Genomic DNA, 57,671 nt, shown 5'->3' with positions numbered 1-57,671 from the left:
CTTAGGCAGCCCAGATGCACCCACAGCAAAGGCGCTTAGGACCTATTTAGCTGAGTTTTTATCTGATCCGCGCATTGTTGAAATTCCGCGTGTGCTTTGGAAAATTATTCTGCACGGCATTATTTTACGTATTCGCCCAAAACGTTCAGCGAAACTTTACGCCGGTATTTGGACTGAACACGGTTCACCATTATTGGTTTACAGTAAAAAACAGCAAGCAAAGCTAGCTACTTTACTTAAAGACAAAGGCCTAGATCACGCCGAAGTATTCTTAGCCATGCGCTACGGTAACCCATCAATCAAATCAGTGCTTGAAGAGATTCGTGAAAAAGGCTATCAAAAAATTGTTGTATTGCCTTTGTATCCGCAGTACAGCGGTTCAACTACCGGCTCAACTTATGATGCCATTAGTCGTGAGCTTGTTAACTGGCGCTGGGTACCTGAGCTGCACTTTATTAACGGTTATCAAGACAACCCGCATTATATTGATGCCCTTGCCGCCAGCATTAAAGAAGATTTAGACAAACATGGTATGCCTGAAAAGCTAGTACTTAGTTACCATGGCACACCTAAGTTTTTCCTAGAAAAAGGCGATCCGTATTATTGCTTTTGCCAAATGACCAGCCGTTTAGTGGTCGAAAAATTAGGACTTAACAAAGACGATGTAATTACTACCTTTCAAAGCCGTTTTGGTAAAGCGGAATGGTTAAAGCCTTACACCGATGAAACCCTTGAAAAGCTAGCAAAAGAAGATGGCATAAAGAACATTGCCATTGCCAGCCCTGCATTTAGCTCAGACTGTTTGGAAACATTGGAAGAATTAGAAGAAGAAAACCGTGAAATTTTTGAACATGCTGGCGGTGAACACTACCGTTATATTCCAGCATTAAATGACCGCGATGATCATATTGCTGCCTTTTATGAAATCATAAAACAGCATTTGTAATTTACTACTGTATAAACAACAAAAAACCCAGCACTCGCTGGGTTTTTCTTTACCTAAATTATTGTTAGCAATATAAGCTCAATTAGAACTTGTATTCCATACCAATCGCTAGGTAATCGTTATCTGTCGTTTCGTCTTTCTCTTGCTTAGTGTAGAAAGCGAATAGTTTTGCGTTTTTGTTAAGCTTGTAATCAACACCAACAGATGTTGCTACTTTGTCATCAGCATCCGCATCAAACTCAAGTACTTGGTATTGTGCTTTTAATGTGTAGTCGTTAATTTTGTATGCTGCATTAACTAAGAAACCATCTGCTGACTCAGAGCCGTCGATTTTTTCTTGTGTTTGATACATTGCACCTAGCTTAACACCCGCTACTTTGCCGTGAATTGAACCACGAACAACGTCATAACCTTTCACTTCGCTATCTACCGCAACAGATGCGTAAATCGCAGATTTTTTAAGGCCTTTATCACCATAGGTTACTGCTGCTGAGTAACCATTATCAGCGTCAGCTGAATCTTCAGCAATTACAGAGCCAATAACTTGGAAACCGTTAAACTTAGGTGTTTTATAAGTGATTGAATCACCCATACGGTTTTCACCTTTGAATACGTTTTTAATATCGCCTTCAAGGTCGTTGAATAAGTCTAGTTTACCTTGTGATTGCTTTAATGCTGTGTCGTTACGACCGATTAATACTTCACCAAAACCGCCTTGTAAACCAACGTATTGGTTACGTGACTTAAGATGGTCATCACTGCTGTTTGAAGCATCTGACATATCAACTTGCCACTCAAGCTTATAAACAACTTTTAAGCCTGACTCTTCACTAAGTGTCTCACTGCCTTTTACACCAAAACGAGACGCGTTGCTTTTAATTTCAGTAAAAGAGCCTTCGCCTTCATCGCTATTTTGTACTGTAACATTCGCTTTACCGTAAACGTTTACATCAGCCATTGCAGGTGCTGAAAGTGCAGCTAGTAAAGATAAAGCAAGGGGAGCCTTAACATTTTTCATGTGAAAACCTCTAAATGAGTGAAATATATTTGTAATCAATTTGAACGAGGCGCAGTGTGTCATCAATACGTGACAGAAATATTACACTTGAAACTTTTTTTTCATTTTTCTGTATTCAAATTGTCACTTACCAATAAATACAACATCTGAGAGAGAATAATTACATTAAGAAAAGTGACATTTAGTTGTCATGTTTATGTATAGGAACAATAAATTAGCAAAATATCTTCACAGAGTTTGTTTATGCCACTAAACTAAAAAATATAATTGAAACAACTATAACGAAGTACAGTGCTGCCTAAACTATTGTTAATTGAAGACAATCCCTCAATTTCTAAAATACAACGACATGTTGCACTTAGAATTGGCTATCAAGTCGATATTGCCGATAGCTTAGCATCCGCGATTGATTTGATTGAAGTAAATGATTACTTCTGCGCAGTTGTCGATTATGTTTTACCCGATGCATCAAATGGTGAAGCCATTCCATTAACGATTGGCGCATCAATCCCAACGATTGTAATGACTGGAAAATTAGACGACAAAACCCGTGATACCGTCATGCAATACCCAGTTGTTGATTACATCACCAAAGAGAGCCGCCAAGCATACACTTACCTAGAAACACAGCTTAAACGCTTGCCGCGCAATGAAAATGTGCGCGTGCTTATTGTTGATGACTCAAGAAACACCCGCAAACTGATTAAAAGCTATTTGTTAAGACACAAATATTTAATTGCCGAAGCCGAAGACGGTGTATCGGCACTTGAAAAGCTTGCGCAGTTTGACGATATCAAAGTGATTATTTCTGACAACGAAATGCCAAATATGGATGGTGTTACCTTAACCCGTAAAATTCGCGAAAAGTTCAATTCTGAAGATAAAGTAATTATTGGTATTTCAGGTACCGATGATAATCGCGTATCGGCTAATTTTTTAAAAAATGGCGCCGACGATTATCTGCGTAAGCCCTTTTACCCAGAAGAGTTTTATTGTCGCGTAAGCCAAAACTTGGATATGCAAGAAAACATTGCCACCATTCGTCGTCAGGCTAATTCGGATTACTTAACCGGCCTACCAAACCGTCGTTATTTCTTTGAACAAGCAAACACCCTTTTAAAGCGTCAAAAGTTCGCGCACCAAGTAGCAATGCTCGATATCGACCACTTTAAAGCTGTAAACGATAACTATGGCCACGATGCTGGCGATATCGTGCTAAAGGAAGTATCACGTTTATTTGATACCATGTTTGGCAAAGATCACTTAGTTGCTCGCTTAGGTGGTGAAGAGTTTGCCGTGTTGTTTAGAGATGAAAATCACAAAGACAATCAAGCACTGCTTGAGCAATTTAGAGAAACCGTTAGTCAGCTGCAAATTGATTGTGCAGATCAAACACTCTGTGTAACCATTTCGATTGGGGTAACCGTAAAAGATACACAGAGTACAGATGAAATATTAAAGCTTGCTGATTTGTGCCTGTATCAAGCAAAAGAGCAAGGCAGAAACCGCGTTATTGTGGGTTAACCGCTACGCGCTTTGCGTTACGGTAAGAGTCAAAACTAAATAGCGCGAGTGCAGACCAAATAAAACCAAAGGTTACCATACGGTCGGCACTAAAGGTTTCACCATAAAACAGTACAGCCAAAATAAACATTAAGCTTGGCCCAATGTACTGGAAAAAGCCTAAAGTTGAATATTGAATACGACGCGCAGCCGCTGTGAAACAAAGTAGAGGCAGCGTAGTCACAATACCTGCACTAATTAACAATAAATTAAGCGATACGCTATTACTGGTTAAATCACTGGTTGGTGTATCTAACCCCCACCAATAAATTAGCGCTACAGGCAACATAAATAACGATTCAATCAACAAACCTGGCAAGGTATCTACCGGCAATTTCTTACGAATTAATCCATAAAGTGCAAACGAGCTTGCTAAGCTAAACGCAATAACCGGAAACGAACCAAAGCTAACAAGCTGAATAACCACGCCAGCTACCGCCAGTACAACCGCAACAAGCTGTAATCTGCGTAAACGTTCTGATAAAAACAACACACCCAACAACACATTTAACAACGGATTGATGTAGTAACCTAAGCTGGCATCTAACATATGGTTATTATTTACAGACCAAATAAACAACCCCCAGTTAAAACCAAGTAGTGCGGCGCTAAGCAGTAACCAGCCTGCAGTTTTCACATTAAACAACGCACTTTTAACCGAACGCCATTTTTTAACTACCGTAAGAATTACTAATAAGAATAAAACTGACCACACCACACGGTGCAATAATATTTCCATCGCGGCAACATGATCTATTGCCTTAAAATAAATTGGGGCGAGCCCCCACATTAAAAATGCAGCGATGGCAAAAATAACGCCTTGCTTTTGACTTTGCATATCAATCACTCAACAACTCAGGGAGCGCCAGTTTAGGGATCTGCTCAATTTAAGTAAAGACAGCGCGATAAAAAGACTTTAGAATTAGCGCTCGCTAAATTGCATGCTTTGTAAGTCAATGCAGATAACATAATGCCAATCAAATACACCTTAATGTAATGGAAAATCAACAAGCGACCCAACCAGTAATGCAGCAGCAAACGCCTCACAGCGTATTAAGTTCAGTATTTGGCTATAAGCAATTTCGTGCTGGGCAAGAGCAAGTCATTGACGCCGTGCTTGCAGGTCAAGATTGTTTGGTTTTGATGCCAACCGGTGGTGGTAAATCATTATGTTACCAAGTACCTGCATTACTGTTACCCGGTATTACCATTGTGGTGTCGCCGCTTATTTCCCTTATGCAAGATCAAGTAGCACAGCTAAAAGCACAAGGTGTTGCAGCAGCATACATTAACAACAGCCAATCGCGCGAAGAACAGCAATTAATTTATCAAGGCCTGCACCAAGGCCAAATTAAAATTTTATATGTAGCACCTGAGCGTCTGCTTACTGACGATTTTAGTACCCGCTTACAGCATTTAAATATCGGCTTATTTGCCATAGATGAGGCGCACTGTGTTTCTCACTGGGGTCATGACTTTAGGCCTCATTACTATCGTTTAGGGCAGCTTAAACAACGCTTTAGCCATATTCCTATTATGGCACTCACAGCAACAGCAGATATTGCCACGCGTAACGATATTGTGATGCAACTGGGTCTTACTAACGCCCATATTTATACGGGTAGTTTTGACCGCCCCAATATCCGTTACACTATTGAAGAAAAATTCAAACCGCTTAGTCAGTTAATGCGTTTTTTAAAAGAACAAAAAGGACAAAGCGGCATTATTTATTGCTCAAGCCGAAAGCGCGTTGACGATATTGCTGAAAAGCTCGTTGATGCCGGTTATAACGCAGCGTCTTATCATGCAGGGCTTGAAAATGAACAGCGCACATTTGTGCAAAATGCCTTTGCCCGTGACGATATTCATATCGTAGTGGCGACAGTTGCCTTTGGTATGGGAATTAATAAACCCAATGTGCGTTTTGTTATTCATTACGATATTCCTAAAAACATTGAGTCGTACTATCAAGAAACCGGTCGCGCCGGCCGTGATGGTCTATCAGCCGAAGCCATTATGTACTTTGACCCTGCCGATGTGCCGCGCGTAAAACGTTTTTTTGATGATATTCCAGACGAGCAACGTCGCAAAGTAGAAGAGCAGCGCTTTAATGCCATGGCCAGTTTTGCTGAAGCGCAAACCTGTCGCCGCCAAATACTGCTTAACTATTTTTCTGAGTATCAAGGTAAGCCTTGCGGAAACTGTGATATTTGCTTAAATCCGCCAAAACAATTTGACGGTACTGAGCTGGCTCAAAAAGCATTAAGCTGTGTTTATCGCGTCGAGCAAAAGTTTGGTATGGGTTATGTGATTGAAGTATTACGCGGCGCCAATACCATTCGTATTCGCGAAAACCAACACGACCAACTTTCAACGTTTGGCCTTGGCAAAGATAAATCAGTTGAATATTGGCTGAGTATCTTGCGTCAACTTATTCACCACGGATTATTGCACCAAGATATCACGCAATCATCTAGTTTACGCTTAACAGAAGCAGCTCGCCCAGTATTAAAAGGTGACTTTGCCCTGCAGTTAGCCGAGCCGCGACTTGAAGTGAAACACGTTTACAAAGACAAACTCGCACGCTTTAACTACGATAAAAAGCTATTTGCCAAACTTCGCGGCTTGCGTAAAGAACTGGCTGACGCAGAAGACGTACCACCTTATGTGGTATTCAGTGATGCTACGCTTGCTGAAATGGCGCAAAAGATGCCAACCAGCGATGCCGAATTCTTAAAAGTATCGGGTGTTGGATTTACCAAACTCAATAAATATGGCGCCTACTTTATGAATGCCATTCGTATGCATTTAACCAGCTAATTATTGGAGCATATAATGACTAGCAAAGCCCTTTTCTCAGACCATATTTTAATTACCCCAGTTGAACTGCCAGATGATGAAGAATTTGAGCTGTGGGCAAGTATTTATCTTCACAATGATGCGATTTCATCGTTAGAATTTGAACAAGGTGCCGACCGCTACTTAATGCGCTTCAAATTTAAAAACACCTCATTTAATTTAAACTTTGAACACTATAGTCAAAGCATTTGGATTAATAGCGACAGTCAGCAAGACCTCTATTTATTACCTGAACTCTATTCATCGCTTTAGTTTTGACATTACTTTTCACCATGCTAGCGTGAGGTAAAACATAACAATAAGAATAATAGCCATGTTTAAAAAAACGTTACTCACGCTCGCCCTATTCGCTGTTCCAAACTGCTTTGCAGCACAAACCCTTATTCACGCAGGCGAACTACTGGTTCACGCCGATAAAACACCGCTTTCAAAGCAAACTATTATTATTGAAGACGACAAAATCGTCAGTATTCAAGCTGGTTTTCAACAAGCCGGCAATGAACAAAAATTGATCGACTTATCTGACAGCTTTGTAATGCCAGGCTTAATGGATATGCACGTGCATTTGCAATTTGAGCTAGGACCAGAGAACGATGCAGAAATTGCCAAAGTATCACCCGAACTAGTCGGTATGCGCAGTGCACATTACGCCAAAAAAACCTTAGAAGCCGGTTTTACCACAGTGCGTGATCTTGGTTCCAATCCACAATATATGTATGCCCTGCGTGATGCCATAAACAAAGGCTGGCTTGACGGGCCGCGTATTATTGCTGCAGGTGGGGTTGCGATTACAGGTGGTCACCTTGATAGCAGTGGCGTGCACCATGAAATGCTGGATAAATTTGCCTCAAAAACTACCTGCGATGGCCCTTATGACTGTCGCCGTGCGACGCGTCACGCCATAAAGTATGGTGCTGACTGGATTAAAGTTGCAGCTACAGGCGGCGTATTAACAGACCGCGCAACTGGTACTGGCCAACAAATGGAAGACGATGAGCTTGATCAAGTAGTGAAAGCCGCAAGCACCATGGGTAGAAAAGTAGCAGCACACGCTCACCAAGAAGATGGCATTATTGCCGCACTTGAGTCCGGTGTTGCCAGTGTCGAACATGGCTCTTATGCGGGCAAAAAAGCCTATAAACTGTTTAAGAAAACGGGCGCCTATTTAGTGCCTACTTTGCTTGCTGGTGAGACCGTTGTTGAAATGGCAAATAACTCTAACTTTATGAGCGATGCGATAAAGGCCAAAGCGATCCGCGTTGGCAACGATATGAAAGGTAATTTCTTTAATGCCTATAAAGCCGGTGTAAACATTGCCTATGGTACCGATAGCGGGGTATCAAAACACGGTACCAACGCGCGTGAAGCCGTACTAATGGTTGAAGCCGGAATGCCAGCAAAACAAGTGCTCAAATCGGCTACAATTAACAGTGCTAAATTGCTTGGTTTGGAAAATCAGCTAGGCACTATCGAAAGCGGTAAATTTGCCGACATTATCGCCACTAAGGCCTCGCCATTACAGGATATACAGCAGTTAATGGACGTCACTTTCGTAATGCGTTCAGGCCAAGTAGTTAAGTAATAAATTATTATATTTTAATTAGTTATAAGCAGCCATTGGCTGCTTTTTATTTGCTTTAATTTCTGCAAGACTAAAATTAATGGTATAGAATTAAAATAAACCCAAGTAAAAAGGAGCGTTATGTCTGTATTAAAATTTAGCCGTTTTAGCGCACTTTTTTGCCTTGTTTTAGTACCATTTTATGGCTATTGCGAAGCGCAAGCAGACGCCACGTCTAAGTCGGATATTTTTTCGTTAAGCCAATGCCAATGGCTTGCTGACCAGCCAAAAGAGCGTAAAAGTAACTTTGATATTGAAAGCATTGATAATTCTAAATTACCCGATGCACCCAATGCGATCATTAGCGATATTCGACTCGTTCGACATAATATTTTTGATACCAACAACCCTAAAGAAGATAACTTTTTATTTCGTGGTTTAAATACACTTAATATCGTCACCAAAGAACACGTTATTTTGCAGCAATTGCTGTTTCAACAAGGTGATAAATACGACCAGCAACTGCTACGCGAATCAGAACGCATTTTGCGTGATGCACGTTATTTATACGATGCTAAAATTGAAGCTGAACGTGATTGTGATGACAATATTGTGGTTACTATCACCACTAAAGAATTGTGGACCCTCACCCCAGAAATAAGCTATAGCCGCAGCGGCGGCGAGGATAAAACGCAACTTGGTTTTCGCGATACAAACTTGCTTGGTTTAGGTAAACGCGTTTCGCTTTCCTGGCGCAGCGATGCCGATCGTACTGGCTATACTTTTATCTATGACGACCCAAATATATGGGGCAGCCGCTATCGTAGCCGTTTTGAATTTAGCGATAATGACGATGGTGAACGCATCTATTTAGACTTTAAACTCCCCTTTTATTCACTCGCCTCACAGCAAAGTTATGGTGCTGTTACCTTAGATGATACAAAAGAGTTACCGCTTTATTATCGCGGTGATGTGGTATCGGAATTCAAACAAGAGAATCAAATTAACCAAGTATTCTATGGTCAAGGCAGTAAGCTGGGCAGCTGGACGAACCGTTGGCTTGTGGGCTGGCAACAAGAAGACTTTAAGTTTGAACAAATCGCTGAAACCACTTTGCCGTTAGCGAAAGATCGCTCGCTCAATTACCCTTGGCTTGGCTATCAGCTAATTGAAGATAGATACATTACCTTGAGCAACTTTGACTCAATTGGCCGCACCGAAGATTTAAATTTAGGTTGGAATGTATTTGCCCGACTCGGCTATTCAGATGAAAGCCTTGCTGATGACGATAGCCGTGTTGTACTTGAAGCCAGCGCCGCAAAAGCGTTTCATTTAAATGATAGTATGCTGTGGCGCTTGTACACCGGAGTGCATGGCTATTGGAACACAGAGCAACAAAAAAGCGAAAACCTACACGCCTACTTAGACACCAATTTTCTCTACAATAGCAGCAGCTATCGTGCATGGTTTGCTAATCTTTCACTGCGCTATGGTGGCAACCTAACAGCCGACCAACAACTGACTCTAGGCGGTGATACAGGCCTTAGAGGTTATCCACTACACTACCAAATGGGCGACCGCTCTGTGTTGCTCAATCTTGAAAAGCGCTATTACTGGGAGTATCACTTACTGCAACTGTTTAAAGTAGGTGGTGCTGTTTTTTTTGATGTGGGTCGCGCTTGGTTTCCCGATAAAAACAACGGCGAAAATGGCCAATTTTTAAAAGACGCGGGCATTGGCTTACGCTTAGCGCCAAGCCGTGCAACTGCAAAAACCGTCATTCATATCGACCTTGCCTTCCCGCTCGATAAAGACGACGAAATCGATACGGTACAGTGGGTGATTAAAGTTAAAAATCGTTTTTAATCTAACTGTTTTTTAAACCGCAATGACGCAATGAGCAAACCCAGCAAAGTAAAACCCATTAACCAAAGGGCATCATAGGTCATCTCACTTACTTCCACATCGCGCAGTACAATCGCCCGCATGGCTCTAATGTAATGCGTTGCAGGTAACCCTTCGGCAATATATTGGGCGACTTCCGGCATGCCTTCATACGGGAACATAAAACCTGAGAGTAAAATAGACGGTAACAACACAAACACCGTTAATTGCATGGCTTGCAGTTGGGATTTTGCAATGGTTGAAATGATTAATCCTAATACTAAGCTGGCTGAGATAAACAACAAGGTCATCAGCCCAAGCTGCAATAACGACCCGACTACTTTGACATCAAACACTAAATAACCTAGTGACAAAATAATCGTTACTTGCAGTGCGCCAATAAAAATAAACGGAATTATCTTCGCGAGCATCAACTCAAACGAACTGATTGGTGTATTTATTAGCATTTCTAAATTGCCGCGCTCTCGCTCGCGCACAATTGCCGCGGAGGTAAACATCACCATGGTCATAGTTAAAATAACCCCTACTAGCCCCGGCACAATATTCACGACACTGCGCTGGGCAGGATTGTAATATGGCGTTACCGCAAAGGTGGTCACCTGCCGATTAACAGGCTGCTTCATTAATTCACCAAGCGGCATATTGGCAAGCCCTTTAATTGCCCCTGTGATCATAGTGTCAGAGCCGTCCACCAGCCATTGCCCAATCGGCCTAACCAGCTGGTAATTACTTGAACTTGGCGTTGCGCTGCCTAGTGCTTGATGGCGAGAAAGGCGCTCAGCAACGTCGCGCGGAATAATCAAAACGGCTCTTACTTTTGCTTGCGCCATGGCTTTTTCCGCCAAGCTAACATTGGGGTATTTGGCAACCACTTTAACCGTTTGACCGGCTTCAACCGTTTGTATAAGTACGCGACCAAGCGCCGAATTACTTTGATCTACCACCGCAACGGGAATATCACGAATTTGCGTATTAATCGCAAAACCAAATAATAACAACTGGACTAAAGGGATCATCACCACCATAGCAAAGGTGGTTTTGTCGCGCTTTAGCTGGAGCAGCTCTTTTTTAACAATCGAAAAAATGCGAGATAGGTTCATATCGTTTGCTCCCGATTGTGCTCACCCGTTACGCTAACAAACACATCCTCAAGGTTCGGGCGCACCGCTTTCGCGGCAACTACATCGTCAAATTGCAAAAGCAATGTTTCAGCATCATTAACTAAATTATCAACAAGCACCCTAAGCCTTGCGCCAAGCTGAGTCGCGGAATGAATATGCTGATGTGATTCTAAGCTACGTTTAGTGCTACGCGAATTGTTCACCTCTACTTCAACAACTTGGCAATTTAGATTAGCCATTAACTGTTCTGGCGAATCATCGGCTCGCTTAATGCCTTTTTCTAAAATTGCCAATTTATGGCAGCGCTCGGCTTCATCCATGTAATGGGTTGAGACCAAAATGCTCGTGCCCAACTCACTTAAATCAAATAGCTTCTCCCAAAAATCGCGGCGATTTTCTGGGTCTACTGCTGAGGTTGGTTCATCTAAAAAAAGTAATTCAGGCTTATGAATGGTAGCGCCAGCTAAGGCTAAGCGCTGCTTTTGCCCGCCACTCATACTGCCGGCAAGCTGATTTGCTCTTGCTGCTAAATCATAAATTGATAACAACTCATCAATACGGCTGCGTTTATACTGGCCTTTTAAACTGTACGCATCCGCTAAAAATGCAAGATTTTCCGCCACGGTCAAATCATCATAAAGTGAGAATTTTTGCGTCATATAGCCAATTTTATAACGCAGTAAATTAGCTTGTTTTGGCAGTGATAAACCAAGTACTGATACATCACCACTTGTGGGCATTAAAAGCCCGGTTAACATACGAATGGCCGTAGTTTTACCGCAACCATTGGGCCCTAAAAAACCGTAAACTTCGCCTTTATTTATGGTTAAATCAAGCTGATTAACAGCAGTTACTTCACCAAACTGTTTGGTTAATCCATTCGCATTTATAACCGCGTCACTCATGGCAATTTTGCCTCAACCGGCAAGCCAGAGGGTAAATCTTTGTATTTTGATGGTAACTGGACTTCAGCAAGGTACATTAAACGGGTACGGTCATACTGATTTAGACCATAATACGGGGTAAAAGCAGCTTCATGGGAAAGCCAACGCACAGTGCCATTTATTTGCCCTGATTGCTCTGCAATAACAAGCTGTAGGTTATCGCCCACTTTTAATTTTGCCCGCGCTTGTTGTGGCAAATAAATACGCGCGAAAGGCGCTTCGCCAGCAAGCACAATCGCAACAGGGCTACCTAACGTAACGCGTTCGCCTAAATTCCAAGGTAAGTTATCCAAAAGGCCATCACGGGTTGCGGTGATATTAAGTTCGCTTAGTAATTTTTCTTCTGCGCTAAGTAACGCTTGCTGCGCTTTGACATTTGCCGCGGCGACTTGTAAATCTTCCACTCGCGTGCCATTAGTAAGTTCAGTTAATTGCTGTTTTGCCGCTTCAACATTAGCGGTTGCTGCATCTAAATTGGCTTTTGCACTGTCTAGGCTGATTTTAGGTGCGAGATCTTTTGCCACAATTTCAACCGCACGGTGGTAGTTCTGCTGCGCCTCTACCAAGTTAGCTTTATTAGCAGCAAGCGTGGCTTGCGCTCTTGCTACTTCTTCTTCGCGCGCACCGTTTTTAAGTTTAATAAAATGTGCATTCGCAGACTCTAAATCGGCTTTCACTTTGGCAACACGGGCTAATTGCTTAGTATTATCTAATTGCGCTAGCACATCCCCTTGTTTAACCATTCTGCCACGCTCTACTGGCAATGCAATCAACACCTCATTGACCGTTGCCGAATGGGTAATGCGGTCACGCTCTAACGTGCCAAGAGCAACACTCTGTTCATCACTGCACCCAACTAATAAAACGAACATTAAAATACTAAACCACGCTTTCATCAGCCTGAACTCCCTATCAAAAATAAAGGCGAGTCTTTAAGCTAGCAAAAAAGCGTAAACAATAAACTATTTAAATTATGAAAGGTGTGTTTTTAATGAGCAAACATGGGTTACATCAAGTTTGCTCGATATAAAAGAAGAGGTTTAAACTTAACTCGGATTAATTATGAGCGCTCAATAGTCAATTAACGCTGACTATACTCAACAAGCTCTCTACGCCCCCCGATAAACTTAGTCGCTAGTATCTTGTCACCTTTAATATCGCTGATGTAAGAGGTGTCTTTGTCTAATGTAGCCACTGTTTCTAGTTTATGATTAGTTAAATTGTAACGCCAGAAATTAGCTTTTAGATCAAGACCGTAGATGTTATCACCGATAGGTAACGCATAATTACCTTCTAGCTTTTGATTAAGCATTGTAAGTGCCTGCGTTTCATTATTTGCTTGAAGCCAGAAATTTCCTTGCAGATCTACGTAAACAATTTGATTATCTTTGATGTACGTTGCCCACGAAACGTTTTGAATATTGAGGTCGGCTGTCTCACCTGTGTTAAGGTCAATATCAAATAATTGCTGTTGATCTGATTGATTATCTATGACTAGCAATTTATGTGAAATTGTCCAAGGTAACACCAAACGCGCAGCAACAGGCGACTCTACTATTTGATAACTGCCATCTAAATTGACTAAAGCGATTTGATTATTAACGTTCACTACTAAACTCTTACCATTCGGAGCCCAATCATATCGCGTGCTATTGAGGCCTTGTTCGAATTTAGTTAGTTGGTAGGTTTTATTATTGTCTTTGAGCCATAATTGACGCTCTCCTGAACGAAAAGAAACAAAAGCAATTAAATCACCACCAGGCTGAAACTTCGCATCAATATCTGGCACAGTAGAACGAGAAAAAACATCAAATCCAGCTTGCTCACCATCCAAGGTTAAATAACCAATATCAAAATCTTTAGTACCATAGGTCACAGCAAATTTTGTTTGGTCTGGGTGGTAGCTCGGTGTCCACAACCCTGTATGAGTAACTGGATGCATTAACGATAGCTTACCATCTAAATCTAAACGATAGATCTTGCCTTCTATATCAGTAATAAAATGACTACCGTCAGGAGCAAACTTAATCGAAAAGCGCTCATACACTGAATGACTTTCATGGCGCTTAATTTCCGCCTCACTTTTAACTTCACCCGATAGTGTTAAAGTTCTCACAACATTGGCGTTTTCGCTACCTAATGTCACCGTTGCCAAAAGGCCTAATTTACGCGAATAGTCTAATGAGTAGATGCGCCCAGCATGATCATGTGATACCTGCGATATTTGATCTGAAACCGCATCGTAGATAACAAGCTCAGGTTGATTACTCTCAGGCTCAGGGTATTGAAGTAAAGCAATACGTCCGTCATTTAACCATGTTGGATGAGTTGTTTTTATTTCTGCACAGTCATAACGCAACTTATTGTTTGCGTTGCCGTTCCACGCATGAGCAAAATCCAAAGTTTGTAATTGCCAACACTGTTTGATTTCTGTTGGTGTATCAGAGCAATTTGATTGCAGCACAAATGCTAGCTGAGAACCGTCCGAAGACCAGCTCAATTGACTATAGTGTCCAGGCTTTATACTTAATCGCTGCTCTTGATTATTGTTCAGATCTTTTGCCCACAAATGACTTTCACACTGTCCGACAAATCGATTAAAGACTAAGTATTTGCCATCAGGAGAATAGGCAGCATTGTATTCTTGTTCATCACTGGCCGTAAGCGGTGTTACTTGATCATAAATAACAGGTTTAGATGGCCATAGAATAATAAGCGATAAAATAGCGAGAGTAATAACAGCAAATAACAACCCGTTTTTTCTCAACTTAGATTGCTCAGGGATTAACGGCGGGGTTTGCTTTGTTTCAATATTTTCCCAACGAACATTGGCTTCTAAGCTATATCCCTTTTTTGCGTGGGTTTTGATAAACGCTTGTCTTTTACTATCGTCACCAAATGCTTTTCGCAATTGAGCAATCGCTCTTTGTAACGTATTAGGGCCAACAACGCTGTTTTCCCAAACGATATCCATAAGCTCATCATGACTCACTACTTCGCCAGCGCGTGAAGCCAAAACTTCTAACACCTTAAGTGCTTTTGGTGGAATAGGCATAGCCTGTTGTTGATGCTCTATTTGGTTACGCGAAACATCAATAAAGTAGTTATTTACCCAAAACGCTTTGGTCATAAAAGAGACGGCGGTCCTTATTCGTTATGCGTCAAATCTTACCTCGCACTTTGCCTCAAAATAAAGAAAAAATAAAGAAATCAGCTAAACGTCAGGTTTTTTTCATGTACGTCAGGTCGCATACAGGCAAGTTGGAGCAATAGTTATTTACTATCAATCCAAGTGACTAAGGAAAGAGAGAAAGACAATGAATTTACCTAGCAAAAACATAATAACAATCGCCTTATTGACTAGTTTAAGTAGTGTGGCTTCTGTTGAAACTAAATTAACGGGGCCTTATCTAGGGCAAAAAGCGCCGGGATTAACAGCTGAAGTATTTGCACCAGACATTATCTCAACAAAAGGCTGGGAATATGGCGTTGTTTTCGCACCAAACATGAAAGAAGTGTACATGGTTCGAGAAGTAAATGCTGACACAAAACCAGAACAACAATTTGTCGTATATGAAAAAGACGGTGAAAATTGGAATGAGCGTGTGATTTCAAAACGTGTTGGTACGCCGACGTTATCTCCGAATAACAAAATCATGTTTTTTGGCAGAGGTTACAAAGAACGTACAACAGATGGTTGGTCAGAAATGAAAAAACTAGGCCCAGATTTTGAGCCTTACCGTATTATGCGTGTAACCTCTTCTCTCAACGGAATGGTCACATTTGATGAAGCCACTAAAGACGGAAAAGGATTATTGCGCTATTCAACCATGGAAAACGGCAAGCTAAGCAAGCCAAAACCATTCCCTAAAGAAATTAATACAGGTACTTGGAATGCTCATCCTTTTATCGCACCTGACGAAAGCTATGTCATTTGGGATGGTCAAAGAGGTGAAGATACCCGTAATTCGGATCTATTTATTAGTTTCAAACAATTAGATGGTTCTTGGGGGGAAGCTATTAAATTTGGTGACAATGTCAATACTTTAGAAAATGAGTTCGCAGCTCAATTATCACCTGATGGGAAGTACTTATTCTTTAATCGTAATGGTGATGACCGCAATGTAGATACCTATTGGGTAGATGCAAAGGTCATTGAAGAACTAAAACCAGATCACATTAAAAAATATCTAGCCAAACTAGGCCCATCGCCAACAGCGGAGCAAGCTTCAGGTTCTCTTTGGAATACCCCTGTCTTGACAAAAGCATATACGAACACCAAGCCAGTATCGACGGATAACAGCCTAGTTGCAGGGAAGCTACCTCTTTCAAAAGATAAGGCATCAGCGATTATTAACCTAACAAAAGAAATTGGCGAAGGAAAACATGGAAAATACGACAGTTTGTTAATTGCTAAGAACAATAAACTTGTTTTTGAAAGCTACCACCAAAGAGGCCGCTTTGGGTTAGCTCATGGACAAGCTTCAGCAACGAAAGGATATACGAGCTTGATCGTTGGCCGTGCAATCCAGTTAGGCTATTTATCCATGGCCGACTTACATAAACCGCTAATCAGCTTCTTAAAAGAATTAGACACAAGCAAACTAGTCGCTGGCGCCGATAAGATTACGCTACATAAAGCACTAACGATGCAAGGTGGTTTAACAATTGATCGTGATAAATGGAAAGAAATTGAAAAAGCTCCAGAGCAATTAGAAGGCCAAAAACTAGTGCAAAGGATTTTACAAGAAAGCGCTGCAATCACTGAAGAAACGCAATCGTATAAATACGGTAATTTCAATCCAATGCTTGTCATGACTGTAATCGATGCGGTAGTTCCTGGCGGTGCGCAAGCATTTATCAAAACTGAGATACTAGACAAGCTAAACATCTCTAATTATAAATGGGACACACACATAAGTGGCTTACCACAAGCAGGGTGGATGGTTAGGTTAACGTCACGGGACATGCTTAAACTTGGTAGTATTGTTGTCAATAATGGTAAATGGCAAGAAGAACAGTTTATTTCGCCAGCTTACCTAAGCAAAGCAACAAGTAATATCATCAAGCCAACTGAAGACTGGATGCCTGATGAATACCGTTATGGTTACTACTGGTACAGTATGCCTGTAGTTGTTGAAGGTAAAACATATGACCTTAATGTCGCATGGGGCGGTGGTGGAAACCGCGTAATCGTAGTTGATGAGCTTAACTTAGTCATCGCTATTACTGGTCATGACAGAGAAGACACCATAATGAAACAAATTTCAGATGTCGTTATTCCAGCGTTTGTTAGTTAGTAAAGTTAATCATTTGAGCCTAAGAAGGGCTAGTTCGTTGAACTAACCCTTCTTTGCTGCTTATAACCCAAAAGCATCCAAGAGGTCTTACTATACTGATTAAATCAACACTAATTTGCTAAGAGGTTGTCTTTTATGTAATTTCAATTGTCTTCGTTTTAATTATCAGAAATTATTCAACAAGCTTGGCCGCACGCCCAGCCGGAGCTCCACGCATACTGGAAATTATAACCCCCGAGCCAACCGGTTACTTCGGTGACTTCACCAATAAAATAAAGCCCTTTAACTTTATTCGCTTCAAATGTTTTAGAGCTTAATTCGGCGCTATTTACACCACCTAAAGTAACTTCAGCGGTTCTATAACCCTCTGTTCCATTAGGTTTTATTTTCCAGTTATGAATAAAATCAGATAATTGTTCAATTTCAGTATGAGATAACTGATTAATCGCTTTATCAGGAATATCACCACCCGTTACTAAAATTTCAATAAAACGCTTTGGTAACAAACTCCCAAGCATATTTTTAAGTGATTTTTGGCCATTTGATTGACGTTGTGTATGAATTTCACCCGCAAGTTCTAGCTCTGGTAACAGGTTGATTGATATCGCCTGACCCGCACGCCAAAACGATGAGATTTGCAGTGTTGCTGGCCCCGATAAGCCTCGGTGCGTAAACAAAATATTTTCTTTAAACTGTGTGCCGTCGTCTGCTGTCACAATACTCGGTACACTAATACCAGATAAAGCTTCAAAACGTACCTTATCGTGCTGATGCAACGTGAAAGGCACTAAAGCAGCCATTGTTGGCAATACATCTAAGCCAAACTGCTCTGCAATTTTATAACCGATTGGTGTTGCACCTAGTTTTGGCATAGTTAAACCACCAGAAGCCACCACCAGCGATTCACAGCTATAGCTTGCTTCACTGGTTGTTACTGTAAAACCATTCTCTGTTTTTTCTACGCTCAATACTTCTTGGCGAAGTTGGATTGTCACCCCCGCCCATTCGCATTCGGTTAATAAAATATCAACTATATCTTGCGCTGAGTTATCGCAAAATAGCTGACCGAGTGTTTTGTGATGATAGGCAAGGCCATGGCGATCAACGAGTTCAATAAAGTCATGTTGGGTATAGCGGCTTAAACACGATTTAACAAAGTGCGGATTAGTACACAGATAATTTTCTGGCGAGGCATTTTCGTTGGTAAAATTACAACGGCCGCCGCCACTAATCAGGATTTTACGGCCCGGTTTTTTACCCATGTCAATCACAGTTACTGAGCGTCCACGGTAACCTGCTTGTGCGGCACACATTAAACCTGCGGCACCTGCACCAATAACTAATACATCAACCTGAACCATTTTTATTACCCGCTTCGCTATTTTGGCCGCGCATTATAAACAAAAAAAGCCGCATCTGCGGCTTTTTGAATCAATAAAGTAATTATTTTACTTTAGATAAATAATCAGCAATTGCTTCTAGCTCTTCATCAGTAACATTAGCAACCATTGCCTTCATCGCAGAAGCCATGCCATTGTTACGCTTGCCAGATTTAATGTCTTTCATTTGAGCTAAAGCGTACTCTTTGTTTTGACCTGCAAGTTTAGGGTAAAGAGGCATAATTGGCGCTTTACCTTCAGCACCATGACACGTTTGGCACATTTTAGCTGTATAAAGTGCCGCACCATCCGCTGCGATTGCATTGCCTGACGCCATGCCCACAAGTGTTAAAGCCGCTACACTGAGCGTTTTTGAAAGTTTATTCATATTATAATTCCATCTCGACGGTAAATAATTCTCAATTGCAATATACTGTTGAATCAACAAGTTAAACTCGCACTAACCTATTGTAGACCACTTTCATACTGTTTTGTAAAGACAAATCCGTATAAAAAACAAACAAGCATACAAGATTGAGTCGCTAAGCGAACGTTACCTTGCGTTTGATCAAATTTATTTACTTAACCACAAACAAAAATGCCTCAATAAATGAGGCATTTTTTACACAGTGGATTACCACATGATGTCATCTGGTATTTCAAAGTCTGCGTAAGGATCATCTTCATCCTTTTGATCTTTTTCCGGCTCTGCATGCAGTACAATATATTTTTCGTCTACCTCAGCAATTTTGCGTGCAGGTTCATCAGGCAGTACATAGAACTTGCCCTCTAAATAGCAAATAGCCAACAAACCTTTTACCAGTTGTTTGTGAGTAATTTCATTAACTTCAAGTTCTTTAATTTTGCTTTCAAAGGTAAAGTTAAAGGTAACATCACCACTAATTTCGTCTTGGTTGTGATGCTCTAGAATTTGTTTAACGCGAGCTACCTGCTCTTTTTCTTTTAGTTCAGCCTGCTTCTGCGCATTTACTTCAGCTGCTTTTTTAGCTTGCTCAGCTTTAGTTTGCTCAATATGCTTTTGCAAATCGGTTGGGTTACTGGTTGCGCCTTTTTTCTTCTTCTTTTTGTTTTGTTTACGCTTTTCTGACTTAGCAACCTTCATATTATGCTCAGTAGTAAGGCCTGCTTTTAGCAACTGATCTTGTAATGAACCCATGATTAATTCTCTTATAAAAGTATTAGCGTTATTTTATAACAGCCATTCACCAGATGTGAAGCCAGCATAACTTAAATCAAAGAAAAGTTACTTTGAACTAAGGTTAAGTAATTAAAAATAAGGTACAATTTGGCCGTTATAAACAACTCTCTCTCACCATGAAGTTTATACATTTACTTTTGTGCTCGGTCTTTACGTTTTTTGTATTATATGGACCACAGCCAATTTTGCCTTTACTGGCACAGTCATACCATTTAACGTCTGCGCAGGCGGGCTTACTAATGACCGTGACCATGCTGCCATTAGCGGTTGCGCCATTGGTTTATGGTTATCTGCTACTTCGTATAAACTCACTCACATTATTAAAAACAGCGCTGTTTTTACTAGGTATTAGTTGTGCGTTATTACCTTTATCGCAAACGTTTCAGCACTTACTTATTATTCGATTTTTACAAGGTTTACTGCTGCCAGCGGCACTCACCGCAATGACATCGTATATTGGCGAACATTATCGCTACAGCTTTTTGAGTAAAGCAGTCACAACTTATATTTTAAGCACAATTGCAGGTGGTTTTTTAGGACGCGTTTTCAGCGCTTCAATAAGCGAATACACCCATTGGCAGGTTTATTTTTATTTGCTCGCAATTGTATTAGTACTGTTATCACTTAGTCTTGCCAATAAAAAAGTGCGTGATTATGTCGGTCAAAGAAACGTACCAGCATCACTAAAAGAGAACCTACACAAGGTAACTAAAGGCAGCACTTTGTACCTTTACTGCGCCGTATTTGGCATGTTTTTCTGCTTTACTGCGCTATTAAATTATTTACCTTTTATTTTGCAAAATGATTATAAGTTCACTAGCTCAAAAGATATTGGTTTGGTGTATTCAGGCTACCTGTTAGGTGCTTGCTTCTCATTATTAAGCACCCGTTTGCAAAACCTTACACAAGGTAAAGTTAATTTATTGGTGATTAGCTTTGTGGTTTATGCGCTCAGTATTACAAGCTTATTTTCCACCACGTTTACGCTCTTTTTTATCGGTTTTACGGTGTTTTGTGGCGCGATGTTTATTATTCATGCCAGCGCCTCCGCTTTACTTAACCAAATCAGCTATGCGCCTAGCTCGCTAACTAATGGACTGTATGTATCTTTTTATTATTGTGGCGGTACGCTGGGGTCATTTTTGCCAGGGCTTATTTATCAGCACGCTGGCAAAAGTGCGTTTTTAATGACCTTGCTACTGATGTGTGTGGTCTCGGGCTTACTGGTAGCTAAATTTAAACGCTTACAAACTCACTAGCTCTACACTGTGATTGGAGTATTCAAACACTTTAAGTAAGTCGCTTTTTTGCATTAACCAAGTTTGTGTATTATCAAAAGGATGGCAATGAAATAAATCAGATTGCCATATCGCATCGTCCACCCATAGTTGCACCGCATTTTCAGCATCATTTAAAAGCGCCAACATGGAAACACACCCAGGTTTTACACCTAAGTATTTTGCTAAACGTTCATTTGAAGCAAAGCCCAAACGTGACAATTCTTGTGATTTTGATAAGGCTTTTAAATCGACCTGTTTATTCGGTGACGTAATGAGCAAAAAGTGTCGCTTGCCGTAATTATCGCGTAAGAATAAATTTTTTAAGCGCGTTCCGGGGCGTTCCAACAACAGACGATCTGCTTCTACTGCGGTATGAAGTGGCGGATGTGATATTTTTTCACAGTCAATTGCCAGCTCGCTAAACACCTTTTCAAGAAACGCAATATCACTCATCGCAGCGCCCGCTTAATCTCACGCTGTAATCGCGCCATTTAACTTCTTCAATTTGATAACTATCTTGGCAGTAGTTTTTCTTTTTTAATTCAGCATCAAGTTGTAGTGCTGCTTTGTCTTCAAGATCGAGTTTAAGTGATGATGAATCAATAAAATTCTCTTGTTTTAACAAAGTGCGCATTTCTGATTTTGTTAAGCGGCGCTTTTTATTTATTAACTTTTGAGAACCGGCTTTTACCGTAACTAAATATGAAAATAACTTAGCGCCGTCATTGCCTGTTATGGTTCTTAGCTGCTCGTTAACTATCTCAAAATCTTCAGGCTCTGGTGCTGATTTTGCACAGCCACTTAACAAAGTCGCGCCCAACACCGTTAAAATTATTTGCTTCATTAAAGATTCCATACTGCTTGTGGTAACTTAATCGTTAAACATGCCATGGTTGGCGGGAAATATTCAGAAAACGCCATTGAATGCCAATCATCTTCGAACATATCGATCAACAATAAACCATTATCTAGCTGACCTTTAATTTGCTCTTCAAATGAATGACTAAACACCAATGGCTCATCTTGCTCTTTTAGCAGCGCTAGCTCTTCTTGGGTTAAATTATCTATATCACTAAAAGGTAACTTATGTCTGACTTTAGTAATGCCTTTTTCAGCTTCGAACCAATCAAAGATATACGCTGCAGGGTTAATAAAGCCGCTTAGTAAACGTCCGTTTACTTTTAATACTCGCGCAGCCTCAGCCCAAAGGCCAGAGATATCAGGCACAAAATTATTAGAACAAGGGTGGAAAATTAAATCAAAGCTTTCATTTTCAAAACAGCTCAAGTCTGTCATATCACCTTTAACGGTTGTTAACGTTAGGCCATCGCGCTTGGCAACCTGCGCATCTTGCGCAAGTTGATTTTCAGATAAGTCAAATACGGTTACATCAGCACCCGCAGCCGCTAAAATAGGCCCTTGCTGACCACCACCAGAAGCAAGACAAAGCACTTTTTTGCCTTTAAGATCGCCAAACCAGTTATGAGGCACGCGTTTATGTGGCGTTAAAACAATTGACCACTCACCTTTTCGTGCCGCGTCTACTTGTTCAGTCGTGACAGGTTGAGTCCACTCATTATGTGCTTCAACCTGTTTATTCCATGCATGATTGTTATAGTTTTTAATATCCATTGGTCTCTCTCGCACAATTAATGTGCAAACAAGCGAAAATTATCTTTTATGCTACAAAAAATACTTGACCAGTGACAGAAAAAAAATTAAAGTTCTGCCCGTTCAAACGCAACATGGTTTGAATGTCCTTTTTTGGAATGTGGGGCTATAGCTCAGCTGGGAGAGCGCCTGCCTTGCACGCAGGAGGTCAGCAGTTCGATCCTGCTTAGCTCCACCACTTTCCAACCTCTCTTATTTTTAAATTCAATACCAAGTATTTCAAATAAAAATCTCTCGCTAAATTTATCTTGATATAATACGGCAAATTATTCTTTTTTCTGCTTATTATGTCCCCTGAAAAGCAAAGCTTAACCTTTTTACACTCTGCCGTTTTACTATTTGGTGGCACTGCACTGTTTGCCAAATTAATTGGTCTTAACGCGCTAGATATCACCGTTTATCGCACCGCTGTAGCTGCAATTGCTTTGTGTGCCTTTTTACTTTTTACACGCCAAGCTATTTTGTTAAAACAGACAAAAGATTACGGTGTTGCCTTGCTCCTTGGTATGGTTGTTGGTTTGCATTGGGTGACGTATTTTGCTGGCATGCAAATGGCTGGTATCACTATAGGTATAATCGCATTTTTTACCTACCCTGTGATGACCGTGTTTATGGAGCCGCTGTTTTCAAAGCGCCTACCTCATATGCAAGATGTGTTTATTGCCATGATGGTGTTACTTGGGATTTATTTGCTTGTACCGGAAGCTAACCTTGGTAATCAAGTTACCCTTGGCATAGTAACAGGCATGTTCTCGGGATTTTTATTTGCTCTGCGCAATATTCTGCACAAGCGCTTTTTTATGGGTTATTCGGGGCCGCAAACGATGCTTTATCAAACCCTTGTTGCAAGCATAATGTTATGCGCATTTGTTGAAGTCCCCCTTAACCTAGTTTCGCAACACGACCTCTATTTACTTTTACTTGTTGGTGTAGTGTTTACCGCAACCCCACATGCTTTATTTGCCGCAAGCCTTGCTCATTTAAGTGCTAAAACTGCAGGCTTAATTTCATGCTTGCAGCCTTTGTATGCCAGTTTTTTCGCCTTTTTACTGTTACACGAAAAAATAACACTGACGACATTAATTGGTGGCTCGTTGGTGATTAGTGGCGCATTTTTTGAAACTTATCTAGTTAACAAACAAGCTAAAGCGGCAAAATTATAAAATACTAACTCAGCCAAGCCTGTGAGCATAAATAAACACCCCGCAAGGCTGAATTTTAGCTATTGCTTAGTACAGGTAAACGGGAACGCTATTAGCAAACAACCTAGCTAGAATGATTAGCTAATGAGGTGAATTGCGATTTAGCTTTCAACAGATGTAGAAAACCTTGATTGATTTCAAAGTAATTGTGCAATTTAACCGTTAAGCTGTGGTAAGTTGAGTGCGAGATAAACTTTTGACTAAGAGCAAGAAGGGTTAGTACATGAAAGTTTTTGCCCACCGAGGCGCCAGTGGTTTGTATCCTGAAAACACTCGCTCAGCGATATTAGCGGCGTTGGAATTGGGTGTTGATGGCATTGAAATTGACTTACAAAGTACGCTCGATGGTTTTGCCGTTATTCACGATACTTGGCTTGATAGAACAACCAGTGGGCGAGGAAAAGTTAACAAACTCACACTTGCCGAAGTGCAACAATATGATGCAGGTAATGGACAAACCGTACCAAGCATTGAAGAAGTATTTCAATGGGTTAATAATCAAACGTTATTAAACCTAGAACTCAAACACACCTTCGCACTCGATAAGCTAGTCAAACTAATCGAGCAACAAGTTCAAGCAGGGCTGCTAACACGTGAAAACCTTCTAATATCCTCTTTTGATCATCACCAGCTAAAATGGCTTAAACAACAATTGCCTTGGGTAAAAATAGGTGCATTAACCGGTTCTATTCCGCTGGGGTATTGTGAATTTGCTGAACGGTTAAATGCCTACAGCGTGCATGTGGATAAAAATTTTATTAACTGCGAGTACGTTGCCGATGCAAAAACAAGAAACTTAAAGGTTTTTGCCTATACTGTAGATAAACAGGAAGATATTAACGATATGCTTGCGCTTGGTGTAGATGGCATTTTTACTAATTACCCCTCTAAAGCACAGAGCTTTCTATTGCAAAAATAATCCTAACTAAAAGCGCATCATTTAGTTACCTAGGGGCATTTAATGGACCAACAACAGCAAGATTTATTTTGTTTTCGCAGTGAAGCCTCCCGCCTACTCCTTTTATGCAATACGCAATTGACGCTAAGCCTTAGTCAAAGCGACCAAGATATATTAGAGTTAAGCCGAGTTTTTCAAAATCTTGCCGACATTTGCAGCAAACTTGAAAATGAAAAAAGCACTTCGTCGAAATTAGATGAATTACACCAACAAATACAGCACAGTGTAAACAATGGGGTTATGGCGTTTCAGTTTTACGATAGGCTGACACAACAATTGTCACATATTCAGCAAACCATGGACCAATTGAGTCATTTGATTCAAGATAATGATAACTTAGCCGATGAAGATAAGTGGCAAGGATTGCGCACCCAATTAAAAAATAGTTATTCAATGGAATCTGAACATCAAATATTTCACGCAATTATGGATGGTAAAACCAAACAGCAAGCGCTTGAATTACATCGTCAATTAGAACAACAACAGCACGATGATGATGTTGAGCTTTTTTAAAGGGTAAAGGTCATTTAAGGCATGCAAAATGAGTTCTTTATATATGCAATTATACGAAAAAATTGAAAAAACCTTTTTCTTTACATTAACACGCAAAATTTTTGGCAATTTGAGCTTTCTGTTTGCCTTTCAAGTTATTACATTAATTTGGCTGTACCAAGAGTTGACTGATAATGGCCATATTGATATGAGCTATTGGTTTATCGCGTTAATCAGTGTTGGCAGTTTCTTTTTTACCTGCTTTTACATGCACTTTTTAATTGTGCGCCCGATCAATGCATTAAAGAAAACACTGACAGATATCAATGAAAAAGGTGCTGATTTAGCAACCCATTTACCACAATTTACCTTTGACGAGTTTCGTGAACTCAGCGAACAGTACAATACCTTTGTTTCGCGTTTAGAAGCGCTATTAAAACAGGTGTATGAAAAAGCTGAACTGGCTGAAATGACCAATCAAAACGTGACTAAGTCGATGACTGAAACCAACCACATTGGTGAAGAGCAGCTAGCACTTAGTAATACAATTTTTACCGCCAGTGAAGAAGTTAGCCAAAGCCTAAATCAAATCTCACAAAATACCCAAATGACTTTTGATGCGAATGTTGAAAACCTGAGTAAAGTTCATACCTCCGCTAATGAAATTGGTAATCTAGTAACTAAAATTCAGCGCATGACCGAATTACTAGGTAGCTTCGCCACAACCGTGGGTGGCTTAAAAGAAAACTCAGACAACATTCGAAAAATCCTCACTATGGTTGAAGAGTTTTCAGACCAAACTAACCTATTGGCGCTGAATGCCGCAATTGAGGCTGCACGCGCAGGTGAAGCCGGTCGTGGCTTTGCTGTGGTAGCAGATGAAGTGCGTTCATTATCAGTAAAAGTTAACGATGCAACTCGCCAAATTAATGATTTTATTAACCAAATGAATACGCTTGTTGGTGAAACAAACCGCGAAACTGAGCAGTTAATTGAGCAGTCGAGCAGTGCTGAAAGTTCAATAGCCAATACTAATGATGTGTTTAGCCAAATGACTAAAGAATTAGAAAGCAACCAATCACAGTTACAAGAAATTGTTGCGGCGGTGCATCAGCTGGAACATACACAACAACAAACACATTCCTCGGTGCAACAAATTGTCGAACTCGGCCATATGGCGAAAGATAATATTACGAATGCCAATGAAAATAGTAGAGAGCTGCAGTGTCAAACATCCGATACCAAAAAAGATCTCGAACAGTTTATTTAGCCTAAGCGATGGATTACCAAACCAGCGAGAGTTTTGATACTTTAAAAACTAGCACTGATAAGAGAGGGTTAAGCCCTCTCAACATCAAAAGCTAATACCTCTGATATACGCTCGGCGCCAAGTGCCAACATAATTAGCCTGTCCACACCTAACGCAACGCCTGAGCACTGTGGCAAACCATAATCAAGTGCAGCTAAAAAACGCTCATCAATAGCAACTTCGGGTAAACCTTGTGATACTCGCTTTTGATTATCGTCAACAAAGCGCTGTCGCTGCTCAGAACCCTCGGTAAGTTCATCGAAGCCATTTGCCAACTCAATTCCTTTAAAGTACAACTCAAAACGCTCTGCCACGCGAGAATCTTCGCTATTTAGTTTAGCGAGTGCCGCTTGTGATGCAGGGAAATGATAAACAAAACAAGGTTTTTGCTGACCTATTTTGGGTTCAATACACATACAAAACAACAATTGTAGCAAGGTATCTTTATCATTTTCTTGTTCAGCAATATGTTCAAACCCTTGTTCTACGGCAAGCGCTGAAAGCTCTTCGATAGATACGGTGAGCGGATCACAGTTTAAAAGCGTTAAAAAAGCGTCTTGATAAGTGATACGCTCTGCTGCTTCACACTCTAATAAACTCATCATTAAGTCATCAATTTCATCCATTAACTGCGCTGCGTTAAAGTTAGGTCGATACCACTCTAGCATTGTAAATTCTGGATTATGATGACGACCGGCTTCTTCGTTACGAAACGCTTTTGCCAACTGAAAAATCGCGCCAGAGCCAGCAGCAAGCAATCGCTTCATGGCAAATTCCGGCGATGTTTGCAGATAAAGTGATAGGCCTTTAGCAAACCCAGGGCCGACAAACTGAGTACTAAAACTTACTAAGTGAATATCGGTGACGCTTGCCTGCGATAAACTTGGCGTTTCTACCTCCATTACATTTCTTTGGTAGAAAAATTCACGAATTGCTTTAATGATATTTGCCCGCGCGTTTAAGTTTTCGATTGATGCACTTGGCTGCCATTGAACTGTCATGATGGTTACTCTTAATTATGGCGTAAACAAAAATCCCAGCTAGCGCTGGGATTTTCTTCGAAATAAAATCAGAATTTATTTTTGCGCACGACCAACGTATTCGCCCGAGCGTGTATCAACTTTGATTACTTCACCGATTTGAACAAACAGAGGAACACGTACAACCGCACCTGTTGTTAAAGTAGCAGGCTTACCACCTGTACCAGCAGTATCACCTTTCAGACCAGGATCTGTGTCTGTGATCTCTAGCTCAACAAAGTTTGGTGGCGTAATTGAGATTGGGTTACCGTTCCAAAGAGTAATGGTACAAGTGTTATTTTCAACTAACCATTTAACGCTATCGCCAACTGCTTTTTCGTCAGCAGCAACCTGTTCAAACGTTTCGTTATTCATGAAATGCCAGAACTCACCATCTGTGTATAGATAATCTAGCTCGATATCCATAACGTCTGCTGCTTCTACACTTTCACCTGATTTAAATGTTTTTTCTAACACTTTACCAGAGATAAGTTTACGTACCTTTACACGGTTAAATGCTTGGCCTTTACCCGGTTTTACAACTTCGTTTTCAAGAATTGAACACGGCTCGCCATCTAACATAAATTTTAGGCCGCCCTTGAACTCATTGGTGCTATAATTCGCCATCGTTTCCTCTATCGCAAAATTTTTTACATAATTGATCGGCTAATGATACAAAGAATTGAAGCAAATTTGCATACTAACTGGCAAAAAGAATTAGCAAATGCCATTTCCGACCCAAAAACACTGCTTAAGTTACTGGAAATTGACTCAAAAAATTTATCAGACGACATTGCCGCGAGAAAGCTATTTGCTATGAGAGTACCACTTCCATTTGTATCACGAATGGAAAAAGGCAATCTAAACGATCCATTACTTAAACAAATTTTACCACTTGCGGATGAGTTTGAAACACACCCAGGTTACACAAGCGATCCATTAGAAGAGCAAAACAACCAAACTCCGGGCCTGCTGCACAAATATAAATCGAGAGTGTTACTTATTTTTCGTGGTGGTTGCGCTGTAAACTGCCGTTATTGCTTTCGCAGACACTTCCCTTATCAAGATAATCACCAAAATAAACAAAGCTTACTGAGTGCTCTTGATTACATAGAAAAGCATCCCGAAATAAATGAAGTGATTTTAAGTGGTGGCGACCCGCTGATGGCTAATGATGAAGCAATAATGTGGTTTATTGAAAAGCTAGAAGCAATTAACCATGTAACACGTATGCGCATTCACTCACGATTGCCGGTGGTGATCCCTGCACGTATTACAGAAGCATTCTTAGCAATGCCCGCACACACTCGACTCAAATTGATTTTAGTAACGCATATTAACCATGCGAATGAAATTGACAACGCATTAAAAAAGCAGCTTATCGCCGTAAAACGCGCGGGTTATACCCTATTAAATCAAGCGGTATTATTAAAAAGCATTAATGACACAGTCGCAGCACAAATTTTGCTTTCTGAACGTTTATTTGAAGCGGATGTATTACCGTATTATTTGCACGTATTAGACAAAGTACAAGGCGCCCACCACTTTGCAATTACCGATGCCGACGCAATCGCATTACATCGTGAATTATTAACTGAATTACCTGGCTTTTTAGTACCAAAACTAGTAAGAGAGGTGGGTGGAGAGAAAAGTAAAACCCCCCTAGATTTAGGGCTTTATGATTTTTAGATAGAATGTTAACGCGAGAGGATAAAAGTAAACCCCCAAAAATGCTGGGGCTTTACTTCGGGAGCTTAGAAAATAACTTTTAGCTTAATAATAAACCTCTTACGTTTGCACTAGGGCTAAACGTAAACATCAATATTATTACCTAAGCTTGCAGTTGGTTTACTTGGGCTTGGCAGCGACTGCATTGTTTGCGTTGCAGCTTCAATTAAAGCAATAGCTGCTTTACCATCTGCCTGTTGCTGACGCTTTGCGAGTGACACGCTAAGTACTTCAGCACTTTCACTGCTATTCATCGTAGGCAAACTTGCACCTGATATATTCATCATAACCTCACCTGTAAATTAAACTGTGTTACTATATCGGCTAAGTATAGTGAGACTTTAGTAATTTTTTATCATGAATTCGATTATTTCTGAGCTAAACAACAATCTTAAAGTATTATATCGCCAAGCTATTGATGCAGATAGCAAATTAGATTCCTTACAGCAACAAGGCAAAGGTAAATTTTCTACGCTATTTAATAAAGATAGTGGTTTTGCTATCGAGGCAAAACGATTTAAACCATATGTACTTGAAGTTGCCAGTGAAGTTGAAACGCTGTCAAATCAAGAAAGCGTTGATCAAGCATTACTAAAAAATGTAGTGATAAAAATGCAACACTTGCATCAGTTATTAGCAAGCTTTAAGTAAGTAGCCTATAATTTAACCAGCAATGTTTTTGTTGAGGTTATCATGTCTGCTGTATCTCCCGTTACTGCAGGAAGTGAAATTGCCGTTTCTACGACAAGAAAGGTTACACCTGACAGTAATAACACTAACATCAGTACTGATTTAAATGAGTTCAATCAGGATATTGTCAATATTTCAAAGCTTGCAAGAGAAAAGCAACAGCAATCTCAATTAGTGGCTGAGCAGGAAATAAAACAAATTCAAACTGATGTTATTCGAGTAAGCAGCACGATTGGTCAGTCTAAAGCTGCTGGCAATTTAAGTGAAACCCAAGCAAGTAAACTCTACAAGGAAATAGCGGCACTATTATAGTACCGCTATTTTTCTTAAACGACTAACGATTAGTTGGCGTCGATTTTTGATAATAATTGGTCTTCAAACCAATCTGTAATAAGACGCTTTTCGTGCATAAATTCTTCGTCTCGACCACGACGAATTTTATCCATAAAGCTCATGTCTTTTAATTCAGCATCCCCCTTATCCACCAGCTTGCCATTGGCATCAGTTAACGCATAACTAAATTTAAGCTTTGGGAAATGAATTGGTTTAACAATACGCATTTCTCTGCCACTGCCAAAACGTACATCGCCAGCGAGATCAATATCGTTGATTGTCACACCCAACTTGTAGCCTTCAGGTAACTTCTCAGCTAACTCTTGAAAATGCTTGGTAAACTGCTTTTCGATTCGTTTGTGATAGCCACCACGTGTTTCGTTTGCTGCACGCACGTCGGTGAAATCGTTGAACTTCCCATACGTTACACTTGCCTCACCTGCAAATACTGAGAACGGTGAAATTGTTACAACACTTAATAATAGTACCTTAGCTAATTTCATTAGTATGCTCCTAGAGAACTGGCAAGTGTAAAGGGTCACTCGCTATGTCAATTTATATTTATTATCTATCCAAACACTTAATATACGCTTAACACATAATATTTTCATAATTATTGTAAAAAAATTAACCCTCGATTAGCACTACGTTTAATCGACAAAGGTATGTTTTAAATCAGTTTTAGTGGCATAAATTTGAGAATCAATTTAAACCAACTAAACTTAACAAGATGTCGATAATGAATTCGCTTAATTAGACATAGTAGCGACAGGTGTAAGTTAATTAAAAGGATAGAGTTATGAGTTCGTTATTAATTGTTGAAGACGAACAAATTGTTGCATTAAGCCTTAAGATCGAGCTTGAGTCACTAGGTTACGAGGTTGTGGGTATTGCCAATAGTGAAGATGAGGCACTTGCCCTGTTCACAGAGAAAAACCCAAACCTTGTTTTAATGGATATCAATCTTGAGTCGGGCGGCAGCGGTATTAATGCAGCCAAAAAAATCAATGCCATAAAAAATATTCCTATTATCTATGTTACTGCATATGCCAATGATGACATTATCGAGTCTGCAAATTCAGCTAACCCTATTGGTTATATTGTAAAACCCTACAACCTTAGAGAAGTAAGAGCAGTTATTGAAACTGCACTTAACCGCTTTCGTTATGAAGATGAAATAACCTCATCGGAAGCACGCCTTAAACTCGCAATTGAAGCTGCCAACCTTAACGTATGGGAGTACAACCCTGAAGCAGAACATTTGGTATTTACTGGTACCGAAATGCTACAAAAATACTTCGGTCATTTAAGCCCGCTACCATTTAATGAATTTATTAGCATGGTACATAAGCAAGACAAATGGAAAGTTGAATCGCTGTTAAAAAAAGGGCAAAAGTCCAATCAAAAAATCCGAATTAAGTCGCCTCTTAGCGATGAACAATATTGGTTCGAAGTCTATACCAGCGATATCAAGCTGCAAGGTGGCGATACGCCGATCGGAGCAATGAAAGACGTTACCGAAACTGAAACCTATATTCGTGAGTTAAAAGTATCAAAGTCTGTATTCAGCCATATTGCAGATGGCATTTTAGTGCTCAATAAAGACTGTGAAATTACCAAAGCAAACCCTGCTTTTTGCAAATTAATTGGGTACACGCTATCTCAATTGATTAATAAAAACTATCACACCATAGTAAAGCGAGAGCGCGCGGAAGATATTAACCAACAGCCTTGGGAAGACCTCTGTTCACGGCGAGAAGAAACCTTTAAAACTGAATCTGGCGAATTATTTTACGCACTGGTTAATGGCAAATTAATATCACATCAAGACCAAAGTGATGAATTGGTAATGATAGTTACCGATATTTCAGAATTAAAAATGGCTGAACGCAAACTACAATACCAAGCCTACCGCGATGAACTTACCGGCATGTATAATCGCACTTATATGAATCGCGCATTTGCTAACCCGCAAGAGTTCTTTGATTCAGGTAAATTTACGCTTATGTTTATTGACCTTGATTCTTTTAAACTCATCAACGACACCTACGGACATTCATACGGTGACGTTATCTTGGCCGAATTTGCATGGCGGCTTAAACATATATTCCGCTCTTCTGACATTATGATACGTCATGGAGGTGATGAGTTTGTGTTAATGCTAGATGGCCAGCTTACAGACAGCGACGTTAGTAAAATTGCTAATTCAATAAATAAAGCAATTTCAGAACCATTCAAATGCAAAGATGTCTCTATTTCTCTCACATGCTCAATTGGTATTGCACAGTGGGATGATACTATTAGGGATACATCTGATCTTATGAAGCGAGCAGATATAGCCATGTATGCGGCGAAAAATGGCGGTAAAAATGATTTTCGTTTTTACCAAGAAGATATGGGAAGCTCAGCTCAGTACCAATTATTTTTAGAGCAAGGTTTAAAGCTTGCTATTGAAAATGAGCTGTTAGAACTTTGGTTACAGCCCATATTTGATCATAAAGGCGAAATATCAAGTGCTGAAGGGCTTTGCCGCTGGCGTGACAAAGCAACAGGGTTTATTTCGCCCAATGACTTTATTCCAATCGCAGAATCAAGCTGGCTTATTTTTCCACTTGGTGAGCTCATGCTTAAAAAAGTATGCGATGCGATTGAGCATTTAAGTAACGCCGGCTTTACTGATATAAAGCTAGGCTTAAATCTATCTGCTAAACAGCTTTCACACCCGTCTCTACCTGCAAAATTTGAAGAGATTATTAGCAGTAAGCACGTTTCGCCTAACAACATAACATTAGAAATCACCGAAACGGCGTTAACTGATACACCTGCAATTAAAAATATTGAACGGTTACGAGAAATTGGTTTTTCCATCGCACTAGATGACTTTGGTCGCGGCTACTCATCACTAGAACTACTACAACAGTTTGATCTTGATATATTAAAAATTGATAGAGTGTTTATTGAAGGGATCCCTGATGATAGCAAAGCACGAAAAGTATGCGAACACATGGTGAATTTAAGTAAGTCTTTAGGCTATAAAGTTGTTGTAGAAGGCATTGAATCGGCAAAACAAAGCGAGTACTTCGCACAAGACCCTGCGATTCATCAGCAAGGGTTTTATCATGCTAAGCCAATGCCATTATCACTGTTTTTGTCACTGCTAGGTGGTCAATCGCATAGTGCATCTGAACAACACTTTGCAGTAGATGAACAATAATCCAGTAATTTACTTCGCATACGATAAGTCAAAATGGAACTCAAAGTGAGAGTATTTCCCAAGCTCACTTTCAACCTTTATTGTACCATTTGCCTGTTTGGTAAATAATCCTATAAGCGTGTGACCAAGCGAGCTGGCGCTATTGAATTGCTCTAAATCAAAGCCCACTCCGTTATCTTTGATTGATAAATCCAGCCCCTCTCCCACTTCTTCGGCAAAAATGGTGATCAACCCTTTTTCTGCGCCTTCAGGAAAAGCATGCTTTTGAATATTCGTTAGTACTTCATTTATAACAAAGCCAATCGGCACCATAATACTAATCGGTAAATAAATAGCCTGATTAGGTAGCTGAAGTTCTACCTTGTAAGGGGCGTGGTTAATACCATCTAAAAGAATTAATTGTGCTAACTTGGCGGTGTACTCTACAAAGTTAATTTTAGAGCTATTCTCTTGCTCATAAAGTAATTGGTGTACCAGCGCAACTGAACGTATGCGCTGCTGACAGGCCAATAACTCGTTTGCAACACTTTCTGGCACGTGTTGCTGTTGTAGCTTCAATAAACTGGTTATCACTTGTAAGTTGTTTTTTACGCGGTGATGAATTTCATTGAGCAGAATACTTTTTTCTGCAAGCATTTTGCTTAACCTGTCATTCGCAGCCAGTAACTCAGACACATCTGATATTGTCGCTAAATAGTTGATTTCCATATTATCTGCATAACGCGTAATACATACTTCAACGGGTAACGATTCACTATCTAACGCAAGTAGCGCCTGAAATGGTTCGCTTGTTGGGCTTTGTGTGGTTAGATCATTAATTATATTGGCTATTTCTCGCTGATCTTTCTCCGTAAATACATCAATAAAATTACATGGGCTTAACCCCTGTGTAAACGGCGACAACATCGCAATGGCTTTAGCATTCAACCATTCAATACGCCCTTGCTTATTAAGTAAAATAATCCCCTCAGATACATGGTTTACAACCAGCTTGAAGCGCTCTTCATTCTCAAGCAACTGCTGTTCAAAATACTTACGCTCGCTAATATCATGTGCAGAGCAAATAATATTAGAAGCGGACTCTGCCTGCGTATCAAGATTAGCAACCACAACATCAACAGTGAAAAACTGCTGATTGATCCAAATTTGACTATCAAAACGCTGTTCTATGCCAGTACTTTTCACTTTTTCAATGGCGCTTTGTAGTTGTTTTTTGGTAGTTGGATCACGTTGCCATACTTGGGTATTGGCGAGCTCAAAACTTTGTTTATTAGTATCATTTTGCAATTCATAATTGGCTGTAATCACTTCACCTTGCTCATTAATAATCACAACATGTGACGACAAACCATTGATAATAGAGCTCAAGAACTTTAGCTCTTGATTTAACCCGGCAATCTCTCGCATATCTCTCAAAATACTGACGCTTTGATACTCATCGTTTTCGAAGAAGCTGCCAATAGCTATTTGCAAAGGAATTCGTTGATTATCTTTATCAATACCGTAAACATTACGTCGGTCCAGCATATTCTTTGACTGAGTCTCTTTCGTAAACTCTTTACGATATCCTTGGTGCTTCTCTTTTAACTCACGCGCCATAAGATCTTCAATGAATTTATCGGAAAACTCACTTTGCGAGTATCCAAATAGCGATTGTGCAGCATTATTGGCCGCAAGCACCTTGCCACGATTATCAGCGTGAATAATACCGTCTGGTGATGCATCAAACAGTTTGCCAAATTTGCCAACCGATTGGTTTAGCTTATTGATATGCCAAATCACCAATCCAGTAAATATAATAATCACTAAACAAATCATGGCAGAGGTTAAATAGCTATAAAAAAGCTGAGTTTCAATACGATTTAAAAAAGTGTTATTTGACTGACGTATTTTTGGTAATACCTTTTCAACAATATTATTAACTGCATTCGCGGCTAATGTATCATCCACTTTCACAAGGCTATCTAATTCATCAACGGTAAGTTGCTGGGGTAACGAAAAATGCGTTTCGAGATTAAAGTTATATTCGTTTAATGTGGCTTCAAGCAAAGCTAAGTTTTGTACAACATCCGATTCAGATGACATTTCACGTATTTCTTGCATCAATCGCTGTGCTTTTACATAGCTTTCTTTTGCATCGTGAAAGTATTGATGATCTCTGCGAATAACATAATTTTTAAAATGATGGATATAGCCAGAATAGCCAACCGTGCGCTCTAATTCATGTAGTTTGATGAGTAGCTCGGTATTGTCTGTAACTATTTGCGATAAGCGTGCCTGCTCTTGCTTTAATTTATGAGCATCATAAAAAGTAGTGCTCAGTACAAGAATATTACACAGTATTGAAAGCAACAGAATAAGATTGATTTTAGCAGACTTGGTCATTGTGCTTATCCTAAAGTTCCGTTTACTAGGAAGTTCGACTAATAAGTATTGGTAACTTTATAAATTAAATCAATTTTTTAGCACAATAAAAAAGCCAGCGCATTACGCTGGCTTTTTGACAAGTTGGTAACTTGAGGGATGACTACATCATTCCACCCATGCCACCCATACCGCCCATACCACCCATATCTGGTGCAGCTGGCGCATCTTGTGGAATTTCTGCAACCATTGCTTCAGTAGTGATCATAAGACCTGCAATTGACGCGGCAAATTGTAATGCTGAACGCGTTACTTTTGTTGGGTCAAGAATACCCATTTCTAGCATATCGCTGTATTCGCCAGTTGCAGCGTTGTAACCATAGTTACCTTCACCTGCTTTTACTGCATTAACAACTACTGATGCTTCATCACCTGCGTTAGAAACGATTTGACGAAGTGGTGCTTCCATTGCACGAAGTGCAACTTTAATACCATGGTTTTGATCTTCGTTGTCACCTGTTAGGCTTTCGATTTTGCTAGCAACACGAACTAGTGCAACACCACCACCTGGTACAACACCTTCTTCAACCGCAGCGCGAGTTGCATGTAATGCATCTTCTACGCGGTCTTTCTTCTCTTTCATTTCAACTTCAGTAGCAGCACCTACTTTGATTACTGCAACACCGCCAGCTAGTTTAGCTTGACGCTCTTGAAGTTTTTCTTTGTCGTAGTCAGACGTTGCTTCTTCGATTTGTGCTTTGATTTGGTTAACACGTGCGTCGATTGCACCTTGCTCGCCAACACCATCGATAATAGTTGTATCATCTTTAGTGATAACTACACGCTTCGCTGAACCTAAATCTTCAAGCTGTGCTTTTTCTAGATCAAGACCCACTTCTTCAGAGATTACTGTACCGCCAGTTAGAATTGCGATGTCTTGTAACATTGCTTTACGGCGATCGCCAAAACCAGGCGCTTTAACCGCTGCAACTTTCACGATACCGCGCATGTTGTTAACAACTAGAGTTGCTAGCGCTTCACCTTCTAGGTCTTCAGCAATAATAAGTAGTGGTTTGCTTGCTTTTGCAACAGCTTCAAGTGTTGGAAGAAGCTCACGAATGTTCGATACTTTTTTATCTACAAGTAGAATAAATGGACTATCTAGTTCAACTACACCTTTCTCAGCATTGTTGATGAAATATGGTGATAGATAACCACGGTCGAACTGCATACCTTCAACTACGTCTAGTTCGTTTTCAAGTGCTTGACCGTCTTCAACAGTAATAACACCTGACTCACGACCAACGCGCTCCATTGCATTTGCAATGATGTCACCAATTTCAGTGTCTGAGTTAGCAGAGATCGTACCTACTTGTGCGATTGCTTTTGTGTCTGCACACGGAACAGATAGCGCTTTAAGCTCTTCTACCGCTGCAACTACTGCTTTATCAATACCGCGCTTAAGATCCATTGGGTTCATACCCGCAGCCACTGACTTAAGACCTTCATTTACGATTGATTGTGCAAGTACTGTTGCTGTTGTTGTACCGTCACCTGCTGCATCATTTGCTTTAGATGCAACTTCTTTAACCATTTGTGCACCCATGTTTTCGAACTTGTCTTCAAGCTCGATTTCTTTTGCAACTGATACACCATCTTTAGTGATTACTGGAGAGCCGAATGACTTATCTAAAACAACGTTACGGCCTTTTGGACCAAGCGTAACTTTAACTGCATCTGCTAATACATTTACACCCGCAAGCATTTTAGCGCGAGCATCACCTGCAAAACGTACGTCTTTTGCTGCCATGATTTAATTCCTTAAAATTCTGTTAAAACCGATAATTTAGAAACGAAAAATTAACCAACAATACCTAGGATATTGTCTTCACGCATGATCAAGTATTCTTGACCGTCGATTTTCTCAGTTTTTTCTACGTAAGAGCCGAAAAGCACTGTGTCACCAGCCTTAACTTCTAGTGCACGTACTTCGCCGTTCTCTAACACGCGGCCATTGCCCGCTGCAACAACTTCACCACGTGAAGATTTTTCGGCAGCCGAACCTGTAAGTACGATACCGCCTGCTGATTTAGTTTCTTCTTCAAGACGCTTTACGATAACGCGATCATGTAATGGACGAATGTTCATTATGGGTTTTTCTCCTGATTTAATTTTCTATCTCAGAAATAAGGCCGTTGTGGCCCAAAAAAGTTAGTTATGCAATTTATGGGGATTAAAAAATAGATCCCAAGGGGTTAATTGCAAATTTTTTAGTCTTTTCGTTCAAACTCACCCTCTAATGTATTAGACGGCTTATTTGATTGAATATGAGTCTCAGTAAATTGGTCGCGCTTTGGTGTTTGAGTATGTGTGTATGATGAGTAATAAAAGCCGCCACCTTGCTGTGGATTGGTCATTTTCACCTTAGCTTGCGACATTAAATTAGCGGCAAGACGCTTACGCACAACTGGGGTTAGTAACAAAAAGCCAATGACGTCAGTCATAATACCTGGGGTTAATAGCAACACACCGGCAATAATGACACATAATCCTGCAAATAACTCTTCTGCTGGCATTTGCCCTTGTGCCATTTGAACTTGCACATTTTTCAGTGCATCTGTTCCCTGTTGTTTTACTAATTTAGCACCGACAAAAGCAGTTACAATAACAAGCGCAATGGTACTCCAGCCGCCAATCACTTCGCTGACCTGAATAAGTAGGGCTATTTCAACAATCGGGATAACAATAAAAAGAAAAAATAAGGCTTTAAACATAGCGCTTCCTTAAAAATAGATGAAATGAATATTGGGGTTTTCAGGTCTTAATTCAAGCTTAGAGAAAATTCAGCTTACAGAATCAATCTTTTCGCTGTTATCTAATCACCCTGTTTTAATGATCATTAACGATATTTAATGTATAAAATGTGAGACTTACACATTTTCTGAAGGTTCAGTATGGCTAATTATCAATTAGTGCTAACAACGTGCGCAAAAAAGAATGACGCACATGCCATTGCAAAAACACTATTAGAAAAGAAACTTGCTGCCTGTGTGAATGTCTTACCACAAATTGAATCCTTTTATATGTGGCAAGGTAAAATGGCGCAAGATACGGAAATTAAGCTGTTTATAAAAACCCAAGCGGCTAAAACTCACGTATTAATCGACACATTAAAACAGATCCACCCGTATGATGTGCCAGAAATTCAAGTGATTAATATCACCGATGGCAATGACGAATATTTTAGCTGGATAGATGAGGTACTCGCGTAATGCGCTTTATAACTTTTGGCTGTGTGTTGTTACTAAACACCCTTTTTGCCTTTTTAGGTCAACCGGCAAACGCCAATACCACCTTTAATGATCTTATAAAAACCAATCAACCTCAGTTTTTAAAAGTCGATGAAGCATTCAAAATTGACTTTGATCAGCAAGGCTCAACCTTATTTATAGGCTGGGATATTGCTGATGGTTATTACCTTTATAAAGAAAAACTCGAATTTGTCGCTAAAGGCGCTGATTTAACCTTACCGAAATTATCTAAAGGTACTGACCACGAGGATGAGTACTTTGGTAAAACGCAAGTGTATTTCAACGAGCTTACTACGGTTTCTAAACTCGATAATGTGGTTGAGGGTGCATACGTGAAAGTACGCTACCAAGGCTGTGCAGAAGCGGGGTTATGTTATCAACCTGTGATTGTGGAAATTCCACTAACGGCATTTCAAAGTTCATCAGCTGACAAAACTACAAACGGCAGTATTTCAGAAGCACCAGTAACGACCTCAGATAAACCTAACGGTGAGTTATCACTTACCGACAAATTAAATCAGCAAAGCTTAGTTACTAATTTAGCCATCTTTTTTGTACTGGGTTTAACACTGGCCTTTACACCCTGTGTATTCCCAATGTTCCCGATTCTGTCGAGTTTAATTGCAGGCCAACAAGGGTTATCAACTAAACGCGCGTTCACTTTATCTTTTGTCTATGTGCAAGGTATGGCGATTACCTATGCGTTACTTGGTTTAGTGGTGGCATCACTTGGCGGGCAAGTACAAGGATATATTCAGCACCCTGCAGTACTAATTAGCTTTAGTATTTTATTTGTGTTGTTAGCACTTTCGATGTTTGGCTTATACGAATTCAAATTGCCAGAAAGTTGGATGACGCGCTTAACGCAATTATCGAATAACCAAAAATCGGGCAACTACCTAGGCGTATTTATGATGGGTGTATTGTCTGGTTTAGTCGCCTCGCCATGCACTACAGCGCCATTGTCTGCTGCATTATTATATGTTGCACAAAGTGGCGACTACTTTGTCGGTGGTATTACACTTTATGTGCTTAGCCTTGGTATGGGGATTCCATTACTATTATTAGGCACCTCTGGCGGTAAGTTATTACCAAAAGCAGGCGCTTGGATGGAGCAAGTGAAAACCTTATTCGGCTTCATTATGTTAATGGTACCGCTGATTTTATTAGAGCGCATCGTACCTTGGCATATTATTGTAATGATTGGTTCAGGCTTATTATTAGTAACCGGTGTTTACCTTTATTATTGGCATACCCTTACTACAAATAACAAAGGCAAAACTGCGCTCTGGTTAGTTTCGTTTGTAATGGTGTTTAGTGCACTTACGTCAATTAGCCAACAAATTTGGCCATCTCACTCTGCGAAAATAACAGCAAATACATCTGCTGATGTACACGGCCAGTTTATTCACGTTACTAATTTAGAAGAGCTAGATGCTGAAGTGAGTAAAGCAGCAGCACAAGGAAAGCTTGTGATGTTTGATTTATACGCTGACTGGTGTGTTGCCTGTAAAGAGTTCGAAAAGTACACCTTCCCAGATGCTGACGTGCAAGCAGCGTTTAAAGACTATGTATTAATTCAAGCTGATTTAACAGAATCAAATGATACCACTATCGCTTTTATGGAACGCTTTGATGTATTCGGCTTGCCAACAATTTTATTCTTTGACCGTCAAGGTGAAGAGTTAGCTGACCATCGTGTTACTGGATTTCAAAGTGCTGATGAATTTTCAGTCCACTTAAGCGCCCTTTCTAATAAATTTTAATTACCTCGGTCTAATCAGCAAACCATCCTCCTGCTGATTAGACCAGTATTTTGCTGCTATATTCTGCGAACTCTCTATAATAATACGCCATCGTGAGAAAAACTTGCTATTTACCACAACTAACCTTAAGTTAAACGTGGATTTTATGAAAAATAGCAAACCTCAATGATTTAATAGGAAGTTCACGAAAGATGACTGCACGTTTACGAGTTTTAGTATTAAATGGCCCAAATTTAAACATGTTGGGCAAACGCGAACCTGAAATATACGGTGCGCAAACATTAGCTGAAATAATGCAACACTTAACTCAGTACGCAGATTCAAACAACGTGACACTGACGCACTTTCAAAGTAATAGCGAAGCCGAATTGATCTCTAAGATTCATTCAGCATTTGAACAGGTTGATTTTATCATTATTAACCCTGCCGCATATACGCATACCAGCGTAGCACTGCGCGACGCATTACTCAGTGTAGCGATTCCTTTTATTGAGGTACATCTCACAAATATTTATCAAAGAGAAGCGTTTCGCCATCACTCCTACTTTAGTGATGTTGCAAAAGGCGTTCTTTGCGGATTTGGTGCGAACGGTTACAAAGTGGCATTAGACGCTATCTTGGCCGATCGCTAAACACACATTTAAATAAAATATTATAAGGCGGGTCGTTAGAATGGATATTCGCAAAATCAAAAAGCTTATTGAACTTGTTGAAGAATCAGGTATTGCTGAATTAGAAATCACGGAAGGTGAAGAGTCGGTACGTATTAATTGTCATAGCTCTGCACCAATGGCTGCTCCAGTTCATTACGCTGCGGCTCCAGTTCATTACGCTGCGGCTCCTGCTGCGCCAGTAGCAGCTCCGGCAGCAGCTCCGGCAGCAGCGCCTGTTTCAGCTGAAGAATCAGCAGCGCCTGCAGCTGTTTCAGGTCACCAAGTTAAATCTCCAATGGTAGGTACATTCTACCGTGCATCTTCACCTGAAGCGGCATCATACGTTGAAGTTGGTGACACAGTAAGTGTTGGCGATACACTATGTATCGTTGAAGCAATGAAGATGATGAACCAAATTGAATCTGATAAAGCGGGTGTTGTTAAAGCGATCTTAGTAGATAACGAAGATGCTGTTGAGTTCGACCAACCTCTATTTGTAATCGAATAATACACGCAGAAGGCAACCCTTATGTTAGATAAAGTTGTAATTGCAAACCGCGGCGAAATCGCCCTGCGTGTGCTGCGTGCATGTAAAGAGCTCGGTATAAAAACTGTTGCTGTGCACTCAACTGCAGATAAAGACCTAAAACACGTTTTACTTGCAGATGAAACTATTTGTATTGGTAAACCAGCTGCATCTGAAAGCTATTTAGATACAACTCGCATCATTGCGGCAGCAGAAGTAACTGATGCAGTAGCAATTCACCCAGGTTACGGTTTCCTATCAGAAAATGCAGACTTTGCTGATCAAGTAGAGCAAAGTGGTTTTATTTTCATTGGCCCGAAAGGCGACACTATTCGCATGATGGGTGACAAGGTTTCAGCAATCGACGCTATGCGTAAAGCCGGCGTTCCTTGTGTTCCAGGTTCTGATGGTCCACTTACAGACGACGGCGAGCGCAACAAGCAAATCGCAAAACGCATTGGTTACCCTGTAATCATCAAAGCTGCTGGCGGCGGCGGTGGTCGTGGTATGCGTGTCGTTCGTGAAGAAAAAGAACTAATCGATTCAATTGCATTAACGCAAACAGAAGCGAAGCAATTCTTCAATAATGGCGTTGTTTACATGGAGAAATTCCTTGAAAACCCACGTCATATTGAAATTCAAGTACTTGCTGACGGTCAAGGCAATGCGGTTCACTTAGGTGAGCGTGATTGTTCAATGCAACGTCGCCACCAAAAAGTTGTAGAAGAAGCACCAGCACCGGGTATTACAGCGGAGATGCGTAAAAACATTGGTGAGCGCTGTACACGTGCATGTGTTGAAATTGGCTATCGCGGCGCAGGTACGTTTGAGTTCTTATACGAAAATGGTGAGTTCTACTTTATTGAAATGAATACACGTATTCAGGTAGAACACCCAGTAACTGAAATGGTTACTGGCATCGATCTGATTAAAGAACAGCTAAAAATTGCAGCTGGCCAACCATTGTCAATTACTCAGGATGATATTGTTATTCGCGGCCATGCGATTGAATGTCGTATCAATGCGGAAGACCCTGAAACTTTTATTCCATCACCAGGTAAAATCACACGATTCCATCCTGCTGGCGGCTTAGGTATTCGCTGGGACAGTCACATTTACGCTGACTACTCAGTACCACCGCATTACGATTCAATGATTGGTAAGCTTATTACTTACGGTGAAAACCGTGACGTAGCGATTTCACGTGCTAAAAATGCACTGAACGAGCTTGTAATTGATGGTATAAAAACCAATACCCCACTTCACAAGAAAATTCTTGCTGATGAAAACTTCCATAATGGTGGCACAAACATCCACTATTTAGAGAAGAAATTAGGGTTGTAAATCCTTAGAAAAAAGCCAGCAGTTGCTGGCTTTTTTATTTCTCTAATTTTGACCTGTACAGTTGCGAACATTTAATAATCAATTGATTAATAAAATACATTTTTTACCCTATTGGCTAGTGACAAGGCAATTAAAAGTTCTTATACTTCTCACCGCTTAGTTATTAAGTATCTATAACTAACGCGTCTTAAATGGCCCTATAGCTCAGTTGGTTAGAGCACACGACTCATAATCGTTAGGTCCCTGGTTCGAGTCCAGGTGGGGCCACCATTTTTCTGTAATACTTCCTTATGTATTTTCCTTCTCAATTACAATAATTTAAATTACTTGTGGCAATTCATTGTGTATACATTTTATTCTTGAGTATACTTTTAAGCCTATCTTCTAATTAAAGATTTTTAATATGCGAAAGATATTGCCTTATTCCATCATTGTATTGTGCATCTCTAACTTTGCATTTGCTAACATTCAATCTAAACATACTAAGTTAAATTTTTCGCAACGGGCTTTAACTAGCGATGCTAATCCTGCTAACACTGCATTAGTTGTTAAACGCGATGATAACCATGTAATGACAGGTGCCATGTTCAATGGCACAGCATCACTCGAATATGGTAATTTGGACGAGCTTTTTGAAGCATACAATAAATTATCTGGCGACTTTGAAAAATCAGAACCCACTCCGGGGACGCCAACTAACCCCATAGAAACACCAGATCTCATCGACTGGGATAAATTATTTGAACAATCCCCTAACTTGGAAGACCGATTAGATATATTAAAAAATGAGGTGGTGTCGCTCGCCAGCTTGCTTGCACTTATTGCAACTGAAGGCTATGGTAAAGCTGAATTGGGCATAGAAGCCCCGTTTTTGCTAAGTTCTGATTTTTATGGTGGTACGGTATTACTCGGCACTAGTTATACCGGCTACTCAAAAGCTGAGGGGATTTTAGAGCAGATACAATTTGATGCAGAACAAGCAAAAAGTGAGTTAATGCGAATACCTGATTTTGATGAAAATGATGGGGTTCAAGAACTGGATTTAAGTGCTGGATTGAAAATGCTGTATAACCCACAAAATAAAGGGGTTAAATTAATTGTCACAAACGATAGCCTATTGCTTGTTAAATCAGCGCGTATTAGTAAAGTAAATTTATCCTATTCGCGCGCTCAATATGAAAATGATTACGGCACATTATATTGGGGCATTAAACCTACCTATTACAATATTGGTATGACTAGTTTAGGGGTACGAATTGGCGACTTAGAAGATTCAGAAGCCATTTTCGATGATATAAGAAATGGCGATTACAGTTATCAACATGGCTTTGATGTTGACTTTGGGTTGTCATTTGCAAGTAACAATTACCTCATTGCCGGCCATTTAAAAAATGCCATAGAAAGTGACTATCGCTTCCCGCAAGTTGATAGACGTCGCTTTAAATCCCCTTATGTACTTGAGCAACTCGACAAAAATGAAAAATTTACACTAGAACGCCAACTCACCTTGCAAGGCGCCCTATTCAGTGAAGACCATAAATGGAGTTTTAGCCTTGAAGTAGATGCTAATGCCATTAACGACCCTATGCTTGATAAATTCCAATGGCTAAATTTCACAGCAGGTTATGCAGCAGATAGTTGGTGGTTACCCAGCGCTCGAGTTGGCTTTAGTCGTAACTTAGCAGGCTCTGAGTTAGCCTACTTGAATGCAGGCTTAACTTTTATGAAGTTTATCAATTTAGATGTTGCGTCAACGCTAGATACTGTTGAAATTGACGGGCAAGATTATATGCGAGGACTCAGTGTATCTTTGGGTATTCAGTTCGATTATTAATAACCTTTATCGAACTCATTCCTTTAGAATGTTTAAGCTCGTTTACATTTGTTTATATTTCAGATGATTCAGATATAGACGCAGAACAAAAAATGAGCAACTATAAATTTACTTAGATAACAACTAAGTACTCTTTTTGGGTAGCAGCAAACATTTAGAACAGAATTTATAATAAGGATGCGGAATGATAAGCTTAATTCTATATTTCACACTGCAGTTACAAGCGAGTGGCATAGCTATGGACACGGATACAGGCGCAATACTTTCAGATGTTGGTGGTGCTGAAATTATGGGGTCAAACCCAAAAGATAAGCCTCAAAGACCAACGAAGCCACCAGAGTAATACTGGATTATTGGAATAAAAAAGGCGCTTAAAGCGCCTTTTTTAAAATGCAGAATCTGCTGGGTAATTTCTACCATAGAATATTTCATGCATTTCGCGTGAAAGCTTGTGACGAATTTCCTGCTGCTCATCTTCAGATAAATCATCTGTTGTAATACCGAATAAATACGCATTTAAGTCGGTTTCTTTAAGCATCATTTTAGTATGGAACAAGTTTTCTTGGTATACATTCACGTCAATCATTTGATACGCGTCTTGCGTGTCTTCAGTCATAAAGTTCTGAATTGAATGAATATCATGATCGATATAGTGCTTTTTGCCGTCTACGTCACGAGTAAAGCCGCGCACACGGTAATCGATTGTCACAACATCAGATTCTAATGAGTGGATTAAAAAGTTCAACGCTTTAAGTGGTGAGATAACACCACAAGTTGATACTTCAATATCTGCTCGGAAAGTACAAATACCGTCATAAGGGTGCTCCTCAGGGTATGTGTGTACACAAATATGGCTTTTATCTAAGTGTGCAACAACTGAGTCTGGTAATGGACCTGGCTCTTCTTGCTGAGCTGTCGCATCGGCTACTGGCTCTTCAGAGATAAGAATAGTTACACTAGCACCTTGAGGGTCGTAGTCCTGGCGAGCAACGTTTAGAATATTTGCGCCGATGATATCAACTACTTCACCTAAAATATCGGTTAGGCGTTCAGCACTGTACTGTTCATCAATGTATTCAATGTATTCTTTACGTTGTTGTGGTGTTTTTGCATAACACACGTCATAAATACTAAAACTAAGGCTTTTTGTTAAATTATTAAAACCGTGTAACTTTAGTTTTTTAAATGGCTTTGGCACTATAAACCACCCTCAATTGTATAAAATAATCGCGATTTCGCTTTTGAAGAGGGCGGATTTTATATGAAAATCCCCCCGCGCAAAAGTACTATTTTTGCTATTCTTCAATGATCTCGTAACTGTGTGTAATATCGACTGTTTTATCTAGCATAAGTGCTACTGAACAGTACTTTTCAGCCGACAAACTAATGGCACGTGAAAGGTGCTTTTCAGACACATCTTTACCAGTAACTACAAAGTGTAGATTAATTTTAGTAAAAACTCGTGGAGTTGTTTCTGCACGCACAGCAGAGAGTTTTACTTCAAGGTTGGAAAAGTTTTGTTTTGCTTTATTTAGAATGCTAACAACATCAACAGAAGAACAGCAGCCTGCTGACATTAAAACCATTTCCATAGGGCTTGGCGCAGCGCTATCACTGCCTGTATCAAACACCACATTGTGGCCCGAGTTAGAAAGCCCAACAAAGGTATCTCCGTCGACCCATTTCACATTTGCTTGCATTGTTTACACTCTTGTTTATTAATCTACAATCGATTGTATGTAAGCAACACAAGATAGCAATAAAAAGCGCTAACTAACAGTGTGAATATAGCTAGGAAACAGCAGAATCAAATAAGTTTTTAACGAGCCCTGAAAACTCATCAATAAAGGCATGTTGTTCAATCGTAACAGGTTGATTAACAACGCCCGATAGTACTTCCTGTAGATCGTACACAATACCATCAACTTCACGCATAATCACACTGCGATCATCAACGCTTAAGTCGTCATGCTGCATGCAAAAATTAATGATTTGCTCAGCAATATCATCTTCAATCAGTGCCATTACTGTAGGCGCGCCTGGCCGAACTTCTCCCGGCTTTTCGAACAAGGATAAGTGTTCTGTTAAGTACATGATAAGCTCATCATAACCTTGCTGATCAATTACCATTTATTTATCTACCTACTACGTGTATTTGATATGACTATTTTAAGCAGATTAGTTAAATAAATACTACCCTGCACTTTTTTATTACTTCTAATACCAATTCTGATAACTATGTGTTTAGCTATTACACTGATGAACGCAAATGCTTACCACACGAAGCTTTTTAATGTAGCTGAGCTACATCAATAAGTTTCAGCGCAATTCGCTCTACAGCTAACTCGCCAAAAAAGTTGGCTATTTAAGTAAACTGGTATCACCTTTCTTCCAATAACTATAGACATAAAAAAAGCAGCTTGCGCTGCTTTTTTACAGTTAAAACTTATTACTAAATTTTAATGCCTGGGCTTAATGTTGCTGGCATTGCTACTTTTTCAAGCTCTACCGAAGCAACTGGGTATGCACAGTAATCAGCTGCATAGTATGCACTTGCTCTGTGGTTACCTGATGCACCAATACCACCAAATGGTGCGGCACTTGAAGCACCTGTAATTGGACGGTTCCAGTTAACGATACCGGCTCTGATACGACGTAAGAAATGGTCGTAATCAGCTGCGTTATCACTTAATAGGCCTGCTGAAAGGCCGTAGTCAGTATCGTTACCTTTATCGATAGCTGCATCGAAATCAGTGTAACGGAATACTTTTAACAATGGACCGAAATGCTCATCGTCAGGGAAATCAGCAATATTTGAACACTCAATAATGGCTGGTGTAACAAAACCAGTGCCCGTAGTGTGTGTCATTTCAATTAGTGACTCACCACCTAGAGATTGAAGCTGAGCTTGTGCATCCATCATTGATTTAGCAGCGGCTTCTGAGATCATTGAACCCATAAACGGTTGATCTTCATCATCGTAAAAACCAACTTTAATTGCTTTAGTTGCTTCAATTAACTGTGACAAAATCACATCGCCTTGCTCACCTGCAGGTAAGAATAACTTACGCGCACATGTACAACGCTGACCGCTCGATACGAACGCAGATTGAATAATATCGTGAACAACAGCTTTAGTGTCTGCAACATCTTTAACGATTAGTGGGTTATTACCACCCATCTCTAACGCTAAAATTTTACCTGGCTGGCCGCCATATTGCTGGTGAATTAAATGACCAGTACGCGATGAACCCGTAAAGAATAAACCATCAATACCACGATGAGATGCTAGCGCCTTACCTGTTTCAACTTCACCTTGAACTAGGTTAATTACACCTTTAGGTAGACCCGCTTTTTCCCACAATTGCAGAGTTAACTCGGCAACCATAGGTGTAAGTTCTGACGGCTTAAAGATAACTGTGTTACCAGCAAGTAATGCAGGAACAATGTGACCGTTAGGCAGGTGTCCAGGGAAATTATAAGGACCAAATACAGCAACAACACCGTGTGCTTTATGACGAATTACCGCACGACCTTGAGGCATTGGGTTTTCAACAGTACCTGTGCGCTCTAAATACGCTTTTTCAGAAATACCGATTTTGCCGATCATTGCGCCAACTTCTGTTGCTGTTTCCCAAAGCGGTTTACCCGTTTCAAGTGCAATGGCTTTGGCAAGCGCATCTTTATTTTCAGCAAGCTGTTCAGCAAACTTTTTAACAATCTCTAAACGCTGTTCAAATGTTAAATCTGTCCAGCTATAAAACGCTTCGCGTGCTGCGTTAATTGCTGCGTCAACTTGCTCTGCTGTTGCAGCCGTTGCTGACCAAATTACTTCCCCTTTTGCAGGGTTTAACGAGCTGAATTCAGCTCCTTCACCAGCTAACCACTGGCCATTTATAAACTGAGCGGCGTGAGTCATCTCAATTTCTCCTAACTATTTAAAGTGGTGCGATAGTGATCACATCACCTTCTGAAACATGTAGCGCATTTGCAAATTCAGCAGACAAAGTAACTGTCTTGCTGTTTGCATCCAAGGTCATTGTCGATAGTAACGCTCTAAAGTCAACCAACTTGTGGTTTGACAGCATAAAACTTGTCGCTGAGCCTTGTGCCATATCACCAATTACCACAGTGCGGTTTTGGCAATCGCGGATTGTTTTGATGTTACTAATATCAGCTTCTACCGTTGGCCCTGCATCAAAAATATCTACATAGCCGTTAAACGTGAAGCCTTCGCTTTTTAGTAACTCAATTGCTGGACGGGTTTTATCATGTACCTGACCAATTACCGCTTGTGCATCTTTACTAAGTAAATTTACATAAATTGGGTATTTTGGCATTAATTCAGCAATAAACACTTTCTGGCCAATACCTGTTAGGTAGTCTGCCGTTGGAAAATCCATTGAGAAGAAGTGCTCTTCTAACCATTGCCAAAACGGGCTTTCGCCGTTTTCATCAGATACACCGCGCATTTCAGCTAATACTTTACTCGCAAAGCGCTCTGCATGCGCATTCATAAACATAAAACGCATTTTTGATAATAACTTACCATTTCCACCTTGACGGTAATGATCTTGTAGGTACAAAGTGCATAGCTCTGTTGCACCGGTGTAATCATTACATAAGGTAAGAATATCTACCGCTTTGTAAACATTAAGTTCACGCGACGAGTGGATCACCTTGCTTAAGTGATAATGGTAAAAGGCATCATCTAAGCCAACTGCCGCTTCAATTGCAGATGTACCGACAACTTCGGCAGTCGCCAAATCTTCCATTACAAACAAATAACCCTCATCCTCAGGATGAGAAACCGATTTGCTAAAGCTTTGCTCCGAACGCGCTATTTTGCGCTTAAGCAGGTCTTCATTTTGTGGCAAAGACGTGAAGCCATGACCTGAATCTTCAGCTATCTTCATTAAAGCTGGATAATCCGAGCTTTTAATCGGACGAACGATAATCATTAGTAGCCCCTATATTAAAATTAAGAAAAGCAGCCAAATGCTGCTTTCCTGTCTTTGCTCTTAGCCTTTAACAACCTGTGCCACTGCTTTTGCAAAGCGAGCCATACCTTCGCGGATATCAGCTTCTGGAATTACCAATGATGGTGTAAAGCGAATTACGTCTGCACCGGCAACAAGCGCCATAACACCGTGTTCAACACCCGCTGTCATAAACTCTTTTGCACGACCTTTGTATTCGTCAGTTAACGCTAAGCCAAGTAGCAAGCCTTTACCACGTACTTCTGCAAATACGTTGTGTTCTGCATTAATTTCAGCAAGTAGCTCTTTGAAAAGTGCTTCTTTAGCCGTTACACCTTCAAGTACTTCTTTTGTGTTTACGGTGTCAAATGCCGCTTCAGCTACTGCACATGCTAGCGGGTTACCGCCGTATGTAGAGCCATGCGTACCCACTTTTAAGTGTTTAGCAATCTCAGTTGTTGTAAGCATAGCACCAATTGGGAAACCACCACCTAGCGCTTTCGCTGTAGATAAAATGTCAGGTGTTACACCTAAGCCTTGGTAAGCGTATAAATCGCCTGTACGGCCTACACCAGTTTGTACTTCATCAAAAATAAGTAACGCATTGTGCTTATCACATAGCGCACGTACACCTTGCATAAATTCGCTAGTTGGGCTTACAACACCACCTTCGCCTTGCAGTGGTTCAAGCATTACTGCACAGGTGTTATCTGAGATAAGCGCTTCTAATGATGCTAAGTCATTGTAGTCAGCGTGCGTGATGTCGCCAGGTTTAGGACCAAAGCCATCTGAGTAAGCCGCTTGACCACCTACAGTTACGGTGAAGAATGTACGACCGTGGAAACCTTTATTAAATGAAATAATTTGTGATTTTTCAGCACCGAAATTATCAAGTGCCCAACGACGCGCTAGCTTTAATGCAGCTTCGTTAGCTTCTGCACCTGAGTTTGCAAAATATACTTTGTCTGCAAATGTCGCTTTAGTTAGCTTTTCAGCTAGGCGAAGTGCTGGCTCATTAGCCCATACATTTGAAAGGTGCCATAATTTTTCACCTTGCTCTTTCAATGCTGAAACAAGCGCTGGATGACAGTGACCTAAGCAGTTAACTGCGATGCCACCGGCAAAGTCGACATACTCGTTATCTTGTTGATCCCATACTCGTGAACCTTCACCTTTAACCGGAATAACCGCAGATGGCGAATAGTTAGGTACCATTACTTGGTCAAATAATGCTCTTGAAACTGTCATTTTAACTCCTCATTAATTTTTCGGTACACAAGGTTTTATTACACTTTTGTGTTACCTAAGCCCGCTAAATCGGGCAAAATTCGGACTGACATTATTCCAGAAAATTCCCCTACTGTCTTCCTTAAAAATAGCCCTAACACCTTTAAATACAAGGCTTTCGGATAATATTTCATGTTATATGAATAACTATTTTGTTTAACACACCTATCTGCTACCAAACTTCACTATGTAAGCTAGTGAATTACTTTGTTTAGTGAAATTTATTCACATTGCATGAATAGGCGTAAAAAATTACGAAAAAAGTAAGAATAATTATCGCTCAATGCGTAATTGCAGATTCTGCAAGCTGGTACTTGCTAATAATTTGAGTTCTTTGCCGCTAAATTGATAATGGGTAAACAGCGCTTTTGCTTCGTCGGGTTCGATTAAGGTATGTTTTTGTAAGAACTTATAATAACTGTATGCGCGCCCTTTCAATACTGTTTGCGCTAACGGTAAACACTCGTCAAATGGTTTATTCTCGGCGATATCATGCATAGCCTGCGCAATAGGAAGATATTTTAAGCTCATATGCTCTAACAACTTACAGGACAAACGCGCACCTTTCTCTACCATCAAGTTTCGTAAAAATAAGGCTTCAGGTTTTATTTCTGAGAGCGCGCTATGGCGATCTTTATTACCATTTTCGCGCGCTTCACGGGAGTTTTGCTCCCACAGCGCATCAAATAGTCGAAGATAGAGACGAATTAACGCCATATTTCCTAAACCATGAAACATTCCCAGTACGAATGGTTTGTAGCCATCTTCTCCCTTTTCTTCAGCTAAACTGCGCGATGCAATTCCCGCAGCCATACCGGTTTCCCATAGCTTGCGTTTTAACATTTGGAATGGCGCAGTACTGTGGGGTGTCCAGTGCTTTAATGAAAATGTCGGTACAATCAGCTTTAAGTTTTCAAGGCCAATATAACGCAGCGCAAGCGACGGGTTATCGACTCTTACTGCTTTAGCTGGGTCTTTTTCAGGGCGGTATTGTGGCAAATTAATAAACTTAAGGATCTCCTCACCTAACCAATGTAAATCAGTGATAAGTGGGTCGATGCGACCAACCGAGGCTGATTTAACCGCCAAAATGTCCAAGGTTGCAGGAATATTGTCTTGAATTTGAATAATTTCTTTATAAATGTATTCAACATTATCCATGCATCTATCTATTCCATCTTCGATTTGCTGGTGCAGTTCAGCATTTACATCGGCAATAAATTGATGATTACGAGAGTCTTGTTTTTCACGGGCTTTTGCCGCAACTTGCTCAACTTCTAACAGCTTTCGTACCGGCAGGGGCTCACCGTAATTTACATCGAGCGTATGAATATAACCAATTTGCTGCTGCGCAAACTGCTGACCCAACAATAAGTCGTGAAATCGACCAATTAGCATTTCTGCTTGCCATTTTTGCTTTGTCGCTTTATTCATGTAAAAAACGATTACCGGTACGTAGTTATAAAGTTGTTTAGTAGTGCTAATCCAGATTGCGTTAAAATGGCTTCGGGGTGAAATTGAACCCCTTCTAATGCCAAGTTCTCATTCTTGAGACCCATTATTTCGTCTTGTTGTCCATCTGCATCCACGCTCCACGCCGTAACACTTAAATCTGTTGGTAAACTTTGCTTTTCAACGATTAAAGAGTGATAGCGACAAACCTCTAATGGATTTGGCAAATTAGTGAATACACCTTGATTAGTATGAATTATTTTTGATGTTTTACCATGCATTACTTGTTTTGCTCGTACCACTTTCGCACCTAATGCTTGCGCGATCGTTTGATGACCAAGGCAAATTCCGAGTATTGGCAACAGGCCTTTTAGTTGATGCACAACATCAAGAGAAACCCCGGCTTCGTTTGGCGAGCATGGGCCAGGTGAAATAACAATGTATTGCGGTTTTAACTTGGCTATTTCAGAGACTGTGAGCTCATCATTGCGCACCACTTTCACATCAACATCAAGGCGCTGGAAGTACTGCACTAAGTTATAAGTAAACGAATCGTAGTTATCGATCATTAACAACATGGATGCACCTATGTATAGAAAAGCCAGGCTAAACCTGGCTCTTGCTTGGCATTATGTGGCCAAGATTATGGGCGTGGGATCATACCTAACGCATTGTAAACCGATTTAAGCGTCGCTTCTGCGCGTGCACCAGCTTTTTCAGCACCAGATTTCATAATGCTGTTCAGCAATGTTTGGTCTTCGCGAATTTCTTTAAAACGCGTTTGAATTGGCTCAATCATACTAACCACAGCTTCAGCTGTGTCTTTTTTCAGGTGGCCGTACATTTTATCTTCGTACGCTGGTACAAGCTCTTCAATCGATTTACCTGTTGCCACTGAAAGCAAGGTTAATAAGTTTGAAACACCTGCTTTTTCTTGCGGGTCAAAATAAATGCGTGCTTGTTCGTCTGAATCGGTAACAGCTTTTTTAAGCTTCTTTTCAATCTTTTTAGGTTCATCTAATAACATGATGTAACCATTTGGATTGTCGTCAGACTTTGACATTTTTTTGGTTGGATCTTGCAGGCTCATTACGCGCGCGCCAAATTCTGGAATGTATGGCTCCGGAATTTTAAATACGTCGCCATATAAATTATTAAAGCGTGTTGCGATATCGCGCGTTAATTCTAAATGCTGCTTTTGATCTTCACCTACTGGCACCTGATCCGCTTGATACAGCAAAATATCTGCAGCTTGTAACACTGGGTAGCTAAACAAACCAACATTAATGTTATTCGCATTTTTAGCTGACTTATCTTTAAACTGCGTCATGCGGTTAAGCTCACCCATTTGTGCATAACAGTTTAATACCCAGCTAAGCTGTGCGTGCTCTGGTACTTGTGATTGTACAAATAGCGCTGATTTTTCAGGATCAATGCCACAAGCTGCATAAAGCGCAATACCATCTAATACACGTTGCTTTAACACTTCAGGTTCTTGACGAACTGTAAGCGCATGCAAATCGACCAGCATAAAGTAACAATCATGATCTTCTTGTAATTTAAGCCACTGGTTAATGGCACCGATATAATTACCAATTGTCATACCGCCGGTGGGCTGAATGCCACTTAACACTACAGGCTTTGTCATGATTTTCCTTTACTAATTTAATTTACAAATAAGGCCGACAATTTTAAATGCTTCAAGATTGGAAGCAAGCATTTGTCGACCTGAATTTCACATTTTTTAAGATTTTACGTGAGACAGTTGCTCACGCATTTGCTCGATTACGTGCTTGTAGTCAGGCTGATTGAAAATTGCCGAACCTGCAACGAACATGTCTGCGCCCGCCTCAGCTATTTCAGCGATATTATTCACATTTACACCACCATCAATTTCTAAACGAATATCGTAGCCAGATTGATCAATCAACTTGCGAACTTCGCGCAGCTTATCAAGTGTATTTGGAATAAATTTTTGTCCACCAAAGCCTGGGTTAACCGACATTAGTAAAATAACGTCTAGTTTATCCATAACATATTCTAAACAACTTAGCGGTGTTGCTGGGTTTAGTACTAAGCCTGCTTTGCAACCATGCTCTTTGATCAATGAAAGTGTACGGTCTACGTGCTCGCTTGCTTCTGGGTGGAATGTAATTATGCTTGCACCTGCATCGGCAAACATTGGAATAAGTGTATCAACTGGCTTTACCATTAAATGTACATCAATCGGCGCTTCAATTCCGTAATCACGTAATGCCTTACACACCATTGGTCCAATTGTTAAATTGGGTACGTAGTGATTATCCATCACATCGAAATGCACCACATCAGCACCAGCTTTTAAAACATTGTCGACTTCTTCACCTAGACGCGCGAAATCAGCTGACAGAATAGAAGGTGCAATTAAATACTGCGACATAACACTACCTCAAATTTTTTTGTTAACACATTGAACGGAAAGAGGGAATTGCTCAATTACAAGCAGCACATACTGTAACCTATTTTTTCTTAAAATTCACCTTTACAAATGGTTAACATTTATAACATAATTTGAGATGGAGTAGTTGTATTTTGCGTTAAATTACCGTTGTTTTGTCCCTAAAACTTGGTTAAGCTTTAGTCATGTTACTAATAGGAAGAGGCAGAACATGATGTTTAGCAAATGGATAAAACACACGGTGTTGGCAACAACTATTACGGTGTTTTCTGCAGCTTCGTATTCATTAATTGCAAAAAGTAACACCACATCACACGGCTGCAACTGCCCTTCAAAACTCCAAGTCGCGAGTACTGAATATTTCCCAACTGGCAGCTGCCAAGCTCGGGCTGCAAATCAAAGCTGGTTTTCTTGGTTCATTGGAAAAAGTCGCAGTTCTCAATTTCATTATCTAGACTTACTTGAACTGCTTGAGTCAGGCAAAAAAGAAGCACAAGCGAATTATCCAACTCACATAAGATAAGGAGCGTTATAATGCAGTATTTACAAGCCGTTTTAGCTGCATTATTTGGCGTACAGAGTAGCAAGCGACAACATCATCACTTCAAAAACTTATCGGTAAGGTACTTAATTGTGCTTGGTATTGTACTAACAGTCGCCTTTGTTTTAACAATTACATTTGTTGTTCAGCTGGTTGTTAGTTAAATCTCGTAATCTACGTCAGCTTTATACAGCGCCATTAACTCACCCACTTTATTACGCTTATTTCCTTTCGGACTAATTGTGCGTTTTACTTGGATCACATCAAGACTAGCTTGCGCATAAATTTTACGTGTCCATAATGTGTCATGATTAGAAATTAAGACGGAATTACCTTGGTTAAACGCCTGACTTTCAGCCAAATTAGCAAGGTTAGCTTGATCATCTAAATCAAAGCCACCTTTAGCATAACTAGTAAATGATGCCGTTTTGCTTAAGGGAACATAAGGAGGATCGCAATAAATAACCGCATTTTCCGGAATAGCTTGAAATACTTCTTCGTAGTTTAAGCACGTAAAGGTCGCTTGCTGCGCTTTTTCTGCAAAAAAATACAATTCATTTTCAGGGAAATAGGGGCGTTTATATTTGCCAAATGGTACGTTGAATATGCCTTTTTTATTGTAACGGCAAAGACCGTTATAACCGTGACGATTCATATATAAAAATAGAATCGCACGTTCATAGGCATCTGATGACGCATTGAATTGTTTACGATACTCATAATAAACATCAGCATCATTATTTACATCAACAAACAATTTCCGCGCATCGGCAATAAACTCATCTGGATTATCTTTTAATTCGTTGTAGAGATTGATGAGATCTGCATTAATATCATTCAAAATATAATGCTTAAATTGCGTATTTAGGAAAACAGAACCAGCACCAACAAAAGGCTCAACTAACGTATCTGCTGTTGGTAAGCGCTTAGAAAGCTCTTCAACTAAACTGTATTTGCCGCCTGCCCATTTTAAAAATGCGCGTGTTTTTTTGTTCATGCTAGCTGGTATTTATTGTTTATAATTCACGTCGAGGGCAGCTATTCTACACTAGCTCACACTAGTAAACTATGGCTTTAGTTATTTGCTTGAATTTGCTGTTGAATTTTACCTACTGATTTGACAAACGCGCCTTGATTTAAAAGCATTGCTGGTAGCTCTACTCTCGCTTTTTGTGCTTTTGCCATTGAGCTGTATAAGCCATACGTTAAACCATGTAAACTAGCTTGATTGCTCTTTATTTCAAATATATGTGTATTATCTAAATTCAGGTTTTCAACTGTTTGTGATATCACTTCTAGATCGCGCACCACCATAAGCTGAATTGTAAAATAATTTGCTGGCTGTGCAATAAACCACTCGTTACCGGTTGAGTTTTTTGGCTGCTGCTCTGGCTGCTGCTCTGGCTGCTGCTCTGGCTGCTGCTCTGGCTGCTGCTCTGGCTGCTGCTCTGGCTGCTGCTCTGGCT

57 protein-coding genes and 2 tRNA genes (1 of these 59 running past the window's edge) are annotated in these 57,671 nt (G+C 40.2%); 27 read left to right on the top strand and 32 right to left on the bottom strand.

Going from position 1 to position 57,671, the window contains the following annotated elements:
- Positions 1–946 carry the 3' portion of a ferrochelatase gene (gene hemH, locus AN214_RS14255; protein ID WP_054980331.1) on the top strand. The gene continues 74 nt to the left of window position 1, outside the view, so only the last 946 of its 1,020 coding nucleotides appear in the window; its start codon lies beyond the left edge, outside the window; the stop codon is at positions 944–946.
- A gap of 82 nt (positions 947–1,028) precedes the next feature.
- Here the strand turns inward: hemH and AN214_RS14250 are convergent, their stop codons facing one another.
- A complete protein-coding gene (locus tag AN214_RS14250; protein ID WP_010562084.1) occupies positions 1,029–1,964 on the bottom strand; it encodes a porin in 936 nt (311 codons plus the stop codon).
- A gap of 291 nt (positions 1,965–2,255) precedes the next feature.
- On the opposite strand from AN214_RS14250, the gene AN214_RS14245 reads away from it, so the two are divergent.
- Complete coding sequence (locus AN214_RS14245) at positions 2,256–3,488, top strand: response regulator (RefSeq protein WP_054980330.1); 1,233 nt, start codon at positions 2,256–2,258, stop codon at positions 3,486–3,488.
- On the opposite strand, the gene rarD is transcribed toward AN214_RS14245, so the two are convergent.
- Positions 3,475–4,365 (bottom strand): EamA family transporter RarD, encoded by an 891-nt coding sequence (rarD, locus tag AN214_RS14240; RefSeq protein WP_054980341.1) that lies wholly within the window; start codon positions 4,363–4,365, stop codon positions 3,475–3,477. The two genes, AN214_RS14245 and rarD, sit on opposite strands and share 14 nt — an antisense overlap.
- A gap of 158 nt (positions 4,366–4,523) precedes the next feature.
- On the opposite strand from rarD, the gene recQ reads away from it, so the two are divergent.
- From recQ to AN214_RS14220, 4 genes are all read left to right on the top strand, one after another.
- A complete protein-coding gene (gene recQ, locus AN214_RS14235) occupies positions 4,524–6,347 on the top strand; it encodes a DNA helicase RecQ (RefSeq protein ID WP_200911136.1) in 1,824 nt (607 codons plus the stop codon).
- A gap of 15 nt (positions 6,348–6,362) precedes the next feature.
- Complete coding sequence (locus tag AN214_RS14230) at positions 6,363–6,638, top strand: DUF3630 family protein (RefSeq protein WP_054980329.1); 276 nt, start codon at positions 6,363–6,365, stop codon at positions 6,636–6,638.
- Positions 6,639–6,699: 61 nt separating this feature from the next.
- Positions 6,700–7,968 (top strand): amidohydrolase family protein, encoded by a 1,269-nt coding sequence (locus AN214_RS14225; protein ID WP_152960774.1) that lies wholly within the window; start codon positions 6,700–6,702, stop codon positions 7,966–7,968.
- Between the two features lie 120 nt (positions 7,969–8,088).
- Entirely contained in the window at positions 8,089–9,813 is a 1,725-nt protein-coding gene (locus AN214_RS14220; RefSeq protein ID WP_054980327.1) for a BamA/TamA family outer membrane protein, read from the top strand.
- Here the strand turns inward: AN214_RS14220 and AN214_RS14215 are convergent.
- The 4 genes from AN214_RS14215 to AN214_RS14200 all read right to left on the bottom strand — a co-directional run bounded on the left by AN214_RS14215 (position 9,810) and on the right by AN214_RS14200 (position 15,047).
- Positions 9,810–10,952, bottom strand: a complete 1,143-nt coding sequence (locus AN214_RS14215; RefSeq protein WP_054980326.1) for an ABC transporter permease — start codon at positions 10,950–10,952, stop codon at positions 9,810–9,812. The two genes, AN214_RS14220 and AN214_RS14215, sit on opposite strands and share 4 nt — an antisense overlap.
- Entirely contained in the window at positions 10,949–11,878 is a 930-nt protein-coding gene (locus AN214_RS14210) for an ABC transporter ATP-binding protein (protein ID WP_054980325.1), read from the bottom strand. Before AN214_RS14210 ends, AN214_RS14215 begins: the two co-directional genes overlap by 4 nt.
- Positions 11,875–12,813, bottom strand: a complete 939-nt coding sequence (locus tag AN214_RS14205; RefSeq protein ID WP_054980324.1) for an HlyD family secretion protein — start codon at positions 12,811–12,813, stop codon at positions 11,875–11,877. Before AN214_RS14205 ends, AN214_RS14210 begins: the two co-directional genes overlap by 4 nt.
- 185 nt (positions 12,814–12,998) lie before the next feature.
- A complete protein-coding gene (locus tag AN214_RS14200) occupies positions 12,999–15,047 on the bottom strand; it encodes a winged helix-turn-helix domain-containing protein (RefSeq protein WP_054980323.1) in 2,049 nt (682 codons plus the stop codon).
- A 187-nt stretch (positions 15,048–15,234) separates the two neighbouring features.
- Here AN214_RS14200 and AN214_RS14195 point away from each other — a divergent pair, with 187 nt between their 5' ends.
- Positions 15,235–17,217, top strand: a complete 1,983-nt coding sequence (locus tag AN214_RS14195; RefSeq protein ID WP_054980322.1) for a serine hydrolase — start codon at positions 15,235–15,237, stop codon at positions 17,215–17,217.
- 176 nt (positions 17,218–17,393) lie between these two features.
- Here AN214_RS14195 and AN214_RS14190 read toward each other — a convergent pair whose 3' ends face one another.
- The 3 genes from AN214_RS14190 to AN214_RS14180 form a co-directional block, all read right to left on the bottom strand.
- Positions 17,394–18,578, bottom strand: a complete 1,185-nt coding sequence (locus tag AN214_RS14190) for an NAD(P)/FAD-dependent oxidoreductase (RefSeq protein WP_054980321.1) — start codon at positions 18,576–18,578, stop codon at positions 17,394–17,396.
- A gap of 82 nt (positions 18,579–18,660) precedes the next feature.
- A complete protein-coding gene (locus AN214_RS14185; RefSeq protein ID WP_394228488.1) occupies positions 18,661–18,933 on the bottom strand; it encodes a c-type cytochrome in 273 nt (90 codons plus the stop codon).
- Positions 18,934–19,230: 297 nt separating this feature from the next.
- Entirely contained in the window at positions 19,231–19,773 is a 543-nt protein-coding gene (locus AN214_RS14180) for a DUF2058 domain-containing protein (protein ID WP_010562096.1), read from the bottom strand.
- A 158-nt stretch (positions 19,774–19,931) separates the two neighbouring features.
- Between AN214_RS14180 and AN214_RS14175 the strand changes: the two genes are divergently transcribed.
- Entirely contained in the window at positions 19,932–21,074 is a 1,143-nt protein-coding gene (locus AN214_RS14175) for an MFS transporter (protein ID WP_054980320.1), read from the top strand.
- On the opposite strand, the gene AN214_RS14170 is transcribed toward AN214_RS14175, so the two are convergent.
- Genes AN214_RS14170 through AN214_RS14160 form a run of 3 tightly spaced genes read right to left on the bottom strand, consistent with a single transcriptional unit; the run spans position 21,060 to position 22,727 of the window.
- On the bottom strand, positions 21,060–21,548 hold the full coding sequence (locus tag AN214_RS14170; protein ID WP_054980319.1) for a prolyl-tRNA synthetase associated domain-containing protein: 489 nt from the start codon (positions 21,546–21,548) through the stop codon (positions 21,060–21,062). The genes AN214_RS14175 and AN214_RS14170 overlap by 15 nt on opposite strands.
- A complete protein-coding gene (locus AN214_RS14165; protein WP_054980318.1) occupies positions 21,541–21,939 on the bottom strand; it encodes a hypothetical protein in 399 nt (132 codons plus the stop codon). The genes AN214_RS14170 and AN214_RS14165 overlap by 8 nt, the downstream gene beginning before the upstream one ends.
- The gene (locus AN214_RS14160; protein ID WP_054980317.1) at positions 21,939–22,727 is read right to left on the bottom strand and encodes a class I SAM-dependent methyltransferase; all 789 of its coding nucleotides are present in this window, start codon (positions 22,725–22,727) and stop codon (positions 21,939–21,941) included. Before AN214_RS14160 ends, AN214_RS14165 begins: the two co-directional genes overlap by 1 nt.
- A 141-nt stretch (positions 22,728–22,868) precedes the next feature.
- Between AN214_RS14160 and AN214_RS14155 the strand changes: the two genes are divergently transcribed.
- From AN214_RS14155 to AN214_RS14135, 5 genes are all read left to right on the top strand, one after another.
- A tRNA-Ala gene (locus tag AN214_RS14155) sits at positions 22,869–22,944 on the top strand.
- Positions 22,945–23,053: 109 nt separating this feature from the next.
- Positions 23,054–23,929 (top strand): DMT family transporter, encoded by an 876-nt coding sequence (locus tag AN214_RS14150; protein WP_054980316.1) that lies wholly within the window; start codon positions 23,054–23,056, stop codon positions 23,927–23,929.
- 262 nt (positions 23,930–24,191) lie between these two features.
- Entirely contained in the window at positions 24,192–24,887 is a 696-nt protein-coding gene (locus AN214_RS14145) for a glycerophosphodiester phosphodiesterase family protein (protein WP_054980315.1), read from the top strand.
- Positions 24,888–24,929: 42 nt separating this feature from the next.
- The gene (locus AN214_RS14140) at positions 24,930–25,439 is read left to right on the top strand and encodes a hypothetical protein (protein WP_054980314.1); all 510 of its coding nucleotides are present in this window, start codon (positions 24,930–24,932) and stop codon (positions 25,437–25,439) included.
- 28 nt (positions 25,440–25,467) lie between these two features.
- Positions 25,468–26,688 (top strand): methyl-accepting chemotaxis protein, encoded by a 1,221-nt coding sequence (locus tag AN214_RS14135; protein ID WP_082428585.1) that lies wholly within the window; start codon positions 25,468–25,470, stop codon positions 26,686–26,688.
- A 68-nt stretch (positions 26,689–26,756) separates the two neighbouring features.
- Here the strand turns inward: AN214_RS14135 and epmA are convergent, their stop codons facing one another.
- Both epmA and efp read right to left on the bottom strand, forming a co-directional pair.
- Positions 26,757–27,728: an elongation factor P--(R)-beta-lysine ligase gene (epmA, locus tag AN214_RS14130; protein ID WP_054980313.1), complete on the bottom strand. Its 972-nt coding sequence runs from the start codon at positions 27,726–27,728 to the stop codon at positions 26,757–26,759.
- A gap of 75 nt (positions 27,729–27,803) precedes the next feature.
- On the bottom strand, positions 27,804–28,373 hold the full coding sequence (gene efp / locus AN214_RS14125) for an elongation factor P (protein ID WP_010562106.1): 570 nt from the start codon (positions 28,371–28,373) through the stop codon (positions 27,804–27,806).
- 42 nt (positions 28,374–28,415) lie between these two features.
- On the opposite strand from efp, the gene epmB reads away from it, so the two are divergent.
- Positions 28,416–29,435: an EF-P beta-lysylation protein EpmB gene (gene epmB, locus AN214_RS14120; RefSeq protein WP_054980312.1), complete on the top strand. Its 1,020-nt coding sequence runs from the start codon at positions 28,416–28,418 to the stop codon at positions 29,433–29,435.
- 116 nt (positions 29,436–29,551) lie between these two features.
- Here the strand turns inward: epmB and AN214_RS14115 are convergent, their stop codons facing one another.
- Complete coding sequence (locus tag AN214_RS14115; RefSeq protein ID WP_054980311.1) at positions 29,552–29,758, bottom strand: hypothetical protein; 207 nt, start codon at positions 29,756–29,758, stop codon at positions 29,552–29,554.
- A 73-nt stretch (positions 29,759–29,831) separates the two neighbouring features.
- Here AN214_RS14115 and AN214_RS14110 point away from each other — a divergent pair, with 73 nt between their 5' ends.
- Together AN214_RS14110 and AN214_RS14105 are read left to right on the top strand one after the other, a co-directional pair.
- A complete protein-coding gene (locus tag AN214_RS14110) occupies positions 29,832–30,125 on the top strand; it encodes a hypothetical protein (RefSeq protein ID WP_054980310.1) in 294 nt (97 codons plus the stop codon).
- A 42-nt stretch (positions 30,126–30,167) separates the two neighbouring features.
- Entirely contained in the window at positions 30,168–30,476 is a 309-nt protein-coding gene (locus AN214_RS14105) for a hypothetical protein (RefSeq protein WP_054980309.1), read from the top strand.
- Between the two features lie 29 nt (positions 30,477–30,505).
- Here the strand turns inward: AN214_RS14105 and AN214_RS14100 are convergent, their stop codons facing one another.
- A complete protein-coding gene (locus tag AN214_RS14100; RefSeq protein WP_054980308.1) occupies positions 30,506–31,000 on the bottom strand; it encodes a DUF3016 domain-containing protein in 495 nt (164 codons plus the stop codon).
- Between the two features lie 296 nt (positions 31,001–31,296).
- Between AN214_RS14100 and AN214_RS14095 the strand changes: the two genes are divergently transcribed.
- Entirely contained in the window at positions 31,297–33,711 is a 2,415-nt protein-coding gene (locus AN214_RS14095) for an EAL domain-containing protein (RefSeq protein WP_054980307.1), read from the top strand.
- Positions 33,712–33,720: 9 nt separating this feature from the next.
- Here AN214_RS14095 and AN214_RS14090 read toward each other — a convergent pair whose 3' ends face one another.
- The 4 genes from AN214_RS14090 to AN214_RS14075 form a co-directional block, all read right to left on the bottom strand.
- Positions 33,721–36,096: a PAS domain S-box protein gene (locus AN214_RS14090; RefSeq protein ID WP_054980306.1), complete on the bottom strand. Its 2,376-nt coding sequence runs from the start codon at positions 36,094–36,096 to the stop codon at positions 33,721–33,723.
- Positions 36,097–36,238: 142 nt separating this feature from the next.
- Entirely contained in the window at positions 36,239–37,885 is a 1,647-nt protein-coding gene (gene groL, locus AN214_RS14085; RefSeq protein WP_054980305.1) for a chaperonin GroEL, read from the bottom strand.
- A 50-nt stretch (positions 37,886–37,935) separates the two neighbouring features.
- Entirely contained in the window at positions 37,936–38,223 is a 288-nt protein-coding gene (locus AN214_RS14080) for a co-chaperone GroES (protein WP_010562115.1), read from the bottom strand.
- Between the two features lie 122 nt (positions 38,224–38,345).
- Complete coding sequence (locus AN214_RS14075; protein WP_054980304.1) at positions 38,346–38,849, bottom strand: FxsA family protein; 504 nt, start codon at positions 38,847–38,849, stop codon at positions 38,346–38,348.
- 180 nt (positions 38,850–39,029) lie between these two features.
- Between AN214_RS14075 and cutA the strand changes: the two genes are divergently transcribed.
- The 8 genes from cutA to AN214_RS22735 all read left to right on the top strand — a co-directional run bounded on the left by cutA (position 39,030) and on the right by AN214_RS22735 (position 45,852).
- Positions 39,030–39,347 (top strand): divalent-cation tolerance protein CutA, encoded by a 318-nt coding sequence (gene cutA, locus AN214_RS14070; protein WP_054980303.1) that lies wholly within the window; start codon positions 39,030–39,032, stop codon positions 39,345–39,347.
- The gene (locus AN214_RS14065) at positions 39,347–41,152 is read left to right on the top strand and encodes a protein-disulfide reductase DsbD (RefSeq protein ID WP_054980302.1); all 1,806 of its coding nucleotides are present in this window, start codon (positions 39,347–39,349) and stop codon (positions 41,150–41,152) included. The genes cutA and AN214_RS14065 overlap by 1 nt, the downstream gene beginning before the upstream one ends.
- A gap of 191 nt (positions 41,153–41,343) precedes the next feature.
- Positions 41,344–41,784, top strand: coding sequence for a type II 3-dehydroquinate dehydratase (gene aroQ, locus AN214_RS14060; RefSeq protein WP_054980301.1), 441 nt, complete (start codon positions 41,344–41,346; stop codon positions 41,782–41,784).
- 40 nt (positions 41,785–41,824) lie between these two features.
- Complete coding sequence (gene accB, locus AN214_RS14055; RefSeq protein ID WP_054980300.1) at positions 41,825–42,313, top strand: acetyl-CoA carboxylase biotin carboxyl carrier protein; 489 nt, start codon at positions 41,825–41,827, stop codon at positions 42,311–42,313.
- A 21-nt stretch (positions 42,314–42,334) separates the two neighbouring features.
- The gene (accC, locus tag AN214_RS14050) at positions 42,335–43,675 is read left to right on the top strand and encodes an acetyl-CoA carboxylase biotin carboxylase subunit (RefSeq protein WP_054980299.1); all 1,341 of its coding nucleotides are present in this window, start codon (positions 42,335–42,337) and stop codon (positions 43,673–43,675) included.
- A gap of 193 nt (positions 43,676–43,868) precedes the next feature.
- Positions 43,869–43,945: transfer RNA gene (locus AN214_RS14045), tRNA-Ile, on the top strand.
- 133 nt (positions 43,946–44,078) lie between these two features.
- The gene (gene traF, locus AN214_RS14040) at positions 44,079–45,509 is read left to right on the top strand and encodes a conjugal transfer protein TraF (protein WP_082428584.1); all 1,431 of its coding nucleotides are present in this window, start codon (positions 44,079–44,081) and stop codon (positions 45,507–45,509) included.
- A 184-nt stretch (positions 45,510–45,693) separates the two neighbouring features.
- Positions 45,694–45,852 carry a hypothetical protein gene (locus AN214_RS22735; protein WP_161805689.1) on the top strand — a complete coding sequence of 53 codons (159 nt, stop codon included), beginning with the start codon at positions 45,694–45,696 and terminating at the stop codon, positions 45,850–45,852.
- Between the two features lie 42 nt (positions 45,853–45,894).
- Here AN214_RS22735 and speD read toward each other — a convergent pair whose 3' ends face one another.
- The 10 genes from speD to rpe all read right to left on the bottom strand — a co-directional run bounded on the left by speD (position 45,895) and on the right by rpe (position 55,646).
- Positions 45,895–46,707: an adenosylmethionine decarboxylase gene (gene speD / locus AN214_RS14035; RefSeq protein ID WP_054980297.1), complete on the bottom strand. Its 813-nt coding sequence runs from the start codon at positions 46,705–46,707 to the stop codon at positions 45,895–45,897.
- A 97-nt stretch (positions 46,708–46,804) separates the two neighbouring features.
- Entirely contained in the window at positions 46,805–47,209 is a 405-nt protein-coding gene (locus AN214_RS14030; RefSeq protein ID WP_054980296.1) for an OsmC family protein, read from the bottom strand.
- A gap of 91 nt (positions 47,210–47,300) precedes the next feature.
- Positions 47,301–47,639 carry a DUF3802 family protein gene (locus tag AN214_RS14025; RefSeq protein ID WP_054980295.1) on the bottom strand — a complete coding sequence of 113 codons (339 nt, stop codon included), beginning with the start codon at positions 47,637–47,639 and terminating at the stop codon, positions 47,301–47,303.
- Positions 47,640–47,961: 322 nt separating this feature from the next.
- Positions 47,962–49,428 (bottom strand): succinylglutamate-semialdehyde dehydrogenase, encoded by a 1,467-nt coding sequence (gene astD, locus AN214_RS14020; protein WP_054980294.1) that lies wholly within the window; start codon positions 49,426–49,428, stop codon positions 47,962–47,964.
- A 19-nt stretch (positions 49,429–49,447) separates the two neighbouring features.
- A complete protein-coding gene (gene astA, locus AN214_RS14015) occupies positions 49,448–50,470 on the bottom strand; it encodes an arginine N-succinyltransferase (RefSeq protein ID WP_054980293.1) in 1,023 nt (340 codons plus the stop codon).
- Positions 50,471–50,530: 60 nt separating this feature from the next.
- Positions 50,531–51,736, bottom strand: coding sequence for an aspartate aminotransferase family protein (locus AN214_RS14010; RefSeq protein WP_054980292.1), 1,206 nt, complete (start codon positions 51,734–51,736; stop codon positions 50,531–50,533).
- A 312-nt stretch (positions 51,737–52,048) separates the two neighbouring features.
- Positions 52,049–53,209, bottom strand: coding sequence for an HDOD domain-containing protein (locus AN214_RS14005; RefSeq protein ID WP_054980291.1), 1,161 nt, complete (start codon positions 53,207–53,209; stop codon positions 52,049–52,051).
- 11 nt (positions 53,210–53,220) lie between these two features.
- Positions 53,221–53,805, bottom strand: coding sequence for an aminodeoxychorismate/anthranilate synthase component II (locus AN214_RS14000; protein ID WP_054980290.1), 585 nt, complete (start codon positions 53,803–53,805; stop codon positions 53,221–53,223).
- A gap of 65 nt (positions 53,806–53,870) precedes the next feature.
- Positions 53,871–54,875, bottom strand: a complete 1,005-nt coding sequence (trpS, locus tag AN214_RS13995; RefSeq protein ID WP_010562130.1) for a tryptophan--tRNA ligase — start codon at positions 54,873–54,875, stop codon at positions 53,871–53,873.
- A gap of 96 nt (positions 54,876–54,971) precedes the next feature.
- Positions 54,972–55,646, bottom strand: a complete 675-nt coding sequence (gene rpe, locus AN214_RS13990) for a ribulose-phosphate 3-epimerase (RefSeq protein ID WP_054980289.1) — start codon at positions 55,644–55,646, stop codon at positions 54,972–54,974.
- 229 nt (positions 55,647–55,875) lie between these two features.
- Here rpe and AN214_RS22840 point away from each other — a divergent pair, with 229 nt between their 5' ends.
- Positions 55,876–56,187 (top strand): hypothetical protein, encoded by a 312-nt coding sequence (locus tag AN214_RS22840; RefSeq protein ID WP_152960773.1) that lies wholly within the window; start codon positions 55,876–55,878, stop codon positions 56,185–56,187.
- Between the two features lie 11 nt (positions 56,188–56,198).
- A complete protein-coding gene (locus AN214_RS22250; RefSeq protein ID WP_082428583.1) occupies positions 56,199–56,369 on the top strand; it encodes a DUF2970 domain-containing protein in 171 nt (56 codons plus the stop codon).
- On the opposite strand, the gene AN214_RS13980 is transcribed toward AN214_RS22250, so the two are convergent.
- Both AN214_RS13980 and AN214_RS22880 read right to left on the bottom strand, forming a co-directional pair.
- Positions 56,366–57,202 carry a Dam family site-specific DNA-(adenine-N6)-methyltransferase gene (locus AN214_RS13980; RefSeq protein WP_010562134.1) on the bottom strand — a complete coding sequence of 279 codons (837 nt, stop codon included), beginning with the start codon at positions 57,200–57,202 and terminating at the stop codon, positions 56,366–56,368. The two genes, AN214_RS22250 and AN214_RS13980, sit on opposite strands and share 4 nt — an antisense overlap.
- Positions 57,203–57,279: 77 nt before the next feature.
- Positions 57,280–57,671, bottom strand: a 392-nt coding sequence (locus AN214_RS22880) for an SPOR domain-containing protein (RefSeq protein WP_200911135.1), incomplete at its 5' end; no start/stop codon positions are given.

This window comes from Pseudoalteromonas sp. P1-9, from assembly GCF_001399975.1.
In the GTDB taxonomy this organism is placed as follows: Bacteria; Pseudomonadota; Gammaproteobacteria; order Enterobacterales; family Alteromonadaceae; genus Pseudoalteromonas.
This window is presented reverse-complemented; position numbering and strand designations above follow the sequence as displayed.

Bases quoted from the DNA above. Each gene is read 5' to 3' on its own strand.
- AN214_RS14250 (WP_010562084.1), bottom strand. From the start codon at position 1,964: ATGAAAAATGTTAAGGCTCCCCTTGCTTTATCTTTACTAGCTGCACTT.
- rarD (WP_054980341.1), bottom strand. From the start codon at position 4,365: ATGCAAAGTCAAAAGCAAGGCGTTATTTTTGCCATCGCTGCATTTTTA.
- recQ (WP_200911136.1), top strand. From the start codon at position 4,524: ATGGAAAATCAACAAGCGACCCAACCAGTAATGCAGCAGCAAACGCCT.
- AN214_RS14230 (WP_054980329.1), top strand. From the start codon at position 6,363: ATGACTAGCAAAGCCCTTTTCTCAGACCATATTTTAATTACCCCAGTT.
- AN214_RS14225 (WP_152960774.1), top strand. From the start codon at position 6,700: ATGTTTAAAAAAACGTTACTCACGCTCGCCCTATTCGCTGTTCCAAAC.
- AN214_RS14220 (WP_054980327.1), top strand. From the start codon at position 8,089: ATGTCTGTATTAAAATTTAGCCGTTTTAGCGCACTTTTTTGCCTTGTT.
- AN214_RS14215 (WP_054980326.1), bottom strand. From the start codon at position 10,952: ATGAACCTATCTCGCATTTTTTCGATTGTTAAAAAAGAGCTGCTCCAG.
- AN214_RS14210 (WP_054980325.1), bottom strand. From the start codon at position 11,878: ATGAGTGACGCGGTTATAAATGCGAATGGATTAACCAAACAGTTTGGT.
- AN214_RS14205 (WP_054980324.1), bottom strand. From the start codon at position 12,813: ATGAAAGCGTGGTTTAGTATTTTAATGTTCGTTTTATTAGTTGGGTGC.
- AN214_RS14200 (WP_054980323.1), bottom strand. From the start codon at position 15,047: ATGACCAAAGCGTTTTGGGTAAATAACTACTTTATTGATGTTTCGCGT.
- AN214_RS14195 (WP_054980322.1), top strand. From the start codon at position 15,235: ATGAATTTACCTAGCAAAAACATAATAACAATCGCCTTATTGACTAGT.
- AN214_RS14190 (WP_054980321.1), bottom strand. From the start codon at position 18,578: ATGGTTCAGGTTGATGTATTAGTTATTGGTGCAGGTGCCGCAGGTTTA.
- AN214_RS14185 (WP_394228488.1), bottom strand. From the start codon at position 18,933: ATGGCGTCAGGCAATGCAATCGCAGCGGATGGTGCGGCACTTTATACA.
- AN214_RS14180 (WP_010562096.1), bottom strand. From the start codon at position 19,773: ATGGGTTCATTACAAGATCAGTTGCTAAAAGCAGGCCTTACTACTGAG.
- AN214_RS14175 (WP_054980320.1), top strand. From the start codon at position 19,932: ATGAAGTTTATACATTTACTTTTGTGCTCGGTCTTTACGTTTTTTGTA.
- AN214_RS14170 (WP_054980319.1), bottom strand. From the start codon at position 21,548: ATGAGTGATATTGCGTTTCTTGAAAAGGTGTTTAGCGAGCTGGCAATT.
- AN214_RS14165 (WP_054980318.1), bottom strand. From the start codon at position 21,939: ATGAAGCAAATAATTTTAACGGTGTTGGGCGCGACTTTGTTAAGTGGC.
- AN214_RS14160 (WP_054980317.1), bottom strand. From the start codon at position 22,727: ATGGATATTAAAAACTATAACAATCATGCATGGAATAAACAGGTTGAA.
- AN214_RS14150 (WP_054980316.1), top strand. From the start codon at position 23,054: ATGTCCCCTGAAAAGCAAAGCTTAACCTTTTTACACTCTGCCGTTTTA.
- AN214_RS14145 (WP_054980315.1), top strand. From the start codon at position 24,192: ATGAAAGTTTTTGCCCACCGAGGCGCCAGTGGTTTGTATCCTGAAAAC.
- AN214_RS14140 (WP_054980314.1), top strand. From the start codon at position 24,930: ATGGACCAACAACAGCAAGATTTATTTTGTTTTCGCAGTGAAGCCTCC.
- AN214_RS14135 (WP_082428585.1), top strand. From the start codon at position 25,468: ATGAGTTCTTTATATATGCAATTATACGAAAAAATTGAAAAAACCTTT.
- epmA (WP_054980313.1), bottom strand. From the start codon at position 27,728: ATGACAGTTCAATGGCAGCCAAGTGCATCAATCGAAAACTTAAACGCG.
- efp (WP_010562106.1), bottom strand. From the start codon at position 28,373: ATGGCGAATTATAGCACCAATGAGTTCAAGGGCGGCCTAAAATTTATG.
- epmB (WP_054980312.1), top strand. From the start codon at position 28,416: ATGATACAAAGAATTGAAGCAAATTTGCATACTAACTGGCAAAAAGAA.
- AN214_RS14115 (WP_054980311.1), bottom strand. From the start codon at position 29,758: ATGAATATATCAGGTGCAAGTTTGCCTACGATGAATAGCAGTGAAAGT.
- AN214_RS14110 (WP_054980310.1), top strand. From the start codon at position 29,832: ATGAATTCGATTATTTCTGAGCTAAACAACAATCTTAAAGTATTATAT.
- AN214_RS14105 (WP_054980309.1), top strand. From the start codon at position 30,168: ATGTCTGCTGTATCTCCCGTTACTGCAGGAAGTGAAATTGCCGTTTCT.
- AN214_RS14100 (WP_054980308.1), bottom strand. From the start codon at position 31,000: ATGAAATTAGCTAAGGTACTATTATTAAGTGTTGTAACAATTTCACCG.
- AN214_RS14095 (WP_054980307.1), top strand. From the start codon at position 31,297: ATGAGTTCGTTATTAATTGTTGAAGACGAACAAATTGTTGCATTAAGC.
- AN214_RS14090 (WP_054980306.1), bottom strand. From the start codon at position 36,096: ATGACCAAGTCTGCTAAAATCAATCTTATTCTGTTGCTTTCAATACTG.
- groL (WP_054980305.1), bottom strand. From the start codon at position 37,885: ATGGCAGCAAAAGACGTACGTTTTGCAGGTGATGCTCGCGCTAAAATG.
- AN214_RS14080 (WP_010562115.1), bottom strand. From the start codon at position 38,223: ATGAACATTCGTCCATTACATGATCGCGTTATCGTAAAGCGTCTTGAA.
- AN214_RS14075 (WP_054980304.1), bottom strand. From the start codon at position 38,849: ATGTTTAAAGCCTTATTTTTTCTTTTTATTGTTATCCCGATTGTTGAA.
- cutA (WP_054980303.1), top strand. From the start codon at position 39,030: ATGGCTAATTATCAATTAGTGCTAACAACGTGCGCAAAAAAGAATGAC.
- AN214_RS14065 (WP_054980302.1), top strand. From the start codon at position 39,347: ATGCGCTTTATAACTTTTGGCTGTGTGTTGTTACTAAACACCCTTTTT.
- aroQ (WP_054980301.1), top strand. From the start codon at position 41,344: ATGACTGCACGTTTACGAGTTTTAGTATTAAATGGCCCAAATTTAAAC.
- accB (WP_054980300.1), top strand. From the start codon at position 41,825: ATGGATATTCGCAAAATCAAAAAGCTTATTGAACTTGTTGAAGAATCA.
- accC (WP_054980299.1), top strand. From the start codon at position 42,335: ATGTTAGATAAAGTTGTAATTGCAAACCGCGGCGAAATCGCCCTGCGT.
- traF (WP_082428584.1), top strand. From the start codon at position 44,079: ATGCGAAAGATATTGCCTTATTCCATCATTGTATTGTGCATCTCTAAC.
- AN214_RS22735 (WP_161805689.1), top strand. From the start codon at position 45,694: ATGATAAGCTTAATTCTATATTTCACACTGCAGTTACAAGCGAGTGGC.
- AN214_RS14030 (WP_054980296.1), bottom strand. From the start codon at position 47,209: ATGCAAGCAAATGTGAAATGGGTCGACGGAGATACCTTTGTTGGGCTT.
- AN214_RS14025 (WP_054980295.1), bottom strand. From the start codon at position 47,639: ATGGTAATTGATCAGCAAGGTTATGATGAGCTTATCATGTACTTAACA.
- astD (WP_054980294.1), bottom strand. From the start codon at position 49,428: ATGACTCACGCCGCTCAGTTTATAAATGGCCAGTGGTTAGCTGGTGAA.
- astA (WP_054980293.1), bottom strand. From the start codon at position 50,470: ATGATTATCGTTCGTCCGATTAAAAGCTCGGATTATCCAGCTTTAATG.
- AN214_RS14010 (WP_054980292.1), bottom strand. From the start codon at position 51,736: ATGACAGTTTCAAGAGCATTATTTGACCAAGTAATGGTACCTAACTAT.
- AN214_RS14005 (WP_054980291.1), bottom strand. From the start codon at position 53,209: ATGAATAAAGCGACAAAGCAAAAATGGCAAGCAGAAATGCTAATTGGT.
- AN214_RS14000 (WP_054980290.1), bottom strand. From the start codon at position 53,805: ATGTTGTTAATGATCGATAACTACGATTCGTTTACTTATAACTTAGTG.
- trpS (WP_010562130.1), bottom strand. From the start codon at position 54,875: ATGACAAAGCCTGTAGTGTTAAGTGGCATTCAGCCCACCGGCGGTATG.
- rpe (WP_054980289.1), bottom strand. From the start codon at position 55,646: ATGTCGCAGTATTTAATTGCACCTTCTATTCTGTCAGCTGATTTCGCG.
- AN214_RS22840 (WP_152960773.1), top strand. From the start codon at position 55,876: ATGATGTTTAGCAAATGGATAAAACACACGGTGTTGGCAACAACTATT.
- AN214_RS22250 (WP_082428583.1), top strand. From the start codon at position 56,199: ATGCAGTATTTACAAGCCGTTTTAGCTGCATTATTTGGCGTACAGAGT.
- AN214_RS13980 (WP_010562134.1), bottom strand. From the start codon at position 57,202: ATGAACAAAAAAACACGCGCATTTTTAAAATGGGCAGGCGGCAAATAC.